Genomic DNA, 56,516 nt, shown 5'->3' with positions numbered 1-56,516 from the left:
GCCCGCGACGACAAGGTCGTCGCCGCCTGGAACGGCCTCGCCATCGCCGCGCTCGCCGAGACCGGCGCACTCCTGGAGCGCCCCGACCTGGTCGAAGCCGCCGAACGCGCCGCCGACCTGCTGCTCGCCGTCCACCTCACCCCCGACGGCCGGCTGCTGCGCACCTCCCGGGACGGCCGGGCCGGCGCCAACACGGGCGTCCTGGAGGACTACGCCGACACCGCCGAGGGCTTCCTCGCGCTGTACGCCGTCACCGGCGCCGCGGAGTGGCTGCAACTGGCCGGCGGCCTGCTCGACACCGTCCTCAAGCACTTCACCGACGAGGCCTCCGGCGCACTCTACGACACCGCCGACGACGCCGAGGAGCTGATCCGCCGCCCGCAGGACCCGACCGACAACGCCACCCCGTCCGGCTGGACGGCCGCCGCCGGCGCGCTGCTCACCTACGCCGCGTACACCGGCTCCGACCGGCACCGGACGGCCGCCGAACGGGCCCTCGGCGTGGTCGGCGCGCTCGCCGGGCGGGCGCCGCGGTTCATCGGCTGGGGCCTCGCCGTCGCCGAGGCGCTGCTCGACGGGCCGCGCGAAGTCGCCGTGGTCGGCCCGGCCGGCGACCCGGCCACGGCGGCGCTGCGGCGGGCCGCGCTGCTCGGGACGGCGCCCGGGGCGGTGGTCGCGGTGGGCGAGCCGGGGGACACCGAGGTCCCCCTGCTGGCGGACCGGCCGCTGGTCGGCGGGGCGCCCGCCGCGTACGTCTGCCGGCACTTCGCCTGCGACGCGCCGACCACCGACGCGGCGGCGCTGGCCCAGCGGCTGGGCGCGGCGGTCGAGTAGCCGGGCGCGGCGGTCGAACAGCCCGGCGTCGACGGTCGAGTAGCCCGGAGCCAGCAGGAGCGCGGGGCCGGCAGGAGCCCGAATAATCGTTGGCGGGAGTGGGCAGGTCGGGGCGAACATGGGCCATGACCTGGACTTTCAGTACCTCCCTCGACGATTTCCGGGCCCAGGCGGGCGCCTTCCTCGCCGCCCGCCCCGCCGAGAACACCGTCCTGCTCACCATCGTGCACCGGCTGGCCGAGGCCGGGCTGGACGTGTTCGGCGAGCCACCGGTCTTCGGCTGGTGGCGGGCCGAGGAGGGCGGCCCGGTCGGCGGCGCCTTCCTGCAGACGCCCCCGTTCGACCCCCGGCTCTCCTGCATGCCGGAGGCCGCGGCCGCCGAGCTGGCGCTCGGACTGGCGGCCGCCGGGCCCGGGTTCACCACCGTGACCGGGGTCGGCGGGGCGGCGGACACGGTCCGCGCCTTCGCCGCGGCCTGGACGGCCGCCACCGGCACCGAGCAGTCCGTGCGCGTCGAGGAACGGCTCTACCGGCTCGGCGAGTTGACCGACCCGCCGCGGCCGCCCGCAGGCCGGCACCGGTTGGCCGCACCGGCCGACCGCGAGCTGGCGATCCGCTGGTACGAGGAGTTCGGGGCCGAGGCCAAGGTCGAACTGCCCAACGTGCCAAGGACGGTGGACGAGCGGATCGCGGCCGGCAGCCTCCACCTGTGGGAGGACGAGGGCGGCCCGGTCGCCCTGGCCGCCAGCAGCCCGGTGCTCGTCGGAATGTCCCGCATCGGCCCGGTCTACACCCCCACCGACCACCGCGGCCGCGGCTACGGCAGCGCCGTCACGGCCGCCGCCTCCGCGTACGTCCTCACCCTGGGAGCAGAGGAGGTTCTGCTCTACACCGACCTGGCCAACCCGACCAGCAACTCGATCTACCAGCAGATCGGGTACCTGCCGGTGGAGGACTGCCTGATCACGGACTTCCGGGCACAGTAAGGGAGTTACGCGTCCTTGGTCGGATGGACGCCGACCACCTTCGTCCGGAACGGGTCGTCGGCGCCCGCCGCGGTGGGCGCCGGCAGGTGGTCGGCGTTCACGTAGGTCTGCGCGCAGGCGATCAGGTTGCCCCCGGCCGTCTTCATGTCGCCGGCAAGACCGTCCAGCAGCGACTTCCAGGCCGTGCTGCACCCCTGCAGCGCCGCCCCGCTCTGCCAGCCCGCCAGGCCCCCGGCCGCCTTGTCGCTGGGCTCCGCCAATTTCGCCGTCTCGTCGGGGACCTTCCCGGCCACCGCCAGCGCGTTGTTCCCGGCGGCGGTCAACTCGCCCGGTTTGACGGTGAATCCTGGATCGCTGGGCATCGCCCCTCCTGACACTGTGTCGGCTGGCGGGGTTATCGTAGCCACGAGTGCCACGGGGGACACTCACAGGTGACGGGGGAACGTCATGGACCTCGTAAGTCTGAGGAACGCGAAACCGGCGGACCTCTATGCGGCGGCCGACGCCTACGACGCGTTGTGCAAGGCCTATGCCCAGCACGCCGCCGACTGGAAGAGCGGTACCACCGACCGGGTCCACGGATCCGGCTGGAGCGGTCCGGCGTCCGCCGCGGCGATCCCCGTCCTGGACGGCATCACCACCAAGCTGAACGCCGCGATGACCGAGCTCAGCTGCATCGGCAAGGAGTTGCGGGACTACACCGACTCCTTCACGCTCGCCCAGGGCAAGCTCAAGCAGGCGCTCGCCGATGCCCAGGCCAAGGGCTTCACGGTCGGCGACGACGGCACCGTGAGCTGGCCCCCGTCGACCAATCCGTACCAGGCCACCGACTGGCAGGCCAAGCAGAAGGCAGCCGCCGAGGAGATCGGCAAGCGGATCGGCACGGCGCTGTCCGAGGCCACCCGCGCCGACGAGGGCCTGGCCTCCGAGCTGAAGCGGTTCGCGGGCCACGCCACGGACAAGTCCGGCCTGGACGAGAAGACGGCGAGTGCCGACGCGTACCTGGAGACCTGGGCCGAGGGAGCCAATCCCCTCTGGCAGCGGAACATACCGGACAAGGACGCCTCCCCCACCGAGGTCAACTCCTGGTGGAAGGGCCTCGGGCCGGAGGGGCAGCAGTGGTTCCTCAGCCACCACCCGGAGGTGCTCGGCAACCTCGACGGCGTTCCGGCGGACGTGCGGGACAAGGTGAACCGTGACCGCTTGGAAGCCCTGATGCACTCCATCAGAGACAAGAAGCCGGGCGAGCTGAACGCCGGAGAGAAGGACCTGCTCGCCCTCTACGGGCCCATCGACGCGCGCCTGCGGCAGCACGAGGGAGAACAACCACCGATCTACCTGCTCGGACTCGGCGGCGAGGGTCAGGGCCGGGCCGTCCTCTCCTACGGGAACCCGGACACCGCCACCGACATCTCCGCCTACGTGCCGGGGATCACCACCACCATGGACAGCCTCGGCCCGGGGGAGAACGACGGGACCAACGAGGCGGAGAACGCGTTGAACCTCTACCGCGCGGCGAGCCGCAAGGCCCCGGCCGGCCACTCCGTCGCCTCGATCGTCTGGCTCGGGTACGACTCGCCGGGGATGGACTTCGGGGCGGCATCGACGAAGGCGGGCAAGGACGGCGCCCCGGCGTACGCGAAGTTCCTCGGCGGAGTGCGGGCCAGTCACGAAGGCACCCAGCCTGCGCACATCACCGCGGTCGGGCACAGCTACGGTTCGTACCTGGTCGGGCAGGCCACCAAGCTCGCCACCCAACCGGGCTCGCACTACGCGCCGCCGGACGACGTGGTCTTCATCGGCAGCCCGGGCGTCGGAGCGGACAAGGCCTCCGACCTCAAGATGCCCTCCGGCCACGTCTGGGTCGGTGCCGCCGCCAACGACATCGTGACGCACGCCCCGTCGAAGTTCAGCATCGACCCGGACGAACGCTGGTACGGGCGGGATCCGTCCAGCAAGCACTTCGGCGCGAACCGCTTCACCGTCGACGACTGGAGCCGCGGCAACCCCATCGACGCGCACACCAAGTACCTGAACGGACGTGGCGGGCCCTCGCTGGACAACATCGCGGCGATCGTCAGCGGCAGCGGGGGCGTCAAGCTGACGGGCCAACGCGGGTGAAGCGGCCGCGACGCGCGCTGGGCTGTTCCGTGGCGACGGTGCTCGTCCTGGCCACCGGCGTGGGGCTGTTCTACAACGGCTACGGTCCGATGGCCCTGAAGGACCGGGAGAACGCCCGGAGCCCGCGCGAGACCAAGGCGCAGCTCGACGACACCCTTCAGGCGGCCATGGGAGCGATCGCTCCACCGGTGAGCTACTTCGGCGGTTTCTACGCCGTGGACCGCAGGCCGGAGCACGCTGACGGTGAGCCGAGCCTGCTGTCCGGCGTCAGGGAAGTCGTCTCCGTCCGGACGAAGGTGGCCCCGGCGAAGACCGAGGTGCTGCTGGAACGGATGAAGCAGCTCTGGGGCGATTGCCGGAGATCCGACGTCACGGTGGAGCACCTGGCGCGGCACTACACCGAACTGCACTGCTCCGGACGCGGTGACGTCCTGTTCACGCTCTCGGTGACCAGCTCCACGGCTGACTCCTACGTCGCGGTGAGCCTGAGCGCGGAGCTCTTCCTGGTGCGCTATCAGCCCGAGAAGGACTACGGCGCCCCTCCGATCGGCGAGCGGCCGAGCCCTGAGCCCGCGCCCGACCTCGACGACCCGTACTGGTCGCACTGACCGCCGTCACTCCCAGTCCCACCGGATCCCCAGGATGCACGGCCGCAGCGCCGTCGCGACGAGGTGGACGCAGTGGTGGCCGTCCAGGGTCAACTCCTCGGACTCGTACGGGGCTTCGCCCGGGGAGTGGAGGGCGAAGCGGTGGCAGCGGACGGGGAGGGCGGCGGGGTGGAAGGTGACCTGGAGGACGTACTGGCCGGCCCCGGAGTTGAAGCCGCGGACGTATTCGCAGCTGGGGTCGGGGGAGGGGGCATCGTCGAAGCCGTAGCCGAGCAGGTGGGTGTCGCCGGCGCGGAGGCGGCGGTCGAGGAGGAGTTCGGCGGCGAGCAGGTGGTGGGCCTGGTCGCGGCGGACGCGGCCGGGGCGGCAGTTCTCCTCGGCGCGGACGCCGACGAGGGTGATGTCGCTGCCGGGGTCGCCCTGGTAGAGGGCGAGGTAGCGGTCGATGCCGTCGCGGTGGGCGCGTAGGGCATGTTGGGAGTCGCGGCGGGTGAGTCGGCGGTCGGGGCCGATCCGGATGCGTTCGATGTGGGTGATGGTGTGCAGGCCGGTGTCGCGCGGGCCGGCGATGGTGGCGAGCAGGTCGTCGACGGCGGTGGCGGGGGTGATGAGGTCGCGGTAGGGGCGTACGGGCGGGCCGGCCGGGGTGGTGTCGGCGGCGCGGCGGGGGCCGAGCAGTCGGGTGAGGGAGTGCTCGGGCAGGTCGAGGACGTCTTCGAGGGCGGCGACGGCGCGCAGGGATTCGGGGCGTTCGGGGCGGCGGCGGCCCTGTTGCCAGTAGCTGAGGCTGGTGAGGCCGACGTTCACGCCGCGTAGTGCGAGGTGGCGGCGGATCCGGTGCAGGGCGAGGCCGCGGACGGTGATGGCGGTGCGCAGGGCGAGGTGGAACGGGCCGGTGCGCAGGGCGGCGGCGAGGTCGGCGTGGTCGCTGCGGTGGATGGCGGCCTCCTCGGAGGGGGGAAGCGGGCTGACCGTGTTTTGACCGTGAATATTCACATCGGGGCGGCGGTTTGTCACCGGTCCGGGCGTGTTACGCGGGGGTTCGCGGGGCGGGGTTCACATCGGCGTCCGCCCGTTCACACCTGAACCAGGCCTTCCGCCAAGCCCGTTGACCCGTCTCCGGGCGGGGCGCGATGCTCGGGGCGCGATCCGGACCGCGCCCCCACACAGCACTCGCACCACTCGTGCAAGGAGGCATTTCCCCCATGCCAGTTCCACGGATACGGCTGCGCCGTACGGTCTCGGTGCTCGCCCTCGGCGTGCTGGGCCCGGTGCTCACCGCCGCAGTGGCGGCGCCCGCGATCGCCGCCCCCACAGCCGCCCCCACTCAGGACCGGGCCCCACACCAGGTCCGCCAGGCCGCCGCGCCCGGCAGCACGGCCGATCCGGCCGGCACGTTCAAGAAGCTCAACATCACCATGCAGCAGCAACAGCAGACCAACTGGTGCTGGGCGGCGAGCGGGAACACCATCGCGACCTGGTTCGGCTACAGCTACAGCCAGAACCAGTTCTGCAACGCGGCGTTCGGCCGCTCGATCAACTCCAGCTGCCCCAACAGCCAGGCCACGCTGGCCGATGTGCAGAACGGGCTGAACTGGGTCGGCATCAACCCGGGCTCCTACGTCACCGGCTACCTGCGCTACACCACCGTGCAGGCCGAGGTGGACGCCGACCGGCCGGTCGAGACCCGCATCCAGTGGAGTTCCGGCGGCGGGCACATGCACGTCCTGTACGGCTACGACACCGGGAACAACTGGGTCTACTGGGGTGACCCGTGGCCGTCCAACTACCGCTACAACTGGGCGGACTACTGGTACTACGTGAACAACGACACGTTCTCGTGGACCCACTCCCTGTACCGGATCGGCGCGTGAGGGGCGACCATGACCGAGCTCAGTAGTCTCCGTCGGGCCGCCGCCGGCGCCCTGCTCACCGCCGGCCTCGCGCTGGCACTCGCCCCGGCCGCGCACGCCGACGCCCCGGCCCCGGCGGCCGACGCCCCGGCGGCCGCCCCGGCCCCGCTGCCCGCCGCCGAGCTGGCCCGGGCCCGCAGCGCGGTCCAGGATCCGGCCGTCCTCGACAAGGTCGGCCACTTCTTCGCCCGCAAGGGCGTCCCGCCGACCCAGCAGCTGACCATCGGCGCCGCCGAGGAAGCGCGGGCGGCGAGCGCGTCGGCGCCGCAGCCGGCCGGTGACACGGTGGCGGTGTACGTCCTGGACGCGGGCTTCGTGGCCGGCACCCCGGGCGCGCCGGTGGCGAAGGCGGAGTTCACCGCCAGCAAGGTGGTCGCGGCGGACGGGCAGACCGCCTCGGTCTGGACGGTCCGGCAGGGCGACGCCTGGCGGGTGGTCAACATCGCCTCGGGCGGCGACGAGAGCGACTACGCGGCGAAGGCGGCGGGCAGCGGCGGCGGCACCGCCTTCCGCGAGCCGCAGGTCAACGCCTGGTACGTGCTGCGCGACGGCCGGGTGCTGCCGCTGGACGACGAGGCCCGCCGCTCGGTGGGCGCGGGCGGGGTGTCGCTGGCCGCGTACCAGCAGCTGGTGCACCAGCGGTACGGGGACAAGCTGCCCGGCTCGGCGTACGACCGGGCGGGCAAGGGCGGCGGCTACCAGGTGGACGCCGGCTCGCAGCCGGTGGCCGCCGCGCAGCCGGTGGCCGCGTCGGAGCCGGCGGCGGGCGGCGGTTCGGTGCTGCCGGCCGTGACGGCGGCCGCGGCCCTGGGCGCCACCGCACTGGCGGGCGCGGGCGCCGGCCTGCGGCGGAGGGCGGGCATCCGCCGCGGGTGAGGGGGGAGCGGGGCCCGGCCGACAGGGCCGGGCCCCGCTGCCTGTCGTCGGGCCCGGTTGTGGACCCTGGGTTCAGACCCCGGCGAAGCCGCTCTCCAGCAGCGCGAAGGTGTGGTCGATCAGGTCCGCGATGGACTCCCGGCCCCCGCCGGCGGCCCACTGCAGGAGGGCTTCGGCGGTGGCCGCGGCGATGGCGGCGGAGGTGACCCGCATGTCGTACGTGGGCTCCTCGACGCCGGCCCGCCGAGTGAGCACGGTGAGGAACAGGGCCTGCGGGTTGTTGCCGCTGCGGTGGATCCCGGCGCGCAGCGCTGGGACCTCGGTGACCAGCCGCATCCGGGTGAACAGCTCCTCGCGTTCGTGCTGGAGCAGTTCGCGGATCAGGCTGGTCATGGCCTCCCGGCAGGAGGTCAGGAAGGGTTCGTCGGTGGGCCGCTCCAGCAGGGCGGCGATCACCGCCGGGTCGTACTCGTCGGAGAGGACCAGGTCCTCCTTGGTCGCGAAGTAGCGGAAGAAGGTGGACGGCGAGACCTCGGCGGCGGCGGCGATCTGCTCCACGGTGGTGTTCTCGTAGCTCTGTTCGGAGAACAGCCGGTACGCCTCGCGGCGGATGGTCTGGCGGGTCTTCAGCTTCTTGCGTTCGCGCAGCGACAGCGGCGCCTCCAGTTTCGCCTGGACCGGGTTGGTCGAGGCGTCCGGGAGGGCCGCGGTCGGCTGCTGGGGAGTCATGCGTCCGATTATCCGCGATCCCCGGTGGCGGCCGGGGTGTCGCCCGGCATCCGTGCCGCGACCAGCACCGCCGAGAGCACCGCGACCAGGCCGGCGACCAGCAGGACCACCCCCATCCCGTGCGTGTACGCGGCGTGCGCGGAGGCGCTGAGGGCGGGCCCGCCCCCGGCCCGGGCGACGGCGTCGGCGGCGACCACCGACTCCCCGGCCCGGTGCGCGGCCCCGGCCGGGAGTCCGCCGGTGTCCAGCGCGCCGCGGTACGCGCCGGACAGCAGGCTGCCGAAGGCGGCGATGCCCAGCGCGCCGCCGACCTGCCGCAGTGTCTGCAGCAGCCCGGAGCCGACCCCGGCCCGGGCCGGCGGCAGGGTGGCCAGTGCGGAGGCCTGCGCGGTGATCAGCGACAGGCCCATGCCGACGCCGAGCACGGCGAGCCAGACCGCGGCCCGCCCGTAGCCGTCTCCGGCGCCGGTACGGCTGCCGAACAGCAGGGCGGCGGCGAGCAGGGCGAGGCCGAGGGCGATCACCGTACGGGCGCCGAGCCGGCCGACCAGCGGGTCGGTGAGCCTGGCGGCGAGGATCAGCCCGAGCATCATCGGCATCAGCCGCAGCCCGCTGCCGAGCGCGTCGGTGCCGAGCACGCTCTGGAAGTAGGGCGGCAGGACGAAGAAGGCGCCGAACAGGACGAAGGAGATCAGCGTCGCCGCGGCGGAGGACCAGCGGAAGGTCGGGTCGGCGAGCAGCGCGAGGTCGAGCATCGGATCGCGCTGCCGCCGGCTGCGCAGCACCAGGACGGTGAGGGCGAGCAGCGAGCCGGCGAGGGTGGCGAGCACCAGCGGGTCGGTCCAGCCGCGTTCGGAGCCCTCGATGATGCCGTAGGTGAGTGCGCTCAGTCCGGTGGCGGCGAGTGCGGTGGCGAGCAGGTCGATCCGGGGCGCGGCGGGGTTGCGGCTCTCCGGCAGCAGCAGGACGCAGGCGACGATGCCGATCGCGGTCAGCGGGATGTTGATCGCGAAGATCGAACCCCACCAGAAGTGCTGGAGCAGGAAGCCGCCGATCAGTGGCCCGAGCGGGGCGCCGGCGGAGAGGGCGGCGGCCAGGATGGCGGTGGCCCGGCGCTGTTCGGCGGGCGGGAAGAGGCCGGGGATCACCGCGAGGGACATCGGCATCACCAGCGCGCCGGCCAGGCCCATTCCGGCGCGGGCGGCGATCAGGGTGGTGGGGGAGCCGGTGAGCATGCCGACGGCGGAGGCGAGGCCGAACAGCGCGAGGCCGACGGTGAGCGTGCGGCGGCGGCCGAACCGGTCGCCCAGCAGTCCGGCGGGGAGCATCGCGGCGGCGAAGACGACGGTGTAGGCGTCGACGATCCACTGCTGCTGGCCGGTGCCGGCCTGTAACTGTGCGGCCAGTGTGGGCAGGGCGACGTTGAGGATCGTCATGTCGAAGCTGATCACCAGCACGCTCAGGGCGACGGCGACCAGGGCGAGCCAGCGGCGCCGGTCGGCGGCCGTGGCGGCTGTGGCGGCCTCGGCGGCGGTGCCGGCGGGAGTGGGCGAAGCGGTGGGCACGGTGACCTCCAGGGGATCTTCTGAGAAAGTCTCTCTCAAATGACAGTAACTCTCAAAAGATGGAAGCCGTCAACATGATGGGCCGGTCCCCGGTCGGTCACGCTCCGTGATGTGTCCTGGAAGTGCTGTTTCCGCACGAGGAATTGACGCAACGTTGATCTGTCGTTCGCCGCCCGGGGGCAGTGGGGAGTGACTGTCGGTAGATACCATGTGGCAATCGGTCAGTGCTGGCCGACGTGTGCCGAGAGCGGAGAAGGGGTGGGGCGGCAGGAGCCGACCACGAGCCCGGCACCGGGAAAGGGGAGCCGAAGTGGCCGACACGGACGACAGGCAGGCGAGTGCCCAGGTGTGGGGCGCGGCGGCGGTGGTGGCCTCCGCGCTGGCCGTGGTCGCGGCCTATCTGATCAACGGAGCCCCGCTGGTCCTGGCGGTCGCCGGGGTCGAGACCGTGCTGCTGATGGTCTACGTCGGCCGCCGCTGGCGCGCGCTGCACGGCCGCCCGCCGCGGGCCCGGCACCGTCCGCGCCGCGGCATCCCGGACGCCGCGCACTGCGAGCGCTGCCGCCGGGCCCGCGAGGCGCTGGACGCTCGGCAGGCGCGCGGCGCCTTCGCCGGTGCGGTGCGGCCGGAGGCGTCGGCGGCCTCCCCGGGGCACCGGGAGCACGATGCGTACGACGCGTACGACGAGCATGACGAGCATGACGAGTACGACGAGTACGACGAGCACCCGGGCTGCCGGGAGCACCCCGACTCCGCCCCGCAGTCGGAGCCCGGCGCGGCGGACCACTCGCCGTACGCGTGCCACCCGCAGGTCCGGGCGCCGTACGAGCGGCCCTGGACGGCGGAACGGGCGGCCGCCCGGTCCGTGGACCGTTCGACCGCCCGTCGTGGTGCGCCGGGTTCAGCCGGCCGTGCTGTACGCCACCAGTGAGACGCCGACGTACTGCACGATGAACGCCCCGAGGGTGAAGGCGTGGAACACCTCGTGGAACCCGAACCAGCGCGGTGAGGGATCGGGCCGCTTGAGCCCGTACACCACGCCGCCGACGCTGTAGAGCACCCCGCCGACGATCATCAGCACCAGGACGGCGACGCCGCCGGTGTGCAGGAAGTCCGGCAGGAAGAACGCGGCGGCCCAGCCCAGCGCTATGTACACCGGTGTGTACAGCCAGCGCGGCGCGCCGACCCAGAACACCCGGAACGCCACTCCGGCGAGCGCGCCGCCCCACACCGCCCAGAGCAGCAGCTGCTGGTCCGCGCCCTTGAGCAGCAGCATGGTGAACGGCGTGTAGGTGCCCGCGATGATCAGGAAGATGTTCGCGTGGTCCAGCCGGCGCAGGACGGCGTCGCCGCGCGGGCCCCAGGTGAAGCGGTGGTACACCGCGCTGACTCCGAACAGCAGCCAGGCGCTGACCGAGTAGATCGCGCAGGCGATCTTGGCGGGCGTGGAGTCGGCCAGGCAGATCAGCACGATCCCGGCGGCCACGGTGGCGGGGAACATCCCGGCGTGCAGCCAGCCGCGCCACTTCGGCTTGCTCTCCCTGGTGCGGGCAGGGTCCTCCGCGAGGCTCTCGGCGAGCGCAGCAGCAGTCATGCGCAGCATGCTACCGGGCTACCTACGGATCCGTAGGTTACTGGCGCGTAAGGAAGTGGCGCTCGTCACTCTTGGACGTTTTGGAGCATTTGAAGTGTGGCGCCGCGCACTCCGGCCGGGATGTCGGCGGCCTGTTACCTGCAAGTAATCATACTTACTGTCGTAAAAGATGCGTCAATTTCGACGCTGTGCAGCGTTCCGGGCTTGAGCCCGGAGCTACGCTGCAAGCACCCTCAGACCCCCGCAACGCCATCTCCTCGCCGAGATGGCGTGAAACGGAGCGATCGTGTCGTACGAGATCTCTGCTCTCAGCGCATCCGCGCCCACCCGCCACAAGCAGCTGCTCGCTTGGGTGAGCGAGATCGCTGAGCTCACCCAGCCGGACCGCATCGAGTGGTGCGACGGTTCCGACGAGGAGTACCAGCGCCTCGCGGACCTGCTGGTGGATCAGGGCACCTTCAAGAAACTCGACGAGGAGAAGCGCCCCAACTCCTACTACGCCGCCTCGGACCCGACGGACGTGGCGCGCGTGGAGGACCGCACCTACATCTGCTCCGAGCAGGAGAAGGACGCCGGCCCGACCAACAACTGGAAGGCCCCCGCCGAGATGCGGGAGGTCTTCCAGGGCGAACAGGGCCTGTTCCGCGGCGCGATGAAGGGCCGCACGATGTACGTCGTGCCCTTCTCGATGGGCCCGGTCGGGTCCCCGCTGGCCGCGTACGGCGTCGAGATCACCGACTCCGCCTACGTCGCGGTGTCGATGCGCGTGATGACCCGCATGGGCCGGGCCGTGCTCGACCAGCTCGGCGAGGACGGCGACTTCGTCAAGGCCGTCCACACCGTCGGTGCCCCGCTCGCCGAGGGCGAGGCGGACGTGCCGTGGCCCTGCAACAGCACCAAGTACATCTCGCACTTCCCGGAGACCAAGGAGATCTGGTCCTTCGGCTCGGGCTACGGCGGCAACGCCCTGCTCGGCAAGAAGTGCTACGCGCTGCGCATCGCCTCGACCATGGCCCGCGACGAGGGCTGGCTGGCCGAGCACATGCTCATCCTGAAGCTCACCCCGCCGTCCGGCGAGGCCAAGTACGTCGCGGCCGCCTTCCCGTCGGCCTGCGGCAAGACCAACCTGGCCATGCTCCAGCCGACCGTCCCGGGCTGGAAGGTCGAGACGATCGGCGACGACATCGCCTGGATGCGCTTCGGCGCCGACGGCCGCCTGTACGCCATCAACCCCGAGGCCGGCTTCTTCGGCGTCGCGCCCGGCACCGGCGTGGACACCAACGCCAACGCCATCGACACCCTCTGGGGCAACACCGTCTTCACCAACGTCGCCCTCACCGACGACGGCGACGTGTGGTGGGAGGGCCTCACCGAGGAGCCCCCGGCGCACCTGACCGACTGGCGCGGCAACGACTGGACCCCCGAGTCCGGCACCCCGGCCGCCCACCCGAACGCCCGCTTCGCCGTCCCGGCCGCGCAGTGCCCGACCATCGCCCCCGAGTGGGAGGACCCGGCGGGCGTGCCGATCTCGGCGATCCTGTTCGGCGGCCGCCGCGCCACCGCCGTCCCGCTGGTGACCGAGTCCTTCGACTGGCAGCACGGCGTCTTCCTCGGCGCCAACATCGCCTCCGAGAAGACCGCCGCCGCCGAGGGAACCGTGGGCGAGCTGCGCCGCGACCCGTTCGCGATGCTGCCGTTCTGCGGCTACAACATGGGCGACTACTTCGCCCACTGGCTGAAGGTCGGCGCCCAGGCGGACGCCGCCAAGCTGCCGAAGATCTACTACGTCAACTGGTTCCGCAAGAACGCCGAGGGCAAGTTCGTCTGGCCCGGCTACGGCGAGAACAGCCGCGTGCTCAAGTGGATCGTCGAGCGCCTGGAGGGCACCGGCGAGGGCGTCGAGACCCCGATCGGCGTGCTGCCGACCGTCGAGGGCTTCGACCTCGGCGACCTGAAGCTGTCCCAGGAGGACCTCGACCTGCTCTTCACCGTGGACGCCGACATCTGGCGCCAGGAGGCCGCCCTCGTGCCGGCCCACCTGGAGACCTTCGGCGACCACACCCCGAAGGAGCTGTGGGACGAGTACCGGAGCCTGGTCGCGCGCCTCGGCTGAGCCTGAGCCTCAACCGAGCGAGAGGCGGTCGCGCGGCACGAACCGAGCGCCCCGCCGAGCGACAGGACGGCCGGAGTTCCGCCGGACGATCTTTCCCCGACCAAGGAGATCGTCCGGGCCGGGACTCCGGCCGTAATGCCTTTCCCCGCGCCTTTCCCCGTGCCCTTCCCCTCCGGTGGAGGAGCCGGGGGTCACCGGGGGTTCACGGCTGGGTGTAGCCGTCGAGGAACTCGCCGATGCGGGTCACGGCGTCGGTGACCTCCTCGGCGCGCGGCAGGGTGACCAGGCGGAAGTGGTCCGGCTCGGGCCAGTTGAAGCCGGTGCCCTGGACCAGCAGGATGCGCTGGGAGCGCAGCAGGTCGAGGACCATCTGCGCGTCGTCCTTGATCTTGTAGACCTTCGGGTCCAGCCGCGGGAACGCGTACAGCGCGCCCTTGGGCTTGACGCAGCTGACCCCGGGGATCTCGTTGAGCAGTCGGTACGCGGCGTCGCGGGAGGCGAGCAGCCGCCCGCCGGGGAGCACCAGGTCGCGGATCGACTGCCGGCCGCCGAGCGCGGCGGCCACCGCGTGCTGGGCGGGCATGTTGGCGCACAGGCGCATCGAGGCGAGCACGGTGAGGCCCTCGATGTAGCTGTGGGCCCGCTGCCGGTCGCCGGACAGCACCATCCAGCCGGAGCGGAAGCCCGCGACGCGGTACGCCTTGGACAGCCCGTTGAAGGTGACGCAGAAGAGGTCCGGGGCCAGGGTGGCCAGCGGGACGTGCTCGGCGTCGTCGTAGAGGATCTTGTCGTAGATCTCGTCGGCGTAGACCACCAGCTTGTGCCGGCGGGCGATCTCGACGATGCCCTCCAGCACCGGGCGCGGGTAGACCGCGCCGGTCGGGTTGTTCGGGTTGATCACCACGATGGCCCTGGTCCGGTCGGTGACCTTGGCTTCGATGTCGGCGAGGTCCGGGTACCACTCGGACTGCTCGTCGCAGCGGTAGTGCACCGCGGTGCCGCCGGCCAGCGAGACCGAGGCGGTCCACAGCGGGTAGTCCGGGGCCGGGACGAGCACCTCGTCGCCGTCGTCCAGCAGCGCGGTCATCGCCAGTTGGATCAGCTCGGAGACGCCGTTGCCGAGGAAGACGTCGTCGACGGAGAGGCCGTGCAGCCCGCGGTCCTCGTAGTGCATGACCACCGCGCGGCGGGCGGAGAGCAGGCCCTTGGAGTCGCCGTAGCCGTGCGCGTTCGCGAGGTTGCGCAGGATGTCCTGGAGGATCTCCGGGGGCGCCTCGAAGCCGAAGGTGGCCGGGTTGCCGGTGTTGAGCTTGAGGATGCGGTGGCCCTGTTCCTCCAGCCGCATCGCCTCGTCGAGTACCGGGCCGCGGATGTCGTAGCAGACATTGGCGAGCTTGCTGGACTGGATGACCTGCATGCCTGCCTACTTTAGGGGTACGACGGGGCCCCGCGTCGGGTGTCCTGGGGCGCGGGTGAAAGCGCCCGCAGCGACCCCCTTGGATCGGCAGGCGGGGGCGTTCGGCCGCCTTTCAAACCGGCGGCCGGATGTCCCGGAATGCTCCCGTACACGAGGAATGCGGGCTCGATCGTGTTCGGAACGAGACGGAGGGCACACCGCCGGGCGGGCCGGGCACGGGAGGATGTGGCCGGTGCGTCGGATCGAGGAGGGGGTGCGCCGGTGGTACCGGTCGTGGCCGCGGCGGTGCTGGTCGGTCTCCTGGTGGCTCCGCCGTTGCGCGGGCTGATCGCCTACTTCGCCGTGCCCGAGGGTGAACCCTGGTGCGGGGCCTGCCCGTTGTGCGGGCGCGCGGTGCGGTTGCTGGCGCCGACGGGGCGCTGCCCGGGCTGCCGGGGGCGCCTCGGCGCCGGCGCCGGGACGGTGGAGGCGGTCGCGGCGGCGGTCGCCCTCGCGGTGGCGTACGCGGCGGACGGGCCGCAGGTCATGGCCCTGGCCTGGGCGGGCCTGCTCGGCGTGGTGCTCGGCTTCGTGGACGGGCGGGTGCGCCGCCTGCCGCACCTGCTGAACCTGGCGCTGCTCGCCGGAGTGGCCGTACTACTGGGGGTGGCGGCCCTGGCCGACGGACGCCCCGGGGTGCTGCTGCGCTGCCTGCTGGTGGCGCTCGCGGTCGGGGCGCTGCTCGAACTGGCCGTCTGGGCGCGCGCGTTGGGCCCCGGGGACTCTCCGCTCGGGTTCGCGCTGGGCGGACTGCTCGGCTGGTACGGCTGGTCGGTGGCGCTCGGCGGGCTGTTCGCCGCCTGCCTGTCTCGTGGGCTCGGAGATGTGTATAAGAGACAGGTACCGGAGCGGTGCGACGGGCCCCGCCGTCGGCGCGCGGGCCCCACCCTCAAGGAGCGGCGCGCCGGAGGGGGTTGAGGCCTCAGGGCATCGTGTGGACGAACGGGCCGACCGCGCCCGAGAACGCGTTGCCGTTGTTGGCGTCCCAGTTGGTGGACCAGGTCATCGCGCCGCGGATGGTGGGCCACTTGGCCGGCGGGACGAAGCTGCCGCAGTTGTTGCCGGTGGCGAGGCAGTCCAGCGCGTTGTTCACCACGGTCGGCGAGACGTAGCCGCCGCCCGCCGCCTTGGCCGAGGCCGGCACGCCGATGCCGACCTGGTCGGGCCGCAGGCCGCCCTGGATGTGGGTGCAGACCTGCGAGGTGATGAAGTCGATGGTGCCCTGGTTGTAGACCTTGCCGTCGCAGCCGTTCATACCGCCCGAGTTGTAGAACTGGGTGTTGACGACGGTCAGGATGTCCTTGGTCCTCAGCGCCAGTTGGAAGTAGGCGCCGGCGGTGCTGTACATCCCGATGGTCTCGGGCGCCATGGTCAGGACGAAGCCGGAGCCGACCTTGGCCTGCAGGGTGTGCAGGGCGTCGCCGAGCGGGCCGGCCTGGACGCCGTTCTCCAGGTCGACGTCGATGCCGTCGAAGCCGTAGTCCTTGATGATCGCGTAGGCGCTGTTGGCGAAGTTGGCGCCGGCCGTGGCGTCCCCGACGGTGATCGCGCCGTTCTGGCCGCCGATGGAGAGGACGACCTTCTTGCCTGCCGCCTGCTTGGCCTTGATGTCGGCGCGGAACTGGGCGTCGGTGTAGCCGCCGAGCGCCTTGGACAGGCCCGGGTCCAGGGTGAAGCCGATCGCGCCGGTCTGGGTCGGCACGGCGTCGGCGAAGGAGACCGCGATGATGTCGTACGCGCTCTGGACGTCGCCGAGGCGCTGCGGGGTCGAGCCGTTGTCGAAGTTCTGCCAGTAACCGGTGACCACGTGCGCGGGCAGGCCGGTGGCCGGCGGGGTGGTGCCGGTCGGGGTGGGGGTCGGCGTCGCGGTCTGGGTGGGCGTCGCGGTCGCCGTGGGGGAGGCGGTGGCCGTCGCGGTCGGCGTGGGGGTGGGGGTCGCGGTGGGCGGCGGGGTGCCCGTGCCGCCGGGGCCGACCAGCGTGACGTCGTCGGCGAGGTAGGCGCTCTGGCCGTACCAGCCGTGCAGGTAGACGGTGACGCTGGTGGCGTTCGCCCCGGTGGTGAAGGTGGTGGACAGCTGGTTCCAGCTGTTCTGGTTCGACCAGGTGGACGGGTCGGTGCCGCCGGTGCCGCGCGCACCGAGGTAGACGTACGGGCCCTGGACCCACGCGCTCAGCGTGTAGCTGGAGTTGGGCAGCACGCTGATGGTCTGGGAGCACTCGGCGGTGTCGCCGGCGCCCGGGGTGGCCTGCAGCGCGCCGGTGCCGGAGTGGACCGGCGAGGAGACGGCGGCCGCGGCGCCGGTACAGCTCCAGCCGCCCAGTCCGCTGTCGAAGCCGCCGTTGGTGAGGAGGTTGCCGACCGCCGCGCCGGCGCCGCCGGCGAAGAGGGCGAGGCCGCCGCCGGCCAGGGCGAGGGCGGTGGCACCGGCCGCGACGGCCGGGAGGGGGCTGCGCCGGCGCTTGTGGGAGGGCTGGTTCAGCGTACGGGCCATGGGGTGACGCTCCTGGGGGAGGAGCGGCCGCCGCGGTGGGGGGCGCGGCGGCCGCGTGTGGGGGAGGGCTCCCGTCGGCTTCGGGTTCAGAGCGACCGGAGGCGAGGAGGGTGTTGCGTCGGTGAAAAGCCGGCGGGGGAGGGCCGGAGGAGGATCGTTCCGTCCCGGATCAAAAGCTGGACTAGACCATTGCTGGCCGTCAAGCATCGGACGGACGGCTTACGGTTCCGTTAAGGATTCGGAGACCGTTCCGTGTCCGCGCCGTCGGCACCCCCGGACGACCGCCGAACCGCCCCCGGGCGGCGCCCCGAGACCCCCGACACGCCCGTCGCGACAGACTTCGTACAGGACCGTGACCAGACCGCTACCTGCGGCTTTACCGTGCGCCTGCGCGCCGGAGTAGGCTGCGCCGGGGCGGTGACGCACCAGCTGAACGAGCACGGAGGGGTCCGGAACATGGGTCTGCGCGATGTCGCCGAACGGACGCCGGGGCTGCGCACCCTGCTGGGCGGGATGTACGGGCTCTACGGCCGCCGGGTCGAGGTCCACCTCGCGCGCACCCCGCACCACATCGGCGTGATCCTGGACGGCAACCGCCGCTGGGCCAAGGCCGCCGGCGGCTCCACCGCGTACGGACACCAGCGCGGCGCCGACAAGATCACCGAGTTCCTCGGCTGGTGCGACGAGACCCACGTCAAGGTCGTCACCCTCTGGATGCTCTCCACCGACAACCTGGACCGCCCGGCCGACGAGCTCGTGCCGCTGCTCGGCATCATCGAGGACGCCGTCACCGGCCTGGCCGCCGCCCGCCGCTGGAAGGTCCACCCCGTCGGCGCGCTGGACCTGCTCCCGCAGCACACCGCCGACGTGCTCAAGCGCGCCGCGGAGGAGACCGCCGACATCGACGGCATCACCGTCAACGTCGCGGTCGGCTACGGCGGTCGGCACGAGATCGCCGACGCCGTCCGCTCCCTGCTCCAGGAGCAGGCCGGGCGCGGCACCTCGATCGAGGAGCTGGCCGAGATCCTCACCGTCGAGCACATCTCCGAGCACCTCTACACCCGCAACCAGCCCGACCCGGACCTGATCATCCGCACCTCGGGCGAGCAGCGGCTGTCCGGCTTCCTGCTCTGGCAGAGCGCGCACAGCGAGTTCTACTTCTGCGAGGCGTACTGGCCGGCCTTCCGCAAGGTCGACTTCCTGCGCGCCCTGCGCGCGTTCGAGCAGCGGAACCGGCGATTGGGCCTGTAGGGCCCCGCCTTCGGACCGGCCGGCCGGTGAAGTGACCGCCGTAGGGCTGGCGTACCCGGAGCGCGCACGAGGCCAAACGTTCACCGGCAATGATCCGTCAGTTCTCCGGGGGCGCGAATGCACCACCCCCCGCCTGGGAATACTCCAGTCAGTCCGGTTCCGAGGCCACCGGGGCAGCGGGGCCGGCTTGCCGCGGATGACGCAGGGTCATCCGCTCTGGAGGCCTAGTGGTCAGTTCCAAGAGCCGCCGGACACCAGACCGGCGCACGTACGTTCTCGACACCAGCGTGCTCCTGGCGGACCCGCTCGCCATGACCCGATTCGAGGAGCACGAGGTCGTCCTCCCGGTGGTGGTCGTCACCGAGCTGGAGGCCAAGCGGCACCACCCGGAGCTGGGCTACTTCGCCCGCCAGGCGCTGCGCCTGCTCGACGACTACCGCATCCGGTACGGCCGGCTCGACGAGCCGATCCCGGTCGGCGAGCTCGGCGGCAGCATCCGGGTCGAGCTCAACCACTCCGACGTGTCGATACTGCCGGTCGGCTACCGGGCCGGCGGTGAGGCGGACACCCGGATCCTGGCGGTCGCCCGCAACCTGCAGGCCGAGGGCTACGACGTCACCGTCGTGTCCAAGGACCTCCCGCTGCGGATCAAGGCCAGCTCGGTGGGCCTGCTCGCCGAGGAGTACCGGGCCGAGCTCGCGATCACCTCCGGGTGGACGGGCATGTCCGAGCTGCACGTCCCCGCCGACCGGGTGGACGCGCTGTTCTCGGCCGGCCACGACGCCGCGGTGGAGGTCGAGGGGGCCGACGAGCTGCCGGTCCACACCGGACTGGTGCTCACCTCGGAGCGCGGCCGGGCGCTCGGCCGGGTCACCGGCGACGGGCGGGTCCGGCTGGTGCGGGGCGAGCGCGAGGCGTTCGGGCTGCGCGGGCGCAGCGCCGAGCAGCGGGTGGCGCTGGACCTGCTGCTCGACCCGGACATCGGCATCGTCTCGATGGGCGGCCGGGCCGGTACGGGAAAGTCGGCGCTGGCGCTGTGCGCGGGTCTGGAAGCGGTGCTGGAGCGGAGGCAGCACCGCAAGGTGATGGTCTTCCGGCCGCTGTACGCGGTCGGCGGCCAGGAGCTCGGCTACCTGCCGGGCTCCGAGGCGGAGAAGATGGGCCCCTGGGCGCAGGCGGTCTTCGACACCCTCTCGGCGGTCACCACGCCGGACGTGATCGAGGAGGTCATCTCCCGGGGGATGCTGGAGGTGCTGCCGCTGACCCACATCCGGGGGCGCTCGCTGCACGACGCCTTCGTGATCGTGGACGAGGCGCAGTCGCTGGAGCGGAACGTCCTGCTGACGGTGCTCTCCAGGATCGGCCAGGGCTCGCGGGTGGTGCTCACCCACGACGTGGCGCAGCGGGACAACCTCCGGGTGGGCCGCTACGACGGTGTGGTGGCGGTGGTGGAGAAGTTGAAGGGGCATCCGCTGTTCGCCCACATCACGCTCACGCGCTCGGAGCGTTCGCCGATCGCGGCGCTGGTCACGGAGATGCTGGAGGACATCCACCCGTGATCCGTCCCTGATCGGGGCATAGTCGGACAATACGGTCAACTCATGACCGGGGGCCCGTTCCTGACGGAGCGGGCCCCATCCGTTTCATCACATCGAGTGCTTTCTGTCCGGGGAACTCCCGTGCGGTGAATGTGACATGCGCCACGCGGATGGGAATTGCGTCGACCGTGCCCGGTGCGGCATGGTGAGGGTTCTGTCAGGCCCCGCGTACGGCGCGGCAGGGCTTCCGGACTCCGGAAGTCAGGCCCGGGAAGGTCCACCAACTCCGGTCGGTGGACGCACAATTGAACACCGATGAGCCGTACGCCGCCCGATTCCAACGCCCGGTCGCCTCACCTCGGCCGGACGTCGGGCCAGCACCTCCCGTGACCAGAGCACCGTGCGGAGGTCCGTGCCAAGGGGCATGTTGCGCCCGCACGGTCACGCGTGGGCGATGCTGGAAGGAATCCATGTGACTCGGATCTCGGTCCGGGGAGTCGCTGTGGCCTCCGCCACCGCCGTCACCGCTGTCGGTGCCGTCGTGGGCATGGCCTCGGGCAGCGAGGGCAAGACGACGCAGACGGTCGACGTCGCCGGCGCGACCCTGCTTGCCGAAGTCCCCTCTGGCGCCCAGGCGCAGACCATCAGTGACAACATCGGCCAGCAGGCGACCGCGCAGCAGGCTTCCGCCGACGCCGCCGCCAAGGCCGCCGCGGAGCAGAAGGCCGCCGAGGAGGCCGCGCGCCAGAAGGCCGCCGCGGACGCCCAGGCGAAGGCCGACGCCCAGGCCAAGGCCGACGCCGACGCCAAGGCCGCCGATGACGCGCGCAAGGCCACCGAGGCCGCCAACCGGTCCAAGGCCCGGTCGGCGATGACCGCGGTCGACAGCAGCACGCCGCCCGTCTCGGTCAGCCCCGGCTCCGTCCAGGACATCGCCCGGCAGATCGTCGGCAACGACGCGCAGTTCCAGTGCTTCAGCCAGATCGTGAAGCGCGAGAGCGGCTGGGACTACACGGCGACCAACAAGAGCTCCGGCGCGTACGGCCTGGTCCAGGCCCTGCCGGGCTCCAAGATGGCCTCCGCGGGCGCCGACTGGCGCACCAACCCCTCCACCCAGATCAAGTGGGGCCTCGACTACATGAACAGCCGCTACGGCAGCCCCTGTGGCGCGTGGTCGTTCTGGCAGGCCCACAACTGGTACTAGGAGCGGGTGCCGCTCCGCGGCGCACTCCGCGTACGGCCCCCGGCCGCTCGCCCCTCTCGGGGCGGGTGACCGGGGGCCTTCGCGCTTCCCGGGCTGCCGGACTCCCGGGCCTTCTGGTCGGGCCTTCTGCTCGGGGTGCCGCTCGGCGAGGGTGGGCCCGCGCCGCCCGGGCTGCGCTGACCAGTGCGCTCTCGGGCGGTGCGGTCCCGGTTGCGGACGCGGGGCGCAGGAAGGGGTCCTGGTGGCTTCCCGCACCGGCCGGTCCGCCGGCGGATGGCTCTGAGGATGGCTCGTCGGGATGTCGGGCCCTGGGGCCGACGGTGCCGTCCCCGGGGTCTCGTCCCGAGTCCTCCCCAGCGAGGTACATCCGAAACCATCGGGATCATTGCTATTTGTCCGAATTACTGGGGTGGGTTGTTCGAGTCGAACCCACCGGCGGCCGGACTCGCCGCGTCGACGCCGGGTAGCGTCATCCCTGACGGCCGCGGCAGGAGCCCGCGGCGTACCGCCGGGCACGGCGGGTCGGGCCGGGGAGCGGTGGTAGCGAGGATGGCGCGGGGCGGAAAGGCCTTCAAGGCCGTGGCCAAGGGCATGGCCGTGGTGGCGAGCGCGGCCGCCGTGATCGAACGGCGCCGGCGCGCCGCGATGGCGGCCGACCCGCACGAACTCGCCGTCCCCCTGCACGCCGACGGGCACGTGCCGGCACTGGCGGAGGCACCCGGCTCGGTCCCGGTCCCGGTCCCGCGGACCGATCCGGCTCCGGCGCAGGTGGTGCCGACCGGCTCCGCGGTCGCCGCGGTCGCCGAGACCCCCGCGTCTGCCGCGCACACCCCGGCCGCACCCGCCGCGCACGCCGGGCTCGGACGGGACTACCACCCCGGTCGGCCCGCCACCCCCGCCGAGGCGGTGCCGTGGGGGCTGCGGGTGGCCGCCGAGTCGACCTGGCGGCTGCTGCTGCTCGGCGCCGCGCTCTACGTCCTCTTCTACGTGGTCGACATGCTGCGGCTGGTCGCCTTCTCGGTGCTGGCCTCGCTGCTGATCACCGCGCTGCTGGAGCCCTCGGTGTCCTGGCTGCGCCGGCACCGGGCGCCGCGCTCGCTGGCGGCGGGCGGGGTGTTCCTGAGCGGCCTGGCCGGGATCGGGCTGGTCGGCTGGTTCGTGGTCTGGCAGGTGACCACCAACCTGACCGACGTCACCAACCAGGTCAAGACCGGTGTGAACCAGCTGAAGGACTGGCTGGTCACCGGGCCGCTGCACCTGACCCAGCAGCAGATCACCGACTTCGCCAACCAGATCACCAAGGCGATCACCACCAACACCGACCAGCTCACCTCGGCCTCGATCACCGGCGCGCAGATCGCCGTCGAGATCCTGACCGCGGTGCTGATGACCTTCTTCACCACCTTCTTCTTCCTCTACGACGGCGAGCGGATCTGGAACTGGGCGCTGCGCGGGCTGCCCCGGCACTCCCGCTTCGCGATGGCCGGCGCCGGCCCGAAGGCCTGGGCCACGCTCACCGCCTACGTGCGCGGCACCGTCTGCGTGGCCTTCATCGACGCGGTCTGCATCGGGATCGGCATCGACCTGCTCGGCGTGCCGCTGGCGATGCCGCTGGCCGTGATCATCTTCCTGGGCGCCTTCGTCCCGCTGGTCGGCGCGCTGGTCACCGGGACCGTCGCGGTGCTGATCGCGCTGGTCACCCAGGGGCCGTGGACGGCGCTGATGGTGCTGGTGGTGCTGGTCGCGGTGATGCAGGTCGAGAGCCACATCCTGCAGCCGCTGATCCTCGGCCGGGCCGTCCGGGTGCACCCGCTGGGCGTGGTCCTCGGCGTCGCGGCCGGCGGCATCATCGGCGGCATCGGCGGCGCGGTCGTCGCCGTCCCGCTGATCGCCGTCACCAACACCGTGATCACCCACCTGCGCCGCCGCAACGAGGCGGGCCAGGCCGTCTTCACCGCCCTCGAAGCCGCCCGCGAGGCCGCCGAACGCACCGCGGCCGGCCGACCGGCGGCGGCGCAGCCCGCCTCGGCTACGTCGGCAGCCTCGGCCGCTCCGGCCGCAGACTAGCGAAGGGCGGACACTACGGCGGCAAGGGCCGCCGCGATCGCCAGCCCCACCAGCGCGCCGGTCGCGATCAGGGCCTCCCGTGCCGCCCAGTGCGAAGGCCGCAGCAATGTCCGCCTCAGCACCCCCCGGGTCAGCCGGGCTCCCAGCGCCGGCCCGCCCCAGGGCAGCACCACCACCCACACCAGCGCGTAGAACCCGTTCCGCGGCCGGTCCTCCGTCGCCAGCACCATCCAGACGACCGCCACGAGGCAGATCACCGCCCACCAGACGGTGACGAGCACCATCCACCACCCGCCGCCCTGCGGCTGCCGCCGATCGCTCATCGGGCGGCCCGCGCGAGCAGCTGGCCCGGGGCGCACATCCACCCGGGCGCGAGACGGGCCGGGCGTTGATCGGGACCGGTGTCAGTCACGGCGCCCGGCCGCCTTCGTAATCCGGCTGCCGTGGCCGCTGACGATCCTTCCGATGTTGTCGACCGAGGTGTGGTCGTCGTCGGGCCCGTCGTCCCAGTAGGACGAGTGCGCGGTGCCATTCGCGGACCCGACGTCCACGGCGAAGCGCTGGGCACCGAACTCGGTGCTCGCCGGGTCCCTGGTGTACCAGCCGGCATGGGAGACGTAGTCCCATCCGGCGGCGCCGACGTAGGTGTGGTCGGCACCCACCGAGAACTCCGAGGCGTGGAACGCGTCGGTACCGGGGCTGCCGACCAGGATGATGTCGTCGGCCGCCAGCCCGGTCGGCTTCCTCGCCGCGAGGCCGACCAGAAGCGAACCGAAGCTGTGCCCCTGCGCGGTCACATGGGCCGGCTGCCCCTGGTGCGAGGCGCGCTGACCTTCGAGGAACCTGCGGTAGGCGTCGACCCCGCCCTGGGCGCGGCTGAGGTCGACGGTTCCTGCGGCGGAGAGCGGCGCGTCGTAGCCCAGCCAGGCGATCGACGCCGTCGACCGCGTCGGGTCGGCGCGTCTGGCCGCGTCGTACACGGCCTTCGCCCGGGTGCCGTCGCCGCCGCCGATGCGCTGCAGTTCCGTCCCGAGGCCGCCGACCAGCGAGGTGACGTCGTCCGCGGTGTCGGGATTGCCGAAGGAGATGATGCCGCGGCCCTGCCCTTCACCCCCGACGCCGAGCAGGAGGACGGGGGGCTCCTTCCCCGCCGAGTCGCGCAGCCGCTGGGCGATGCTCCGGAACCCGTTCAGCTTGAGCGCTTCGTTCGGGTCGGACGCGTGGCCGCCCTTCTCGTACTCGGCGATGAGCCTGGGCAGGATGATCCGATTGGCCTGGTCCCGGGCGACCGCGGGGATGCCGTCGCGGTTGCCGACCAGATCCGGGTGCTCCTTGATCAGCCACTGCTGCTTGTCGGCGGGGAGTCCGTTCCACCAGGCGTTGACCTCGGTCGGCGACGCGTCCTGCTTCGGGACGGAGCCGAGCAGCAGGTTGTCCGGGATGAGGCTCGTGTCGAGCTGGTCGCCGACGGCAGCGGTCGGGTCGAGGCCACTGCCGTCCTGGGCACGTCCGGTGTAGTGCTGGAGCCGGGCCGCGAGGGCCTGGTCGACGGTGTCGGCCTCGGCGAGCGCCGTCGCGATGCGGCCGGCCAGCTGCCTGGCGGTCCGTTCACAGCCCTTCTCGTACTCCGGATCGTGCTGGTCGGCGTAGCTCCCCGGGGGCCAGGAGACGGCGCCACGGTCGTCGACGGACATCCCGGCGGTCTGCACGTCGGCCAGCGCCTTGCGCAGCGTGGACTGGGCGATGGCCAGCGCGTCCGCTCCGGTTCGGATGGATCTGCCCATCTGGCCGACTTCGCTCTGGGCGGCCTTCAGTTCGCCCGTGGTGCGGTGCAGGGCCGGGCGGGCCGCGTCAGCGGTGGACCCGGACCAGCCGGAGGCGGCGATCCGGCCGTCGACACCGGTGCTCCACTTCTCCGCGTGCTGCCCGAAGGAACCGTGAAGCCTGTCGTAGGCGTCGGCCGCGGCGTACAGGTGGGTGAGGTCGGTGTCGCGCAGGGTGGCGAGGTCCACGCGGCTCTCCCTAACCGAAGTGCAGCACGAAGTTCTGCTGCTGTGCCGCGGTGGGTCCGGTGCCGGCCGTGCGGGTGTCCGGGCCGAACGCCGTGCTGATCTGCCGGTCCGTGCTTCCGTAGCCGTTGGCCGCGTCGACGAGGCCCTGGCCCTGACGGCTCATCGTCGTGTGCAGGTCGGTCAACAGGGTGTTCCAGGCGCCGGTGCAGTTGCCGAGGGCGGTGGCGCACCGGAGACCGGGCATCCCGGCCACGGACTGGTGTGAGGCCTCGACCAGGGCCTTGAGTTCGCCGGGAATCCCGGATGCCGTCTCGGCGGCTGCGCCGCCGGTTTGCCGGAGTTCGTCGGGGCTCGCTCGGAAGCCGGATGACGGTTGGTCGGACATCGCGGTTCCCCCCTCGGGCCGAATGTCGTGCACGGATCGCCTCGCAGAGTAGCGAAGTCGGGCGCGCCGGGGGCGGGAAAACGCAGGGGGGCGGGAAAAACGCCGGGGTGGTGCCGGGTGCGTCAGACGGTGACGGCGGCCAGGGCGGCCTCGGAGTCGAGGACGCCGGCCACGGCCTGCAGGACGGCGGCGATCTTCATCGAGGCCTGGATGACCTCGCGCTCGACGCCGGCCTTGCGCAGGACGCCCTCGTGCGAGTCGAGGCACTGGCCGCAGCCGTTGATGGCCGAGACCGCGAAGCACCAGAGCTCGAAGTCGACCTTCTCGACGCCCGGGGTGCCGATGATGTTCATCCGCAGACCGGCCCGCATCGTGCTGTACTCCTTGTCGGAGAGCAGGTGCAGCGTCCGGTAGTAGACGTTGTTCATCCCCATGATCGCGGCCGCGCCCTTGGCGGCGGTGTACGCCTCGGGGGAGAGGTTGGCCTTGGCCTCGGGCTCCAGCTCACGCAGCAGACCGGGGCTGCGGGTGGCCATCGCGCAGGACAGCACGGTGCCCCAGAGCTGCTGGGCGGGGAGGTCGGAGTTGCCGATGACCGAGCCCAGGTTGAGCTTGAGGTCCTTGGCGTAGTCCGGGAGGGCGGCCTTCAGGTCGTCGAGGGCCATGGGTCAGCCCGCCAGCAGGGCCTGGGCGTCGAGGGTGTCCTCGCCCTTGGTCCAGTTGCACGGGCACAGCTCGTCGGTCTGCAGGGCGTCCAGCACCCGCAGGACCTCCTTGGGGTTACGGCCGACGGAGCCGGCGGTGACCATGACGAACTGGATCTCGTTGTTCGGGTCGACGATGAAGACGGCGCGCTGGGCGGTGCCGTCCTCGCCCTCGACGCCGCAGGCGCGCATCAGGTCGTGCTTGACGTCGGCCAGCATCGGGAAGGGCAGGTCGCGCAGGTCCTTGTGGTCCTTGCGCCAGGCGTGGTGCACGAACTCGGAGTCGCCGGAGACGCCGAGGATCTGGGCGTCGCGGTCGGCGAACTCGTCGTTCAGCTTGCCGAATGCGGCGATCTCGGTCGGGCAGACGAAGGTGAAGTCCATCGGCCAGAAGAAGACGATCTTCCACTTGCCCTCGTAGGACTTGTGGTTGATGTCAGCGAAGGCGCTCGCGGCGTCCAGGTCGACACAGGCCTTGAGGTCGAACTCGGGGAACTTGTCACCGATCGTGAGCACGTTCGCTTCTCCTGAAGTGAGATGAGGGGAGCTTTGTCCGGATTCCGGACACGCATCACAATTCCACATCGTGGACTGATCGGGGAAATAGCTAGACTGGATGTATCTGATCGGAGATTGCTATCAGTAATGAATCCCCCACGTCGCGGCCGGGCTCCCGCAGGGGCGCCGCCGCCAGGAACGACCCGACTGTGGCGAGTGCCACACGCAGTCCGCGCACCCCGACGGTCGCCCAGCTGCGCGCCTTCGTCGCGGTGGCCGAGCACCGGCACTTCCGGGAGGCCGCCGCCGCCACCGGGACCAGCCAGCCGGCGCTCTCCGGGGCCGTCGCGGCGCTGGAGGAGTCGCTGGGTGCGCAGCTGGTCGAGCGTACGACGCGCAAGGTGATTGTCACCCCTCTGGGGGAGCGCGTGCACCAGCACGCCCGCCGGGTGCTCGCCTCCCTGCAGGCCCTGACCGAGGAGGTCGAGGCCGCCCGCCGCCCGTTCACCGGGCCGCTGCACCTCGGCGTCATCCCGACCGTCGCGCCCTACCTGCTGCCCACCGTGCTGCGGCTGGTCCGCGACCGCTTCCCCGAGCTGGAGCTGCACGTCCACGAGGAACGCACCCCCTCGCTGCTGGAGGGCCTGGCCGCCGGACGCCTGGACGTCCTGCTGCTGGCGCTCCCGGCCGGCGGGTCCTCGCCGACCCTGGACATCCCGCTGTTCGACGAGGACTTCGTCCTGGTCACGCCGCCCGGCCACCCGCTCGCCGGGCGGATCGACGTCCCGCGCGACGTGCTGCTCGACCTGGACGTGCTGCTGCTGGAGGAGGGCCACTGCCTGCGCGACCAGGCGCTGGACATCTGCCGCGAGGTCGGCGCCGACCCGGCGGGCTCGACCACCCGCGCGGCCGGCCTGTCCACCCTGGTCCAGCTGGTCGCCGGCGGGCTGGGAGTCACCCTGCTGCCCGCCACCGCGCTGGACGTCGAGGCCGGGCGCACCGACCGGCTGGCCGCCGTCCGCTTCGCCGATCCGGCGCCCGGCCGGCGGATCGGACTGGCCGTCCGCCCCGGCTCGGCCCGCGGCGCCGAGTACGAGCGCTTCGCGGCCGCGCTGCGCGAGGTGCTGGTGGAGCTGCCGGTCCGGATCGCGGGGGCCTGACCTCGGTCCCGGCTCGGGCCTGCCGCGGCCCCGGTTGGGGCCCGGTTGGGGCCTGCTTCGGCCCCGGTTCGGTCTTGCCGCGGCCCCGGCTCAGGCCGGGCCCGGCTCCCCGTGCCAGCCGGCCCCGGGGCGGGCGGCCGGGGCGCCCAGGCAGAGCCCGACCGTCGTCGCGACCAGCAGGTCCAGCGCCCGCAGGGTGTCCGCCTCGGGCCGGTCGCCGGCGCCGCGCAGGGCGAGCTGGCGGGCCGTCAGGCCGTCGAAGCCGCTGAGGAAGTGGACGGCGATCTCGCGGGCGGGCATGGCCAGGGCCAGCCCGTGGGCGGCCGCGAGGGCGGTGAGCATCTCGGCGGCGGTGCCCTCGATCTCGCGCTGGAGCCCGAGCATGATCTCCTGCACGTCCGGGTCGCGCATCGCCAGCACCCCGAACTCGCTGAGCAGCACGCAGCGCCCCTCCTCGCCGGTGGTGGCGTCCCAGAGCGCGTGCACCAGGGTGCGGACCTGCTCGCCGAAGGGGCCGTCGCCGGGGGAGGCGGCGCGCACCTGGCCGATGGCCTCGGCGGTCAGCTGCTCCACCACGGCCCGGTAGAGGTCCTTCTTGGTGCCGAAGGTGTAGTGCACCGTCGCCTGGGCCACGCCCAGCTCGGCCGCGATCGCGCGGGTGCTGCCGGCCGCGACTCCCTCTCTGGTCATCAGGTCGAGTGCGGCCTGGACCAGTTGCGGGCGGCGTTCGGAGGCGGGGACATGAGCCATTCAGCCAGGGTATCGCCACGGTCGGGGAACTGTGTCGAGCGATCTGGTCGGTCGATTTGGTTGGTCGATTCGGTCGGCCAACTTTGTCACCCGACAAACTTGAGCGTACGGTGGATCGAGACCTGCCCCTGACCGACCCCGAGGGACCGCCCATGGCCACGTACCTGTACCGACTGGGCCGCTTCTGCTTCCGGCGACGCCGCGCCGTGCTGGCCGTCTGGATCGCCGTGCTGATCGCGATCGGCGGGGCCGCGGGCGCCTTCGCCGGCAAGACCAGCGACGAGTTCAAGGTGCCCGGCACCGAGGCGCAGGCGACCCTGGACCGGATCAAGGACACCTTCCCGGCCCAGGGCCACGGCTCCGCCCAGGTCGTCTTCGCCGCCGGGGGCCCCGGCGGCATCGCCTCACCCGAGGCGGCCAAGGCGGTCGGCGAGTCCGTCGGCCGGATCGCCCACGTCCCCGGCGTGGCCGCGGTCCCCGACCCGTACGCCACCGGCGCGGTCTCGCCGGACCATCGGATCGCGATCGCCCTGGTCTCCTTCGACCACAAGCTCGCCGACATCACCGACCAGCAGCGCGACGCGGTCAGGGCGGCCGCCGAACCTGCCCGCGCGGCCGGGCTGGACGTGGCCTTCGGCGGCGACGCCTACAACAAGCTCGCCCAGATCGAAGGCGGTTCCGAGTCGATCGGCCTGCTGGTGGCCGGGGTGGTGCTGGTGATCACCCTGGGCACGCTGGTCGCGGCCGGGCTGCCGCTGCTCACCGCGCTGGTCGGCGTCGGGGTGTCGATGGCCGGACTGCTGGCGCTCACCGGCTCCTTCCAGATCATCACCACCGCGCCGGTGCTGGCCCTGATGGTCGGCCTCGCGGTCGGCATCGACTACGCGCTGTTCATCCTGTTCCGCCACCGCCGCCACCTCGACGAGGGCCTGGAACCGGAGGAGGCCGCCGCCCGTGCCACCGCGACCGCCGGCAGCGCCGTCGTCTTCGCCGGCCTGACCGTGGTCGTCGCGCTCGCCGGGCTCGCCGTCGCGGGCGTCCCGTTCCTCACGGTGATGGGCCTGGCCGCCTCCGGCGCCGTCGTGGTGGCCGTCCTGGTCGCGATCACGCTGCTGCCCGCGGTGCTGGGCTTCGTCGGCCGCGCCATCGACCGGCTGCCGGTCTGGAAGCGGGCGCTGCGCACCAACGGCAGGACCACCATGGGTGAGCGCTGGGCGCGCTTCGTGGTCCGCCGCCCGCTGCCCGTCCTGCTCATCGGCCTGGCCGGGCTGGGCACCCTGGCGGTGCCCGCGGCGAGCCTGGACCTCGGCCTGCCGGGCGGCGGCTCGCAGGCCGTCGGGACGGACGCGCGCAAGGCGTACGACCTGGTCAGCGACGGTTTCGGGCCGGGCTTCAACGCGCCGCTGGTGGTCGTCGTGGACGCCCACGGCGCGCCGCGGCCCGAGCAGGCGGTACAGGCCGTGGCGGGCGAGCTGCAGACCCTGAAGGGCGTCCGGACACTGCTGCCGCCGCAGCTCGACGAGGACGGCCGGACGGCCCTGGTGCCCGTCATCCCGCAGACCGGCCCGGACCACCCGGACACCAGGACGCTGGTCAACGAGATCCGCGACCGGCGCGCCGAGTTGAAGTCGGCCACCGGCGCCGACATCGCCGTCACCGGCACCACGGCCGCCAACATCGACGTCTCCACCAAGCTCGGCCAGGCCCTGCCGCCGTTCGTCGCGGTGATCGTCGGCATCGCGCTGGTGCTGCTCGCGCTGGCCTTCCGCTCGGTGCTGGTGCCGCTCAAGGCGGTGCTGGGCTTCCTGCTCAGCATCGGGGCCTCGCTCGGCGCGGTGGTCGCGGTCTACCAGTGGGGCTGGCTGGACGGCCTGATCGACGTTCCGAAGGTCGGCCCGGTGGTCAGCTTCGTGCCGATCCTGCTGATCGGGGTGCTGTTCGGGCTGGCGATGGACTACGAGCTGTTCCTGGTCTCCGGGATGAAGGAGCAGTACGTCCACGGCAAGGCGCCGCGCGAGGCGGTCGTCGGCGGGGTCAAGGGCGGCGCCCGGGTGGTGACGGCGGCCGCGCTGATCATGGTCTCGGTGTTCGGCGCCTTCGTCTTCGGCCACGACCCGATCGTCCAGCCGATCGGCTTCGCCCTCGCGGTGGGCGTGCTGGTGGACGCCTTCGTGGTGCGGATGGCACTGGTGCCGGCCGCGATGGCGCTGTTCGGCAAGGCGGCCTGGTGGTTCCCGAAGCCGCTGGAGAAGGTCGTGCCCAAGGTGGACATGGAGGGCGAGCAGCTGATCGCGCGGCTGGCGGAGGAGCCCGCGAAGGAGCCGGTCGGGGTCTGACACCCCGTGCGGGCGTCCGGTGGAACCCTTCCGCCGGGCGCCCGCTCAGTTTCGCAGGCACCCGCACAGCTCCAGCAGGAGCCCGTTCAGCTCCCGCCGGCGCCCGCTCAGCTCCCGGCGGGCAGCCGCTGCTCGAACCAGACCACCTTCCCGGTGCCCAGCCGGGTCGCTCCCCAGCGGTCCGCGCACCGGGCCACTATCTGCAGCCCGCGCCCGCGTTCGTCCTCCGGCCCGGTACGGCGCGGGCGCGGCAGCAGCGGGCTGTCGTCGCCGACCTCGCAGCGCAGCCGGGTCGTGCGCACCAGGCTGAGGGTGACCGGCCGGGTCGCGTGCTGGACGGCGTTGGTCACCAGCTCGCTGACCATCAGCTCGGTGGCCTCGCTGAGCTCGTCCAGCCCCCACCGGCGCAGCGTGTGCGCCGTCAGCCGGCGGGCCCGGCCCGGCGTCTCGTTGCGCGGCTGCAGGTACCAGTGCGCGACGTCCCCTGCCGGGATGCCGTCGAAGCAGGCGCCGAGCAGGGCGATGTCGTCGCCGCGGTCGCCGGGCGGCAGGATCCGCAGCGCCTCCTGGCACAGCTGCTCGGGGGACTGCCAGCGGGCGGCGGCGATCCGGGTGCGCAGCACTTCGAGGCCGTCGCTGATCGGGCGGCTGCGGGTCTCCACCAGGCCGTCGGTGAACAGCAGCAGCGCCGAGCCGGGCGGCGCGGGCAGCTCCACCGAGTTGAAGTCCACCCCGCCGACCCCGATCGGTGCCCCGGAGTCCAGCTCCACCAGCTCGGCCGTCCCGTCCGGGCCGACCAGCACCGGCGGGACGTGCCCGGCGTTGGCCAGTACCACCCGGTTGGCGATCGGGTCGTAGACCGCGTACACGCAGGTGGCCAGGTGCTGTTCGCGGCCGAGCCGCTGGGCCTGCTCGTCCAGGTGGTAGAGCACCTCGTGCGGCGGCAGGTCGAGGGCGGCCAAGGTCTGGGCGCTGGTGCGCAGTTGGCCCATGATGGCGGCCGAGGTGAGCGAGTGGCCCATCACGTCGCCGACGATCAGGGCGACCCGGTTGCCGGGCAGCGGGACGGCGTCGTACCAGTCGCCGCCGACCTGTGCGCCGCGCTCGCCCGGCAGGTAGCGCTGGGCGAGCCGGACGCCGTGCGGCTGGGGGAGGCGCAACGGCAGCATGCTGCGCTGGAGTTCGTTGGCTATCTCCCACTCGCGGGCGTACCGGAGGGCGGTGTCCACGGCCAGCCCGGCCTGGGTGGCGAGGTGCGCGGCGGTCGCGGTGTCCGCGGCGTCGAAGACCGGGCGGCCGGTGCGTTCGGGAGGGCGGCGGATCAGCACCAGCAGCCCGAGGACGGCCTTGCGGCCGCGCAGCGGCAGGGCGAGGACGGAGGTGCCGGGGGCCAGCCGGGCCACCCCGCGGGTGCCGTACAGCTCGCGCAGCAGCACCTCGGTGCGCTCGGCGGCTGGGGTGCCGAGGACGGCCGCCTCGGCGGGGCGGCGGCTCAGCAGGGCGTGCGCGAGCGCCCCGCCGCGGGTGACCGGGGTGGCCGGGCCGCTGTCGGCGGTCGACCGGGCGCCGTAGCGGGAGCGGCGCCGGTCGTCGAAGCCGCCCGGGCGGCCGCGGCGTCCGATCCGGGTGCCGGTGCTGTGGTGGATCCGCAGCTCCTCCGGGAAGCCGGGCTCGCGTTCGACGTTGGGCAGCGGGTCGCGCAGGTGGATCACGGCGGCGTCGGCCAGCGTCGGGACCAGCACCCGTCCGATGTTGCGCAGCGTCGCGGCCAGGTCGAGGGCGCTGTTGATCCGCCGGGTCGCCGAGTCGAGGTAGGCGAGACGGTCCGCCACGTCGGCGCGCTCCGGCCGCGCGGTCGACGGAGCCTGCGCCCGGGCCGGGACCTGGCGGCGCTGGCCCGGGACGGCGGGCGGCTGTTCCGCCTCGGTCTTGAGCTGGTCGCGCACGGCTGCCTGTCCTGGATTCGGTGTGGTCGGTGAGCTGTTCTGTTGCGGGGGCCGTGGTGCCGGCCGGTTCGTCGGTGTCCCTCAGCCGACGCGTCGACAGCACAGGAACAGCTGTTCCTCCGGCGGCAGCGTGGTACTGGCCGGCGCGTACGGATGCCCCGAGCACTCCTCGACGGCGAAACCGGCCTCGACCAGGACCCGCTCCAGATCCTCCCTCAGATACCCACTGATCCGCAGCTCTCTGCCAAGGAACGGAAGCGGAACGTGATCCAGGTCCGCCTCGACCATACCCAGCGCCAGCAGTCCGCCCGGCCGCAGGAGTTCGCGCAGCCTCCCGAGGACGGTCGGGACCTCGTCCTGCGGCAGCAGGATCAGCGAGAAGAACGCGGTGACGGCGGCGAAGGTGCCGCGGCCGTCCGGCCCGAGCCCGGGGGCGTTCCAGACCTGGCCGGCGCGCTCGGTGGCCAGATCGTACAGGTCGATCCGATGGAACACCGGCGGAAAGTCGCCGGGGAAGGCGGCCTGCCGGGCCAGCGTGAGCATCACGTCCGAGAGGTCCACGGCGGTCACCCGCAGCCCGCCCCGGACGAGCTGGCGGACGGTCGGCTCGCCGGTGCCGCAGCCCACGTCCAGCACCCGGGCGCCGGGTTCGAGCCCGGTGAGCAGCCGCCGGCCGCAGGCCAGCTGCCCGTCCTTGGCGGGGAAGGCCTCGCCGTACCCGGCCCCGATGGTGTCGAAGGCGACCGCCTGCAGGGCCCGGGCCGCCCGGCGCCGACGTACCTCGGGCTCGTCGTCCCCGGCGTCCTCGCCGACGGGGAACGCGTCGGATATCCGTCCGGTCGTCACGTTCAGAGGCACCCTTCCACCCGTGGCCTCCGGTCGGCTCCGCGGCGGCCCCGTGGGCCGCGCCCGGTGGCGGCGTGTCACGCTCTCCGTACCACACCGACGGACTGCACCCGACGCGTTTCCGGCAGACACTCGTGTGCGTACTGGCATCTGAGAATATGCGTGATCACTGCGCCATGGGGTCCCTTTTCGGCCAACTCGTCGCGCTTGGGGCATTGTGGCCGGGGTCGCGGAAGCACGACGGTGCGGGCCGGGGTGGTGCGCGGGGCCCCGCACGCCGCACGGCGCGCCGGGTTGGCGCCGGCGACCTGCGGTTTTCCCGGTCCGCAGGCTGACAATCTGACGTTTATCAAACGTCAATCGGTGCGGTGCACAGTGGAGTCCAGCGCCGGGGAAGCGTTGAGGGCGCTCCCGCAGCCGGGGGGCTGCGGGAGCGCCGACGCGCAGATCGGGGGAGGCCCTCCGTGGGGGGAAAAACGGAGGCCTTACGGCGCGGGGGGAGGGAAGGGCTCGGTGTGCTGCTGTCGGGAGATGAGGTCCGCCACGGGGGAGGCCTCTGGCACACCGAGCCGGGTGAAGATCGCGTGCGCCTCCTGGAGGCACGCGAGGCCGCGCGCGGGCTGGGCGAGGACCAGTAGCGCCTCGCCGAGCGCGGCATTGGCCAGGCCCTGGCAGTAGGCCGAGTCCAGCTCCTGCGCGATCGCCAGCGACTCGCCCGCCGCCGACGCGGCGTCGGCGTGCTGCTCGGCGACGATCAGCGCGGAAGCCAGGCGGGCCAGGGTGTAGCCCTCCCAGAGGGGGTTCTGCTGGGACTGGTAGAGCCGGTGCGCCTCCCGCAGGTGCGGGACGGCCTCGATGCCGGAGAGCACCACGCCCAGCTGGTAGAGGGTCTGGGCGAGCAGCGGGCCGTTCTTGGACGCCCGCGCGGCGGCGACACCGTCCTCGGCGGAGCGGATCGCCGTCTCGGTCATGCCCAGGCGGTGCTGCACCCGGGCGATGTTGCTGACGATCCGGGCCTCGCCCATAGCCGTGCCGACCGCCCGGCCGGTGGCGCGGGCCTGCTCCAGGACCGGCAGGGCCTCGGCCGGACGGTTGCCCACGCTCAGGATCACGCCCAGCGTGTTGGCGGTGGCCAGGAGCAGGACGGACGGGTCGTCCGGTGACTGGTGGTCGAGGCTACGACGCAGCGAGTGCTCAGCGCCCTGGAAGTCGCTGGTGACAGCTTGCAGAGCGCCGAGGGCGAAGTGCACCCGGGCGAGCGCGGCGCTGTCGTCGCGGCCTTCCGCCTCGCGGCCGACGGTCTCCAGGATCGGCCGGACCTGGGGGCCGTGAGTGGGGTCCGGGCCGAGGCCGTACAGGAGGATCAGCAAGTCGATCGCCGCGTGCTGTGAGGCGCGGGGCCCGTTCGCTGCCGCCGACATGGCGCTGAGCAACAGGGCGCCCTCGGCCCGGAGCCAGTCCTGAGCGGAGCCGCTGGTCGGCAGATCGATCCCCGGCGCGGAGGGCGTCGTCAGCAGCTCAGGCTCGGCGTCGTCCGGCTCGATGACCTGGGCCGCGTTGCGTACGGTCGGTATGAGCAGTTCGAGCAGTCGCAGTACCGCCCGCTCCTGATCCTCGGTGTCCCCGATCCGCTCGTTCTGCCGCTGGGCGTAGAGGCGGAGCAGGTCGTGGTAGCGGTAGCGGCCGGGAGTGAAGCACTCCAGCATGTTCGCCTCGACCAGTGCCTCGGCGAGGTCCTCGGCGGCGTACTCGTCCACGCCGAGCAGCGCCGCGGCGGCCGTCAGCGGGATGTCGGGGGAGTCGATCAGGGCGAGGAGTCGAAAGGCGCGGGCCTCGGGCTCGGACAGCTGTCCGTAGCCGAGGCCGATGGTGGTCTCCACGGCGAGGTTGCCGAGCTGGAGCTCGTCCAGCCGGCGGCGCTGGTCCGCTAACCGACGGGCCAGGTCGGAGACGCTCCAGCGGGGGCGGCTGGCCAGCCGGGCGGCGGCGATGCGGACGGCCAGCGGAAGGAAGCCGCACGCGGTGACCACCTTCATGGCCGCCTCCGGCTCAGCGGCGACCCGGTGCTCGCCGACGATGGCCGCGAACAGCGCCAGGGCCTCGTCCGGGGTCAGTTCCTCGACGTCGAACAGCTGGGCGCCGGGGATCCCGGCCAGCCGGGAGCGGCTGGTGGCGAGGACCGCGCAGCCGGAGACACCGGGGATGAGGGGCTGGATCTGGTCGGCGTCGCGTGCGTTGTCGAGCAGGATGAGCATCCGCCGGTTGGCGAGCAGCGAGCGGTACAGCGCAGCGCGTTGTTCGAGCGAGTCGGGGTTCTCGGTGACACCGAGTGCGTGCAGAAAGTCGCCCAGCACGACCACCGGGTCGGCGGGCGAGGCGCCGGCTCCGCGCAGGTCGACGTACAACTGCCCGTCGGGGAACTCGGCGCGGACGCGATGGGCGACGTGGACCGCGAGGGTCGTCTTGCCGACCCCGCCGATACCGGCCAGCGAGGTGACCACCACGGCCTGGCCGGTGGCGTTCATCAGGACTGTCGAGAGGTCGCTCACCAGCTCGGTGCGTCCGCTGAAGTCAGAGACATCGGCGGGGAGTTGGGCCGGGGCCGGCGGCGTGGCCGGACCGTCCTCGCGGACGGCGGGAGCGGCTGCGGCCGGAAGTGTGAGCGCCGGGTCGGCCGCGAGGATGCGGGTGTGCATCGAGGACAGACCCGCACCCGGTTCGACCCCGAGCTCCTCGATCAGCAGCTTGCGGGTGTCGGTGTAGACGCCGAGCGCCTCGGCCTGGCGCCCGCAGCGGTACAGCGCCAGCATCAGCAGCTCGCGCAGGCGCTCGCGCAGCGGGTGTTCGGCAGTCAGGCTGTTGAGCTCGCCCACGACCTCGGCGTGCAGGCCGACGTCGAGGGCGGCGGCGCACCGTTCCTCGGCGGCGGCCACCTGGCGCTCGGCGAGCCGCAGCCGCTGGACATCGGCGTATGGGCCGGGGATCCCGGTGAGCGGACGGCCGCTGAACAGGTCGAGCGCCTGGGTGAGCAGGCGGTGCGCCTCGTGCTTGTCGCCTGCGCTCCGAGCGGTCGTGGCCTCGGCGGAGAGCCGCTCGAAGACCGTCAGGTCGAGGGCCTCGCCCGGGATGCGCAGCGCGTAGCCGTCGGCGACCGAGACCAGCAGCTCGGCGGGTCGTCGGACCTCACGCCGGGGCTCGATGACGGAGCGCAGGCGGGAGACGTAGGTGCGCAGGGCGGCTACGGCCTGCGCTGGGGGCCGCTCGCCCCAGAGCGCGTCGACCAGGTCCTGCGTGGTGACCGGACGTCCGGAATGCAGCAGGAGGGTGGTCAGAACGGCCTGTTGCTGGGGGGATCCCAAGGAAAGGGGTCTGCCGTCGAGCCAGGCCTGGACCGGACCGAGGACTTGGAAGCGCAGCGCAGGGGTCGGCGGCGTCTCCCGAAACTCCATGAAGTCCCCCGATGGCCTGTGGTGTCGATTCCGTGAAAGGGCGCTCGGCGGTCCGCCGTGGTGCTTCAGCTTAGGCGGACGCCCGACTCTGCCGGACGGCACCGCAAGCCGCACGATGTTTATCGGACATTTAATCAACCCTACGATACTGTCCGCGCGCCCGCGCCACAGAGGCCGGGCTGAACACAATTGATGACCGAAAGGCGGCCGCCCAATGGCCAACGACCAGAGCGAGACCCCGGTGCAGTCGACGCCCGAGAACGCGGCGCAGACCGATGCCCCGGCCGCCGCTGTGGAGGCGGGCAAGGCTGTCGAGGGCGCAGTGACCGCGTCCTCGAACCCGACCGAGTACACCGCTCCGACCGACGCCGAGAAGACGGCGATCGAGAACGAGGTCTTCGGCGGTGAGACCGGCCCCGTGGTGGAACCCACCACGCCGGCCACTGGTGAGCCGGGCAAGAAGTACAAGCCGGAGAACATCATCATGGGCCACCCGTAAGCCGTTCCGGCCGAGTGCCCCCGCGCCCCCGTCCGGGCGCGGGGGCACTTGAGGTCAGTGCTGGGACGTCACGACTGGCGGCATGTAGTGTCGAACTGACGTTCACTCATGAGAGTGGGCCTTGTGAGTTGGAGGGATTGCATGAGCATGCTCCGTCGGGTTGCCGTGGTCGCCGTGTCGACCGTCGTTGTGACCGCTGGCTACGTGGCAACCGCCACTGGAGCCTTTGCGACTCTCGTCGGCGGCCACCCGTAAGCCGTCCCGGCCGAGTGCCCCCGTGCCCCTGTCCGGGTGCGGGGGCGCTGTTGGCTATGTGCGCGCCAATTCGTGTATGGGTGGATCGCGGTGGCCGAATCCGGTCCGTGATGCACGCATGGTGACGGATGTTATCCGTAACGTGCCCGGCGGCGGGTGTGGGGCGTTCCGGAATTCCGGATTCACCGGCGGGATTGCCGGGCCGGAATGCTGCAGTTTGCGTGCTTTTTGCCGCAATTAGCGGGGAAGATCGTATTCGGCTGATTCGCGGGGTCCGGGAACGGGCGAGACGTGGTGCGGTTCGACGGCCCATTCCCGGCCGCCTCTCTCGGGGCGCAGGTAGAGCTCGCCGCCGATCGTGTCCATGTAGATGCCGGTGCGTCCGGTCCTCCGGTCGAGGACGAGTTCACCCACGCGCGGTCGGTAGGCCGGGGTGTTGCGCTGTCGGATGCTCACCGCTGTGCTCCTCGCTCCGGTAGGCGACTGGCCAGCATCTCTAGAGAAGCTAAAATCTCTAGAGATGTCAACGGTCGTATCTGCTTACCGGCGGCCGGACGCGCGCCTACGATTTGTCCGAGGGAGAGGGAGCGGCGATGACCGGCAGCAGTGGCGACAAACAGCCCAAGTACCAGCGGATCGCCGACGCGCTGAAGGCGGCCATCGACACCGGCCGGTACCGCGCGGGTGACCGGCTGCCCGGCGAGAACGACCTCATGGACGAGTACGGCGTCGCCCGGATGACGGCCCGCCAGGCGCTGGGCGTGCTGCAGAGCGAGGGCATCGCCGAGGCGCGCCGCGGCGCCGGGGTGTTCGTCCGGGACTTCCGGCCGTTGCGCCGTCGCGGCATCCAGCGGCTGGCGCAGGGGCAGTGGGGCTCCGGCCGGTCGATATGGTCGGCGGACATCGACAACCGCACCCTGGTGGTCGACCAGGTCTCCGTCACCGAGCGGGCCGCGCCCGAGCACGTGTGCCGGGTGCTCGGGGTGGACCCGGGCACCCCGATGTGTGTACGGCACCGCCGCTTCGTCCTGGACGGCAAGCCGGTGCTGCTCTCGACCTCGTACCTGCCCGCGGGCCTGGTGGCCGGCACGGCCATCACCCGCGAGGACACCGGCCCCGGTGGCACCTACGCCCGGCTGGCCGAGATCGGCGCCAAGCCCGTGCACTTCCGCGAGGAGGTCCGCTCCCGGATGCCCAGCACGGAGGAGTCCACCCGCCTGGAGCTGTCCGCCGGCACCCCGGTGATCCTGATCTGCCGCACCGCCTTCGCCGACGAGGGCCAGGTCGTCGAACTCAACGAGATGATCCTGGACGCCGCCTCCTACGTCCTGGAGTACGACTTCGACGCGTGAACACGCCACCGCCCCGACCGCGGGGGCGGTCGGGGCGGCAACGGGGCGCGTGGGGCTACTCCTTGGAGCCGGCTGTTCCTGGGAGGCGGCTGCTCCCTGGAGGCGGCTACTCCTTGGAGCGGACGCGGAGGTTGGTGATCAGCGGGCCCTCGGTGGTCTCGCGGAAGAAGTCGTTGCCCTTGTCGTCCACCACGATGAACGCCGGGAAGTCCTTGACCTCGATGCGCCAGACGGCCTCCATGCCGAGTTCGGCGTACTCCAGGACCTCGACCTTCTTGATGCAGTCCTGGGCGAGGCGGGCCGCCGGGCCGCCGATGGAGCCGAGGTAGAAGCCGCCGTGCTGGGCGCAGGCGTCGGTGACCTGCTTGCTGCGGTTGCCCTTGGCGAGCATGACCATCGAGCCGCCGGCCGCCTGGAACTGGTCGACGTAGGAGTCCATCCGGCCGGCCGTGGTGGGGCCGAAGGAGCCGGAGGCGTAGCCCTCGGGGGTCTTGGCCGGGCCCGCGTAGTAGACCGGGTGGTCCTGGAGGTACTTGGGCATGCCCTCGCCGGCGTCCAGGCGCTCCTTGATCTTGGCGTGGGCGATGTCGCGGGCGACGACCAGGGTGCCGGTGAGCGAGAGGCGGGTCTTCACCGGGTACTTGGAGAGTTCGGCGCGGATCGCGGACATCGGCTGGTCGAGGTCGACGCGCACCACGTCGTCGTCCAGGTGCTCGTCGGTGGTGTCCGGCAGGTACTTGGCCGGGTCGGTCTCCAGCTGCTCCAGGAAGACGCCCTCGGCGGTGATCTTGCCGAGCGCCTGGCGGTCGGCGGAGCAGGAGACGGCCATGGCGACCGGTAGTGAGGCGCCGTGCCGCGGCAGGCGCACCACGCGCACGTCGTGGCAGAAGTACTTGCCACCGAACTGGGCGCCGATGCCGATCTTCTGGGTCAGCTCGGTGACCTTGGCCTCCAGCTCCAGGTCGCGGAAGCCGTGGCCGGTCTTGGCGTCGCCCGAGGTCGGCAGGTTGTCCAGGTAGTGCGCCGAGGCGTACTTGGCGGTCTTCAGCGCGAACTCGGCGCTGGTGCCGCCGATCACGATGGCCAGGTGGTACGGCGGGCAGGCCGCGGTGCCGAGCGAGCGGATCTTCTGCTCCAGGAACGAGAGCATGCTCGCCTCGTTCAGGATGGCCTTGGTCTCCTGGTACAGGTACGACTTGTTGGCGGAGCCGCCGCCCTTGGCCATGAAGAGGAACTTGTACGCGTCGCCGTCGGTGGCGTACAGCTCGATCTGGGCCGGCAGGTTGTTGCCGGTGTTCTTCTCGTCCCACATGGTCACCGGGGCCATCTGGGAGTAGCGCAGGTTGAGCTTGGTGTACGCGTCGTACACGCCGCGCGCGATGGCGGACTCGTCGCCGCCCTCGGTGAGCACGTTCTGGCCGCGCTTGCCCATGACGATCGCGGTGCCGGTGTCCTGGCACATCGGGAGGATGCCGCCGGCCGAGATGTTCACGTTCTTCAGCAGGTCGAGCGCGACGAAGCGGTCGTTGGGGCTGGCCTCCGGGTCGTCCAGGATGCGGCGCAGCTGGGCGAGGTGGGCGGGGCGCAGGTAGTGCGAGATGTCGTGCATCGCCTCGGCCGTGAGCAGCCGCAGCGCCTCGGGCTCGACCTGGAGGAAGGTCCGGCCGCCGGCCTCGAAGGTGGAGACACCCTCGGAGGTCAGCTTGCGGTACGGGGTCGGGTCAGCGCCCAGGGGGAGGAGGTCGCTGTACTCGAAGTCTGGCGTGGGAGCCATCGGGGCGGTCCTTAGCTATCCAGTGATCCGGCTGCGTCGGCGAAGCACCATCCAGGGTAGGACCCGGGCGCAGGCGGCATGCGGACAGGTCAGCCTTGCGTGACGGGGCTCACTCGGGCTGGAGTGCGAGCGACTAGGCTGAGCCCGTGGACAACTCGCCGTCGCACGACGATCCGGGGCAGCCGCCGGTGCCGGCGCCCGTACCGATGACCAAACCCGAGGCAAAACCCGAGGCCAAGCCCGAACTCGGGCCTGAACTCAAGCCCGAGGCCACGTCCGAGCCCAAGTCCGAGGCCGGGCCGCAGCCTTCGCACGCCCCGGTGGCGCAGGCGGAGATGCGGGTCTCGGACGCCGACCGCGAGCGGGTCGCGGAACTGCTGCGGGACGCGTACGCCGAGGGCCGGCTGGACGCGGACGAGCACGCCGAGCGGATCGAGGCCGCGTACGCCGCCAAGACCTTCGGCGAGTTGGCGCCGCTGACCCGGGACCTGCCGGCCCGCCCGCTCTCCTTCGAGAAGCAGCCGCTGGGTGCGGCCCCGGCGTCGTCGGCGCCGCAGCCGCCCGCGCGCCAGGAGTCGCCCTCGGTGGTGGCGATCTTCGGCGGCGCGTCCCGCAAGGGCCGCTGGCGGGTGGGTTCGCACCTGAAGGCCTTCGCCGCGTTCGGCGGCGTGGAGATCGACCTGAGCGACGCCGTGTTCGAGTCTCCCGAGGTGGAGATCGTCGTCATGGCGATGTTCGGCGGGGTCGAGGTCCGGGTGCCGGAGAACGTCAGCCTGCACGGCGGCGGGGTCGGCCTGTTCGGCGGTTTCGACGTCCGCGAGCAGACCGCGGCGGACCCGTACGCTCCGGTTGTCCGGGTCAAGGGCCTTGCGATGTTCGGCGGTTGCACCGCCAAGCCGCGCCAGGGCAAGAAGCTCAAGGAGTGGGTGCGCCGCCAACTCGGTACCGATGAGTAGCTGTTGACCTGCCGAGCGCCCGACCGCGAATCAACTCCCGGTCGGGCGCTCGGCGTTGCGGCCGGTGCACTCCGTAGTCGATTGCGTGCAGTGTGCATGAATCGCGGCGGGGCGGGGTAGTTCCTTCCGCACATCGCTTCTTGTGCGGCTGCGCACCGGAGGCGGCCCAGCGGCCGTTCCGGAGGGTTCGACAGCGGGGGCTCGCAGCCGGGCAGGGGAGCGAGGTTCCCCGTGTCCGAGAGCCTCGTCAGGAGTACGGCCGTGCTGCATCCGATCGAGTCCCGCACCACTTCGCCCGTCGCCGCCGCGCAGTTGCTGGAGCGCCGTACCGGCGTCCGTCCGCAACCGCAGCCCCCGGGCGGCCAGGCGGGTGCCGCTGCGGGCGAGGACAATCCCTGGCACACCGGTGCGGCCTGCCGGCGGGACGAGGTGGGGCTGTTCTTCGCGCCGTCCAAGGAGCCGACGGCGGCCAGGCTGTCCCGGGAGGAGCAGGCCAAGCGGGTCTGTGCCCGCTGCCCGGTGCTGCTGGAGTGCCGCGAGCACGCGCTGGCGCAGCCGGAGCCGTACGGGGTCTGGGGCGGGCTGACGGCCGCCGAGCGGCGGGTGGTGCTGGCCCGGCGCCGCCGCCGGGACGGGGAGTTGATCGAGGCGGCCCGGGTGACGGCGGCCGCGCGGGCCCGGATAGCCGGGTGACGGCCGGCCGAAGACGCCGGCGTCGCGGACCGGGTGGCCGAAGGCCCGGGTCCGGACGTGCCGCGGCCCCGGCGGAGGGGGATTCCGCCGGGGCCGCTGCGCGCTGTTCCGTGAGTGCCCTGTTCGCCGAGTGCCGAGTTACCTGAGCGCCCAGTTACGTGAGGGCCCAGTGACCTGAGCGCCCCGTCCGCCGGGCGCGTCGGTCGGCGCGGTCGATCAGTTGGCGCGGTCGAAGTCGATCGCGCTGTAGGCCCGCAGCTTCGAGAGCTTGTGGGTGGAGTTGATCTCGCGGATCGTGCCGCTCTTGGAGCGCATCACCAGCGAGCTGGTGGTGGCGGTCTCCGAGCGGTAGTGCACACCGCGCAGTAGCTCGCCGTCGGTGATGCCGGTGGCGACGAAGAACACGTTCTCGCCGCTGACCAGGTCGTCGGTGGTGAGCACCCGGTCCAGGTCGTGGCCGGCGTCGAGGGCCTTCTGCCGCTCGGCGTCGTCCTTGGGCCACAGCCGGCCCTGGATCACGCCGCCCATGCACTTCATCGCGCAGGCCGCGATGATGCCCTCCGGGGTGCCGCCGATGCCCATCAGCAGGTCGACGCCGGTGCCTTCGCGGGCGGCCATGATGGCTCCGGCCACGTCGCCGTCGGAGATGAACTTGATCCGGGCGCCCGCCTCGCGGATCTCCCGGACCAGGCCGTCGTGGCGCGGGCGGTCGAGCACGACGACGGTGACGTCCTCGACGGCGCTGCCCTTGGCCTTGGCGACCCGGCGGATGTTGACCGCCGCCGGGGCGGTGATGTCGACGAATTCGGCGGCCTCCGGGCCGGCCACCAGCTTGTCCATGTAGAACACGGCGCTGGGGTCGAACATGGTGCCGCGGTCGGCTACGGCCAGCACGGCCACGGCGTTGTTCATGCCCTTGGCGGTGAGGGTGGTGCCGTCCACCGGGTCCACGGCGACGTCGCACTCGGCGCCGGTGCCGTCGCCGACCCGCTCGCCGTTGTAGAGCATCGGGGCTTCGTCCTTCTCGCCCTCGCCGATGACGACCACGCCGTTCATCGACACGGTCGAGACCAGGGTGCGCATCGCCTTCACGGCTGCGCCGTCTGCGCCGTTCTTGTCGCCACGTCCGACCCACCGGCCGGCGGCCATCGCGGCGGCCTCGGTGACCCGGACGAGTTCGAGCGCGAGGTTCCGGTCCGGAGCCTCGGGCGCGACCTCCAGGGCACTGGGAAGGTGGTGCGGGTACTGCGTGGTCATCGTCGTTACCTCTCTGTACGCGACGGCCAGTGAGCGCCCGACTACTGCCAGGTCGAACGCCGTGGTGAGGGTTCTGCGATCGTATCTGCCCAAGAGATGACTGTCTGTGGCGCGGGTCGCCCTGCCGGCTCGAAAAACACCGCTTCGTCCTGGTTCACCCGTACGTGGACACCCCGGGTGACCGGGCCGGAATGTGGATGAGTCACCATGTGGGGGTGGCTGCAGAGAGCAAGGGCATGAGGGGCCGCCAGACCGTACGGGACATGGTCCTGTCGATGCTGGCGGTCGGTTTCGTCGTCTGGGTCGGGTACCTGTTCCTCCCGCACGACGCCAACGGCGACCCGGTGCACGTGGTCGAGTACAGGGCGGCGGCGGCCAGCGCCAAGCGCGCCGCGCCGTACCCGCTGCTCTCCCCGGACGGGCTCCCCGACAAGTGGCGGGCGACTTCGGTCAGCTACCGGTCGGCCGATCAGAGCAATGGCAAGGGCAACGCCTGGCACCTGGGCTTCGTGACGCCCTCCGGCCAGTACGCGGCGGTCGAGCAGAGCGACGCGCCGCGCGACTCGCTGCTGTCCGACAAGGTCGCGGGCGGTCAGCCGGACGGCACCTCCGAGGTGGCCGGCCGCACCTGGGAGCGGGTGCAGGGCGAGAAGGCCCGCGCGCTGACCGTGCAGAGCGGCTCCGGGACCACCCTGCTCACCGGCACCGCCTCCTACGAGGAACTGGCCGAGCTGGCCCAGGCGCTCAAGTAGCGCGCGGCCCGGGGAACGCGTGGGGCCCCGGGAACGCCAGAGGGCCCCGGGAACGCCGGAGGGCCCCGCACCGGACGAACCGGTGCGGGGCCCTCTCGCATGAGTGCGTCAGACCGTGGTGACGACCTGGTCGTACTCCAGGCGCGGCGAACGCGGGAACCAGGCGTCCTCGCCCGGCTTGCCGATGTTGATCACGGCCAGCACCGAGTGGTCGCCGTCGGCGAAGAACTCCTTGTTGATGCCCTCGGCGTCGAAGCCGGTCATCGGGCCGGCGGCCAGGCCGGCGGCGCGGACGCCGATGATGAAGTAGGCGGCCTGCAGGGCGCCGTTCAGCGTGGCGGACTGCTCGCGGACCGGGCGCTCCGAGAAGAACACGTCCTTGGCCTGCGGGAAGTGCGGGAACTGGGTCGGCAGCTCCTCGTGGAACTCGTGGTCCGCGGCCAGGACCGCGACCAGCGGGGCGGCGGCGGTCTTGGCCTTGTTGCCGTCCGCCAGGTGCTGGACGAGACGCTCCCGGCCCTCGGCCGAGCGGACCAGCACGACGCGCAGCGGCTGCTGGTTGAAGGCGGTCGGACCGTACTTGACCAGGTCGTAGATGGCCTGGACCTGCTCCTCGGTGACCGGCTCGTCGGTGAAGGTGTTCGCGGTGCGGGCCTCGCGGAACAGCAGGTCCTGGGCGGCGGCGTCGAGTGCCAGGGCGTCGGTCGTCATGCTTCTGCACCTCATGCGGGAGGGGGCTTCGTCGGTGTGACCGGCCGGGCCGATCACGTCATCCAACATAGGTGAATATTCAACTATTCCTCAAGCGGATGTGACCCGCCTCACGCTCCCCGCCGGTCCCGCTCTCCCCGCGGGCCGCGCTCCTCCGGCCGGCCGCCGTGGAGCCTCACTCCCCGCCGGGGGCTCCGCCCTCCTCGGCGGCCAGCGCGGCGTCCAACCGGGCCCGGGCGCCGTCCAGCCAGCGCTGGCACACCTTCGCCAGCTGCTCGCCGCGCTCCCACAGGGCCAGCGACTCCTCCAGCGACGTCCCGCCGTTCTCCAGCTGCCGGACGACGTCCAGCAGCGCGTCCCGGGCGTGCTCGTAGCCCAGCGCGTCGTCCGGGCCCGGTGCCGCCGCGTCCTGCTGCTCCTGCTGCTCTGCCATGCGTGCCAGCGTAGGGGGTGGGGCCGACAGACAGGCACAGGCGGCGGACCGGCACAGGCGGCAGACCGATCGACCGGACAAGTCCTAGTCGACGGTGACGTCGAAGCCGCCGCCCGCCACCCGGGCGTGCAGCCCCTCGCCGGGCGCGGTCTGCGCCGGGTCGGTCACCACCGTGCCGTCCGCCCGCTGGAGCACCGCGTAGCCGCGTTCCAGGGTGGCCGCCGGGGAGAGCGCGACCACCCGGGCCAGGGTGTGCCCGAGGTCGCTCTGCGCGTGGTCCAGCCGGTGCCGCAGGGTGCGCCGGGCCCGCTCCAGCAGGCCCTCGACCTCCTGCCCGCGGCCGTCCAGCATCCGGTGCGGGGCGGCCAGCGACGGGCGGCTGCGCAGCCCGTCCAGCCCGTGCTGCTCGCGTTCGACCCTGGCCAGCACGTGCCGGCGGGCGCGGTCGCGCAGCTGGTGGACCTTGGTCAGCTCCTCGCCGACGTCCGGAACCACTCGTTTGGCGGCATCGGTCGGGGTGGAGGCGCGCAGGTCGGCGACGAAGTCCAGCAGCGGCTGGTCCGGCTCGTGCCCGATCGCACTGACCACCGGCGTACGGGCGGCCGCGACCAGTCGCACCAGCCCCTCGTCCGAGAACGGCAGCAGGTCCTCCACGCTGCCGCCGCCGCGGGCCACGATGATCACGTCCACCTCGGGGTGCTCGTCCAGCTCCCGTACGGCCGCGCTCACCCGCTCCACCGCGCTGACCCCCTGCACCGGGACGTTGCGCACCTCGAAGCGGACGGCCGGCCAGCGCCGCCGGGCGTTCTCCAGCACGTCCCGCTCGGCCGCCGAGCCGCGCCCGGTGACCAGCCCGACGCACTGCGGCAGGAACGGCAGCGGCTTCTTGCGCTCGGCCGCGAACAGGCCCTCCCCGGCGAGCCGCCGCTTCAGCTGCTCCAGCCGGGCCAGCAGCTCGCCCAGCCCCACCGGCCGGATCTCGGAGGCGCGCATCGACAGCTGCCCGCGCGCCGCGTACCACTCCGGCTTGGCGTGCACGACGACCCGCGCGCCCTCCTGCACGACGTCCGCGACCTGGTCGAACACCGAGCGGAAACAGGTCACCGTGAGCGACACGTCCGCCTGAGGGTCACGCAGGGTCAGGAAGACCACGCCCGCCCCGGGCCGACGGCTGAGCTGGGTGATCTGCCCCTCCACCCACACCGCGCCGAGCCGGTCGATCCAGCCGCCGATCAGCGCGGAGACCTTGCCGACCGGGAGCGGCGCTTCGGGGGAGCTGGTGTTGGCCATGCGTACGAGGCTAGCGGCGCCCGCCGACACCGCCGACGCCCGAACCGGTCGAACTGCCCTGGACGCCGAGCACCACCAGGCCGGCCGCCAGCCAGGCCAGCCCGACCAGCTGCGCGGTGGTCGAGGCCTCGTAGACCACCGCGCCGATCACCGCGATCCCCAGCATCGGAACGACCACGTGCCGCAGCCGGTCCGGCGAGCCGTGCCGCACGGTGTACCAGCCGATCACCGAGGCGTGCAGCAGCGCGAAGGCGGTCAGCGCGCCCACGTTGACCACCGAGGTCAGCTGGTCCAGCCCGTCGTCCCGGTTCGCCGCCCAGACCGCCGCCGCCATGGTGATCACCGCGGCCGCCAGCAGCGCCCGGCGCGGCACCGCGCTGGCCGGGTCGACCGCGCCGAGGACGCGTGGCAGCCGCCCGTCCCGGCTCATCGCGAAGACCAGCCGCCCGGCCGCCGCCTGCCCGGCCAGGGCCGCGAAGGCCGCGCCGATCGCCTTGCTGGCCGCGACCAGCACGTGCAGCCAGTGCCCGATGCCGCTCTCCACGGTGTCGTAGAAGGCCGAGCCCTGCGCCGCCGGGTCGGCGGCCAGCTGCTGCGGGCTCATCGGTTCCAGCACCGCCGCCAGGTAGGTCTGGGCGACGAACAGCACCCCGGCCAGGGCCAGGCACCAGAGCACCGCCCGGGCCACCGCCGCCGAGGCGCCGACCGCCTCCTCCACGAAGGTCGCGATCGCGTCGAAGCCCAGGTAGGAGAGCACCGCGACGGACACCGCGGAGATCACGGCGGTCAGCGAGAAGGCGCCGACGGCGGTGAACGGGGTGTCCCAGCCGCGCCGGGCGCCGTCCTGGGCGAGTGCCACCACGGCCGCCGCCATGAATGCCAGCAGCACCGCGATCTCCATGGCGAGCACCGCGAAGCCGACCACCGCCGCCGTCCGCACCCCGATCAGGTTGAGCGCGGTGGTCGCCACGACCGCGATCGCCGTCCACAGCCAGCGCGAGACGTCCGGCACCAGCGAGTGCAGGGCGATCCCGGAGAACAGGTAGGCCACCGCCGGGATCAGCAGGTAGTCCAGCATCGCCATCCAGCCGGCGATGAACCCCGGCCCCTCGCCCAGCCCGGCCCGTGCGTAGGCGAACACCGAGCCGGTCTGCGGCACCGCGCGCACCATCTGGGCGTACGAGAAGGCGGTGAAGCCCATCGCCACGGTGGCCGCCAGGTAGACGGTGGCGACGGCGCCGTGGCTCTTGGCGTCCAGCACGCCGAACACGCCGACCGGGGCCATCGGGGCGATGAACAGGAGTCCGTAGACCATCAGATCGCGGACGCCCAGGGTGCGGCGCAGGCCGCTCGGCGTCGCCTGCTCGCTCACAGAGCTCATAGGCACCACATTTGAGCACTCGTGACCGGGTCTGCACGGAACATGCCCGCCGTCGGCGCGGCTCCGCTCCGGGGCGGCGCGGCTCGCCGCCGCCCGTACGATGGAGCCATGTCCAACACCGCGCAGCGCCGTGTCCTGCTCGCCGCCCCCCGGGGCTACTGCGCGGGAGTCGACCGCGCCGTGATCGCCGTGGAGAAGGCCCTGGAGCAGTACGGGGCCCCCATCTACGTCCGCAAGCAGATCGTCCACAACAAGTACGTGGTCCAGACCCTGGAGAAGAAGGGCGCGATCTTCGTCGACGAGACGGAGGAGGTGCCCGAGGGCTCGATCGTGGTCTTCTCCGCGCACGGTGTCGCCCCGTCCGTCCACGACGAGGCGCGGGCCGGCAAGCTCGCCACCATCGACGCCACCTGCCCGCTGGTCACCAAGGTGCACAAGGAGGCCGTGCGCTTCGCCGACGAGGGCTTCGACATCCTGCTGGTGGGCCACGAGGGCCACGAGGAGGTCATCGGCACCATGGGCGAGGCCCCGGACCGGATCCACCTGGTGGACGGTGCCGAGGACGTCGCCAACGTGAAGGTCCGGGACGAGTCCCGGGTCGTCTGGCTGTCCCAGACCACCCTGTCGGTGGACGAGACCATGGCCACCGTCGGCGAGCTGAAGAACCGCTTCCCGGCGCTGGTCAGCCCGCCCAGCGACGACATCTGCTACGCGACCCAGAACCGCCAGGTCGCCGTCAAGCAGCTGGCCCCCGAGACCGACCTGCTGATCGTGGTCGGCTCCAAGAACTCCTCCAACTCGGTCCGTCTGGTCGAGGTCGGCCTGGAGTACGGGGCCAAGGCCGCCCACCTGGTGGACTTCGCCGAGGAGATCCGGGAGGAGTGGCTGGAGGGCGTCGGCACCGTCGGCCTGACCAGCGGCGCCTCGGTGCCGGAGATCCTGGTCGACGGCGTGCTCGAATTCCTGGCCGCGCGCGGCTACGACACGGTCGAGACCGTCAAGACCGCCGAGGAGCACCTGACCTTCTCGCTGCCCAAGGAGCTGCGCCGCGACCTGCGCGCCGAGGCGGCCGGCAAGCTCTGACGCCTCCGGAGAGCCCGGTGCCCCGCGCGGGGTGCCGGGCTCTCTGCTGTGCGGCCTTCCGTCGCCTGGTTCTCGCTGCGTCGTTCTCCGCTGCGTGGTTTTCCGCTGTGCGGGCCGGTGCGCCCTCTCGTAGTTTTGTGCACAGGCTGTGGACAAGCGGGTCCGCGGCCACCCGGCGGAGGGCGGACGTGATGACGGCGGTATTCGGCGTGGACATCGGCGGCTCGGGGATCAAGGGCGCACCGGTCGACCTCGCCCGGGGCGCGCTCGCCGAGGAACGCCACAAGGTGCTCACCCCGCAGCCGTCCGCCCCCGAGGCCGTGGTCGCCGCCGTCCGCGAGGTGGTCCGCCACTTCGACCACCGCGGCCCGGTCGGGCTGACCTTCCCCGGTGTGGTGGTCGGCGGCCGGACCAGGACCGCGGCCAACGTGGACAAGGGCTGGATCGGCCTGGACGCCGAGGGGCTCTTCCGCGAGGTACTGGACCTGCCCGCGACCGTCCTCAACGACGCGGACGCGGCCGGCCTCGCCGAGATGGCGCACGGCGCCGGGCGGGGCCGGCGGGGCGTCGTCCTGGTGCTCACCTTCGGCACCGGCATCGGCAGCGCGCTCTTCACCGACGGCGTGCTGGTGCCCAACACCGAGCTGGGCCACCTGGAGCTGCGCGGCAAGGACGCCGAGCGCCGGGCCGCCTCGGCCGCCAAGGAACGGCACGGGCTGACCTGGGAGCAGTGGGCCGGGCGGGTCGACGAGTACCTGGACCTGGTGGAGATGCTCTTCTCGCCGCAGCTGATCGTGATCGGCGGCGGGGTGAGCCGCAAGCACGAGAAGTTCCTGCCGCTGCTGAAGGACCGCGAGGCGCAGGTGGTGCCGGCGGAGCTGCGCAACGACGCCGGCATCGTCGGGGCCGCCATGGCGGCGGCCCGGGCGGCGGACTGAGGCCCGCTCCCGCGGCCCGGCCGTCGGCGCCCCGGGCGCTCAGCGGGAGCGCTGGATCCGGCGCTGGGCGATGAAGCGGGCGAGCACGATCAGCGCGGCGAGCCCGGTGCCGGTGAACAGCCAGCCGGCCCGCAGCGCCAGCCCGGTCGCCAGCGAGACCACCTGGGCGGTGACGCCCGAGGAGCTGACCGGTGCGAGCAGCACCAGCGCCAGGGCGAAGGCGATCGGCCCGCTGATCGGCGCGGCCAGCAGGTCGACGTAGCGGACCCGGACGGCCAGCTGGAAGCAGACCACCAAGTAGCCCAGGCCGAACAGCCAGCCCAGGCCGTCGAAGAGCAGCCGGTCCACGCCCGCCACCGCGAGCGTGGCCAGGACGGCGACCACACCGGTGCCGACGGCCGTCAGCCGGGTCGGCCGGCCGGTCCGCCGCCGTCCGTACAGCTGCGCGTCGCCGCGCCCGCGCAGCGGCAGGCGCAGCCGGGGGGCGGCCGGGCGGGCGGAGGGCGGCCCGGCCACCGGGCGCAGCCGGGAGGCGGGGGTTCCGTCGGTCCCGGGAGCCCGGCCTGGACCGGGGACGGCGGCTGCGGCCGCGCCGTTCGGCGGACGGCGTCTGGGCCCTGGCGGCTGGGTACGGATGCTCTGCTCCACCCGCCCAACGTACGGTCCGATCATCGCCACACTGTGTAATGGACCGTTCAGGCCTTGGCCCGTGTCTCCGGACGGCGTACTCGTGTGATCGTCGCTCAGATGGGCTGACCTGCTCGGCCGAGACCATGCGCCATGATCATCGGATCCTCGCGCGGGGCCGCCGCATGACCGATTTCACGTTCGAACGGGTCGACCGCGCCCGCCGACCGAGGCGTGAGGGACCGCGGACGCTGCCCGTAGACTTGGCGGTCGGCCCGCACGGTGCCGACCCAACTCCTCCAAGCCCCCGGGACTGCGCTTCATGTCGCTCACGATCGGAATCGTCGGCCTGCCGAACGTCGGCAAGTCGACCCTGTTCAACGCCCTGACCAAGAACGACGTGCTGGCGGCCAACTACCCGTTCGCCACCATCGAGCCGAACGTCGGCGTGGTCGGCGTCCCGGACGCGCGGCTGGCCAAACTGGCCGAGATCTTCGGCTCCCAGCGCATCCTCCCGGCCACCGTCGACTTCGTCGACATCGCCGGCATCGTGCGCGGCGCCAGCGAGGGCGAGGGCCTGGGCAACAAGTTCCTCGCCAACATCCGCGAGTCGGACGCGATCTGCCAGGTCGTGCGCGCCTTCACCGACCCGGACGTGGTGCACGTGGACGGCAAGGTGTCGCCCAAGGACGACATCGAGACCATCCACACCGAGCTGATCCTCGCCGACCTCCAGACCGTCGAGAAGGTCCTGCCGCGGCTCCAGAAGGAGGCGCGCCTCAAGAAGGACACCGCCCCCGTCCTGGCCGCCGCCGAGGCCGCCCAGGCGATCCTGGAGACCGGCAAGACCCTCTTCGAGGCCGGCTTCGACACCGCCCCGATCCGCGACCTCCACCTGCTGACCGCCAAGCCCTTCCTCTACGTCTTCAACGTGGACGAGGCCGAGCTGGCCGACGAGGACTTCAAGAACGCCCAGCGCGAGCTGGTCGCCCCGGCCGAGGCGATCTTCCTCAACGCCAAGATCGAGTCCGAGCTGATCGAGCTGGACGACGCCGAGGCCCTCGAACTCCTCCAGTCCATGGGCCAGGAGGAGCCCGGCCTCGCCACCCTCGCCCGCGTCGGCTTCGACACCCTCGGCCTGCAGACCTACCTGACGGCCGGCCCCAAGGAGGCCCGCGCCTGGACCATCAAGAAGGGCGCCACCGCCCCCGAGGCCGCCGGAGTCATCCACACCGACTTCCAGAAGGGCTTCATCAAGGCCGAGGTGATCTCCTTCGACGACCTGGTCGAGACCGGCTCCATCGCCGAAGCCCGCGCCAAGGGCAAGGCCCGCATCGAGGGCAAGGACTACGTCATGCACGACGGCGACGTGGTGGAGTTCCGCTTCAACGTGTGATCGTCTGATGGCCTTGAGCTGGCTTGATCTGTCAAATGTGCAGGTCGAACGGGGCTCGCCTCTCCTGAGGCGAGCCCCGTTTCTCATTTCCGTGCTGACCTGGTGCTGACTTCTCAGCCTGCTGGACCCTCCCTCAGTGGTACGGTATGTGGTACCAGTCTTGGAGGGAGTTCAGTCGATGTCGATCACTGCCAGCGAGGCGCGCAAGGCTCTCTTTCCGTTGATCAAGAAGGTCAACGACGACCACGAGGCCATCGAGATCGTCTCCAAGCACGGGAACGCCGTACTCGTCTCGGCCGAGGACTACGCCGCCCTGCGTGAAGGCTCCTACCTGTTGCGCTCGCCTGCGAACGCCCGCCGCTTGCTCAGGGCGTACGAGAACGCCCTTGGCGGCACAGGGCTCTCCGAGCGGGAGCTCATCGACCCTGATGCGGCGGGTGTCGAGAAGGGCGCCGCGTGAGGCTCGTCTTCGAAGAGGCCGGCTGGGAGGACTACACCTCCTGGCTCACGAGCGACCGCAAGATGCTCGCCCGGATCAACAAGCTCATCGAGGACGTCCTGCGTGACCCGTTCACCGGGATCGGCAAGCCCGAGCCGCTGAAGTACCACCTGCCCGGCGCCTGGTCGCGGCGGATCGACGACGAGCATCGTCTCGTCTACCTGGTCACGGAGCGGGAGATCATCATCCTGGCCGCCCGCTACCACTACTGATCGGCAGTTGCGGGCTGGCGTCACCGTGCTGGTTCTGTGCTGACTCCGGCCGTCGGCAAGGATGTTTTCGCAGGTCGCGTCAGCCGATGGTGATGGTGAGGAGGCCGTCCGGGGTCGGCGTGACGGTGACGGTGGTGAGGGTGTCGGCGTGGGCGTCCGGGTGGTGGGCGGCGGCGCGGGGGCCGATGCCGACGACGCGCAGGCCGGCGGCCTTGGCGGCGGCGATGCCGGCGCCGGAGTCCTCGAAGGCGAGGCAGTCGGCGGGGGCGAAGCCGAGGGCGGCGGCGCCCTTGAGGAAGCCCTCCGGGTCCGGCTTGCTGGCTCCGACGGACTCGGCGGTCACCAGGACGGGCGGCAGCGGCAGGCCGGCGGCGTCCATCCGGACCCGGGCGAGCGCCTCGTCGGCGGAGGTGACCAGGGCGTGCGGGAGGCCGGCCAGTGCGGCGAGGAAGGCGGGGGCGCCGGGGACCGGGACGACGCCCTCGGTGTCGGCGCGCTCCTCGGCGAGCATCCGCGCGTTGTCGGCGAGGTTGACCTCGACCGGGCGCTCGGGCAGCAGGGCGGCCATGGTCGCGTGGCCCTGGCGGCCGTGGGCGACGGCGAGCACCTCGGCCGGGTCCAGGCCGTGCCGCTCGGCCCAGCGTCCCCAGCAGCGTTCGACCACGGCGTCGGAGTCGACCAGGGTGCCGTCCATGTCCAGGAGGAGGGCGCGGGCGGTCAGCCGGAGGGGGGCGGCGGGCATGGGGGCTCCTCGGGAAACGGAACGTGAGCTGTTTGTTTCCTAATGATACAAAAGATCAACCGGGCAGGTGGGCGTTGACCGCTCGGGCCTCCTCGGCCAGCTCCGCCAGCTCCACCACCTCGACCCCGGCCGCCTCCAGCAGGGCCGTGCCCTGGCAGTCGGTGACGAACAGGTCCGGCTCGCGCCAGGCGACCACCACCCGCGGCACGCCCGCCGCGATGATCAGGCGGGCGCACGGCGTCGGCCGCGAGGCGCGCTGCCCGCAGGGCTCCAGCGAGCTGTAGACGGTCGCCCCGCGCAGCCGGGGGTCGCCGGCCGGGAGCTTGGCGAGGGCCGCCTCCTCGGCGTGGTCGTGCGGGTCCGACTCCCGGCTGTACCCCTCCGCCAGCACCTCGCCGTCGGCGCCGACGATCACCGCGCCGACCGAGAAGGCCGTCTCGGACGGCGGGCAGCGGCGGGAGAGCTCGACGGCCCGGCGCAGGTGGTCGAGGTCGGTGGCGGCGGGGCGGTTCACGGCGCGGGCTCCTTCGGGGCGTACCTGAGCAGGACGACGTCGCCCACGGTACGTGCCTCCAGCAGCCGCATCCGCCGGGCCGGACCGCCCGGGAACGCGGCGGGGCGGACGAACCGGGGCGCCTCGGCCTGCCCGACCAGCAGTGGGGCGACGGCCAGCTGCAGCTCGTCCGCCAGGCCCCCGGCCAGGAACTGGGTGTGCACGCCCCCGCCGCCCTCGACCATCAGCCGGCGCACGCCGCGCGCGCCCAGGTCGTCCAGCACCGCGCCGAGGTCCACCGCGGCGCCGAGCGCGACCACCTCGGCCAGCCCGTCCAGCCGGGGGCGCAGCACCGCCGCCCCGGCGTCCGTGGTGTAGGCGAGTTTGGTGCCGCCGGTGTGCCAGAACCGCAGCTCGGCGTCGAGGGCGCCGCTCGCGCTGAGCGTCACCTTCAGCGGGTACTCGGGCCGGCCGGCCGCCAGTCGGGCGGCCCGGCGCGCGGGGTCGTTGACCAGCAGGCGCGGGTTGTCGGCGCGCAGGGTGTTGCCGCCGACCAGGACCGCGTCGGCGGCCGCGCGTTCCTCGTCCACCCGGTCGAAGTCGGCGGCGTTGGAGAGCAGCAGCCGGTCGGCGGAGGCGTCGTCGAGGTGGCCGTCGAGCGACACGGCGGCGCTCAGCAGGACGAAGGGGCGCTGGCCGGGCATGGGCGGGGACCGTTCTGTCGGGGGCGCCTCCACGGTACGGCGGCCGGGTGGGGGCGGGGCGCCAGTCGATCACCATATGAGACAGAACTTCTCGGGATGCGGGACGGGGAGTAGCGTCGAAGGCGCCGAGGAGAACGGAAAGCCGACCACGCACCAGGGGGATCCCATGTCCGCACCGCAGCCCGCCGCCGTCTACACCCACGGCCACCAGGAGGCCGTCCTGCGCTCGCACCGCTCCCGGACCGCCGCCGACTCGGCCGCCTACCTGCTGCCCGAACTGCGGCCCGGGCAGGCCGTGTTGGACATCGGCTGCGGGCCCGGCACGATCACCGCCGACCTGGCCGAGCTGGTCGGCCCCGAGGGGCGGGTGGTGGCCGTGGACACCTCCGCCGAGGTGCTGGAGCGGGCCGCGGAGTACGTCGCCGGGCGCGGGCCGGCCGCCGAGGTCGTGTTCGAGCAGGCGGACGTCCACCGACTGCCGTACCGGGACGGCGAGTTCGACGTGGTGCACGCCCACCAGGTGCTGCAGCACGTGGCCGATCCGGTGGCCGCGCTGCGCGAGATGCGGCGGGTGACGGCCCCCGGCGGCGTGGTCGCGGCGCGCGACGTCGACTACGCCTCGATGACCTGGTTCCCGGAGGTGCCCGCGCTGGACCGCTGGCTGGAGCTGTACCGGCGGACCGCCCGTGCCAACGGCGGCGAGCCGGACGCCGGCCGTCGGCTGCTGTCCTGGGCCCGCGCGGCCGGCTTCGCCGAGGTCACCGCGAGCGCCACCACCTGGACGTACGCGACGCCCGAGCAGCGCGCCTGGTGGGGCGGGATGTGGGCGGACCGGGTCACCGGCACCACGCTGGGCCGGACGGTGGTCGAGCGGGGCTACGCGGAGCCGGACGAGCCGGAGCGGATCGCGGCCGGCTGGCGGGAGTGGAGCGCCGCGGGGGACGGCTGGTTCTCGATGCTGCACGGCGAGATCCTGGCCCTGTCTCTTATACACATCTCCGAGCCCACGAGACAGGCAGAAATCTCGTATGACG

Annotated in this window: 51 protein-coding genes and 1 pseudogene (1 of these 52 running past the window's edge); 26 read left to right on the top strand and 26 right to left on the bottom strand. The window is 72.4% G+C overall.

All coding sequences use genetic code 11. The features are described from left to right. Positions 1–834, top strand: partial view of a thioredoxin domain-containing protein gene (locus OP86_RS23115; protein WP_033333000.1) — the final stretch only. The gene continues 1,233 nt to the left of window position 1, outside the view; only the last 834 of its 2,067 coding nucleotides appear in the window; its start codon lies off the left edge, out of view; its stop codon occupies positions 832–834. A gap of 125 nt (positions 835–959) precedes the next feature. After that, complete coding sequence (locus tag OP86_RS23110; RefSeq protein ID WP_030258515.1) at positions 960–1,820, top strand: GNAT family N-acetyltransferase; 861 nt, start codon at positions 960–962, stop codon at positions 1,818–1,820. A 5-nt stretch (positions 1,821–1,825) separates the two neighbouring features. Here OP86_RS23110 and OP86_RS33805 read toward each other — a convergent pair whose 3' ends face one another. Then, positions 1,826–2,182, bottom strand: a complete 357-nt coding sequence (locus OP86_RS33805) for a hypothetical protein (RefSeq protein ID WP_157849820.1) — start codon at positions 2,180–2,182, stop codon at positions 1,826–1,828. Positions 2,183–2,267: 85 nt separating this feature from the next. Here OP86_RS33805 and OP86_RS23100 point away from each other — a divergent pair, with 85 nt between their 5' ends. Both OP86_RS23100 and OP86_RS23095 read left to right on the top strand, forming a co-directional pair. Continuing rightward, complete coding sequence (locus OP86_RS23100; protein ID WP_030055377.1) at positions 2,268–3,941, top strand: alpha/beta hydrolase; 1,674 nt, start codon at positions 2,268–2,270, stop codon at positions 3,939–3,941. A 29-nt stretch (positions 3,942–3,970) separates the two neighbouring features. Continuing rightward, positions 3,971–4,549 (top strand): hypothetical protein, encoded by a 579-nt coding sequence (locus OP86_RS23095; RefSeq protein ID WP_030055376.1) that lies wholly within the window; start codon positions 3,971–3,973, stop codon positions 4,547–4,549. Positions 4,550–4,555: 6 nt separating this feature from the next. On the opposite strand, the gene OP86_RS23090 is transcribed toward OP86_RS23095, so the two are convergent. Continuing rightward, the gene (locus OP86_RS23090; protein WP_030055375.1) at positions 4,556–5,488 is read right to left on the bottom strand and encodes a hypothetical protein; all 933 of its coding nucleotides are present in this window, start codon (positions 5,486–5,488) and stop codon (positions 4,556–4,558) included. Between the two features lie 266 nt (positions 5,489–5,754). Between OP86_RS23090 and OP86_RS23085 the strand changes: the two genes are divergently transcribed. Both OP86_RS23085 and OP86_RS23080 read left to right on the top strand, forming a co-directional pair. Then, complete coding sequence (locus tag OP86_RS23085) at positions 5,755–6,423, top strand: papain-like cysteine protease family protein (RefSeq protein WP_078589004.1); 669 nt, start codon at positions 5,755–5,757, stop codon at positions 6,421–6,423. Between the two features lie 9 nt (positions 6,424–6,432). After that, the gene (locus OP86_RS23080; RefSeq protein WP_030258519.1) at positions 6,433–7,338 is read left to right on the top strand and encodes a hypothetical protein; all 906 of its coding nucleotides are present in this window, start codon (positions 6,433–6,435) and stop codon (positions 7,336–7,338) included. A 72-nt stretch (positions 7,339–7,410) separates the two neighbouring features. On the opposite strand, the gene OP86_RS23075 is transcribed toward OP86_RS23080, so the two are convergent. Together OP86_RS23075 and OP86_RS23070 are read right to left on the bottom strand one after the other, a co-directional pair. Next, positions 7,411–8,067, bottom strand: a complete 657-nt coding sequence (locus OP86_RS23075; protein ID WP_030055372.1) for a TetR family transcriptional regulator — start codon at positions 8,065–8,067, stop codon at positions 7,411–7,413. A gap of 8 nt (positions 8,068–8,075) precedes the next feature. Next, positions 8,076–9,632, bottom strand: a complete 1,557-nt coding sequence (locus OP86_RS23070; protein ID WP_234434998.1) for an MFS transporter — start codon at positions 9,630–9,632, stop codon at positions 8,076–8,078. A gap of 310 nt (positions 9,633–9,942) precedes the next feature. Between OP86_RS23070 and OP86_RS23065 the strand changes: the two genes are divergently transcribed. Beyond that, positions 9,943–10,563 carry a hypothetical protein gene (locus tag OP86_RS23065; protein ID WP_030055371.1) on the top strand — a complete coding sequence of 207 codons (621 nt, stop codon included), beginning with the start codon at positions 9,943–9,945 and terminating at the stop codon, positions 10,561–10,563. On the opposite strand, the gene trhA is transcribed toward OP86_RS23065, so the two are convergent. Further along, on the bottom strand, positions 10,534–11,226 hold the full coding sequence (trhA, locus tag OP86_RS23060; RefSeq protein WP_030055370.1) for a PAQR family membrane homeostasis protein TrhA: 693 nt from the start codon (positions 11,224–11,226) through the stop codon (positions 10,534–10,536). The two genes, OP86_RS23065 and trhA, sit on opposite strands and share 30 nt — an antisense overlap. Positions 11,227–11,512: 286 nt before the next feature. Here trhA and OP86_RS23055 point away from each other — a divergent pair, with 286 nt between their 5' ends. Next, positions 11,513–13,339: a phosphoenolpyruvate carboxykinase (GTP) gene (locus tag OP86_RS23055; protein WP_030258528.1), complete on the top strand. Its 1,827-nt coding sequence runs from the start codon at positions 11,513–11,515 to the stop codon at positions 13,337–13,339. Positions 13,340–13,541: 202 nt separating this feature from the next. Here OP86_RS23055 and OP86_RS23050 read toward each other — a convergent pair whose 3' ends face one another. After that, positions 13,542–14,756, bottom strand: coding sequence for a pyridoxal phosphate-dependent aminotransferase (locus OP86_RS23050; RefSeq protein ID WP_030055369.1), 1,215 nt, complete (start codon positions 14,754–14,756; stop codon positions 13,542–13,544). Positions 14,757–15,017: 261 nt separating this feature from the next. Here OP86_RS23050 and OP86_RS23045 point away from each other — a divergent pair, with 261 nt between their 5' ends. After that, entirely contained in the window at positions 15,018–15,713 is a 696-nt protein-coding gene (locus OP86_RS23045) for a hypothetical protein (protein ID WP_051830447.1), read from the top strand. A gap of 4 nt (positions 15,714–15,717) precedes the next feature. Here the strand turns inward: OP86_RS23045 and OP86_RS23040 are convergent, their stop codons facing one another. Further along, on the bottom strand, positions 15,718–17,289 hold the full coding sequence (locus tag OP86_RS23040; RefSeq protein ID WP_030055367.1) for a chitinase: 1,572 nt from the start codon (positions 17,287–17,289) through the stop codon (positions 15,718–15,720). Positions 17,290–17,745: 456 nt separating this feature from the next. Between OP86_RS23040 and OP86_RS23035 the strand changes: the two genes are divergently transcribed. The 4 genes from OP86_RS23035 to OP86_RS23020 all read left to right on the top strand — a co-directional run bounded on the left by OP86_RS23035 (position 17,746) and on the right by OP86_RS23020 (position 23,349). Then, the gene (locus OP86_RS23035) at positions 17,746–18,540 is read left to right on the top strand and encodes an isoprenyl transferase (protein ID WP_199815205.1); all 795 of its coding nucleotides are present in this window, start codon (positions 17,746–17,748) and stop codon (positions 18,538–18,540) included. Positions 18,541–18,767: 227 nt separating this feature from the next. Beyond that, positions 18,768–20,099 (top strand): RNA 5'-3' helicase PhoH2, encoded by a 1,332-nt coding sequence (gene phoH2 / locus OP86_RS23030; RefSeq protein WP_030258534.1) that lies wholly within the window; start codon positions 18,768–18,770, stop codon positions 20,097–20,099. A 451-nt stretch (positions 20,100–20,550) separates the two neighbouring features. Then, a complete protein-coding gene (locus OP86_RS23025; RefSeq protein ID WP_030258536.1) occupies positions 20,551–21,282 on the top strand; it encodes a lytic transglycosylase domain-containing protein in 732 nt (243 codons plus the stop codon). A 549-nt stretch (positions 21,283–21,831) separates the two neighbouring features. Further along, complete coding sequence (locus tag OP86_RS23020) at positions 21,832–23,349, top strand: AI-2E family transporter (RefSeq protein ID WP_063832434.1); 1,518 nt, start codon at positions 21,832–21,834, stop codon at positions 23,347–23,349. Here OP86_RS23020 and OP86_RS23015 read toward each other — a convergent pair. The 5 genes from OP86_RS23015 to OP86_RS22995 all read right to left on the bottom strand — a co-directional run bounded on the left by OP86_RS23015 (position 23,346) and on the right by OP86_RS22995 (position 26,966). Continuing rightward, positions 23,346–23,672 carry a hypothetical protein gene (locus tag OP86_RS23015; protein WP_030258540.1) on the bottom strand — a complete coding sequence of 109 codons (327 nt, stop codon included), beginning with the start codon at positions 23,670–23,672 and terminating at the stop codon, positions 23,346–23,348. The two genes, OP86_RS23020 and OP86_RS23015, sit on opposite strands and share 4 nt — an antisense overlap. 81 nt (positions 23,673–23,753) lie before the next feature. Beyond that, entirely contained in the window at positions 23,754–25,361 is a 1,608-nt protein-coding gene (locus OP86_RS36845) for an alpha/beta hydrolase (RefSeq protein ID WP_030055359.1), read from the bottom strand. A gap of 10 nt (positions 25,362–25,371) precedes the next feature. Continuing rightward, entirely contained in the window at positions 25,372–25,746 is a 375-nt protein-coding gene (locus tag OP86_RS23005; protein WP_030055358.1) for a hypothetical protein, read from the bottom strand. A 122-nt stretch (positions 25,747–25,868) separates the two neighbouring features. Further along, complete coding sequence (locus OP86_RS23000) at positions 25,869–26,411, bottom strand: alkyl hydroperoxide reductase (RefSeq protein ID WP_030055357.1); 543 nt, start codon at positions 26,409–26,411, stop codon at positions 25,869–25,871. Positions 26,412–26,414: 3 nt separating this feature from the next. Beyond that, entirely contained in the window at positions 26,415–26,966 is a 552-nt protein-coding gene (locus OP86_RS22995; RefSeq protein WP_030055356.1) for a peroxiredoxin, read from the bottom strand. A gap of 191 nt (positions 26,967–27,157) precedes the next feature. Here OP86_RS22995 and OP86_RS22990 point away from each other — a divergent pair, with 191 nt between their 5' ends. Continuing rightward, positions 27,158–28,108 carry a LysR substrate-binding domain-containing protein gene (locus OP86_RS22990; protein WP_030258543.1) on the top strand — a complete coding sequence of 317 codons (951 nt, stop codon included), beginning with the start codon at positions 27,158–27,160 and terminating at the stop codon, positions 28,106–28,108. Between the two features lie 90 nt (positions 28,109–28,198). Here OP86_RS22990 and OP86_RS22985 read toward each other — a convergent pair whose 3' ends face one another. Continuing rightward, positions 28,199–28,858 carry a TetR/AcrR family transcriptional regulator gene (locus tag OP86_RS22985; RefSeq protein ID WP_051830446.1) on the bottom strand — a complete coding sequence of 220 codons (660 nt, stop codon included), beginning with the start codon at positions 28,856–28,858 and terminating at the stop codon, positions 28,199–28,201. 152 nt (positions 28,859–29,010) lie between these two features. On the opposite strand from OP86_RS22985, the gene OP86_RS22980 reads away from it, so the two are divergent. Continuing rightward, the gene (locus tag OP86_RS22980; protein WP_030258546.1) at positions 29,011–31,194 is read left to right on the top strand and encodes an MMPL family transporter; all 2,184 of its coding nucleotides are present in this window, start codon (positions 29,011–29,013) and stop codon (positions 31,192–31,194) included. Positions 31,195–31,301: 107 nt separating this feature from the next. Here OP86_RS22980 and OP86_RS33030 read toward each other — a convergent pair whose 3' ends face one another. The 3 genes from OP86_RS33030 to OP86_RS22965 form a co-directional block, all read right to left on the bottom strand. After that, a complete protein-coding gene (locus OP86_RS33030) occupies positions 31,302–33,140 on the bottom strand; it encodes an ATP-binding SpoIIE family protein phosphatase (RefSeq protein ID WP_106973490.1) in 1,839 nt (612 codons plus the stop codon). Between the two features lie 81 nt (positions 33,141–33,221). Continuing rightward, the gene (locus OP86_RS22970; RefSeq protein WP_234434999.1) at positions 33,222–33,986 is read right to left on the bottom strand and encodes a class I SAM-dependent methyltransferase; all 765 of its coding nucleotides are present in this window, start codon (positions 33,984–33,986) and stop codon (positions 33,222–33,224) included. A gap of 485 nt (positions 33,987–34,471) precedes the next feature. Further along, entirely contained in the window at positions 34,472–37,345 is a 2,874-nt protein-coding gene (locus OP86_RS22965; protein WP_051830445.1) for an AfsR/SARP family transcriptional regulator, read from the bottom strand. A 304-nt stretch (positions 37,346–37,649) separates the two neighbouring features. Here OP86_RS22965 and OP86_RS37235 point away from each other — a divergent pair, with 304 nt between their 5' ends. Next, on the top strand, positions 37,650–37,934 hold the full coding sequence (locus tag OP86_RS37235) for a hypothetical protein (RefSeq protein WP_030055350.1): 285 nt from the start codon (positions 37,650–37,652) through the stop codon (positions 37,932–37,934). A gap of 492 nt (positions 37,935–38,426) precedes the next feature. On the opposite strand, the gene OP86_RS22955 is transcribed toward OP86_RS37235, so the two are convergent. Beyond that, on the bottom strand, positions 38,427–38,645 hold the full coding sequence (locus OP86_RS22955) for a hypothetical protein (protein WP_051830444.1): 219 nt from the start codon (positions 38,643–38,645) through the stop codon (positions 38,427–38,429). 137 nt (positions 38,646–38,782) lie between these two features. Between OP86_RS22955 and OP86_RS22950 the strand changes: the two genes are divergently transcribed. Beyond that, positions 38,783–39,541, top strand: a complete 759-nt coding sequence (locus OP86_RS22950) for a GntR family transcriptional regulator (protein WP_030055348.1) — start codon at positions 38,783–38,785, stop codon at positions 39,539–39,541. 106 nt (positions 39,542–39,647) lie between these two features. On the opposite strand, the gene OP86_RS22945 is transcribed toward OP86_RS22950, so the two are convergent. Next, a complete protein-coding gene (locus OP86_RS22945) occupies positions 39,648–41,315 on the bottom strand; it encodes a fumarate hydratase (RefSeq protein WP_030055347.1) in 1,668 nt (555 codons plus the stop codon). Positions 41,316–41,461: 146 nt separating this feature from the next. Here OP86_RS22945 and OP86_RS22940 point away from each other — a divergent pair, with 146 nt between their 5' ends. After that, positions 41,462–42,271 carry a DUF1707 domain-containing protein gene (locus OP86_RS22940; protein ID WP_234435000.1) on the top strand — a complete coding sequence of 270 codons (810 nt, stop codon included), beginning with the start codon at positions 41,462–41,464 and terminating at the stop codon, positions 42,269–42,271. A 315-nt stretch (positions 42,272–42,586) separates the two neighbouring features. Then, a complete protein-coding gene (locus OP86_RS22935; RefSeq protein WP_063832435.1) occupies positions 42,587–42,964 on the top strand; it encodes a WhiB family transcriptional regulator in 378 nt (125 codons plus the stop codon). A 216-nt stretch (positions 42,965–43,180) separates the two neighbouring features. Here OP86_RS22935 and glpX read toward each other — a convergent pair whose 3' ends face one another. Continuing rightward, a complete protein-coding gene (glpX, locus tag OP86_RS22930) occupies positions 43,181–44,221 on the bottom strand; it encodes a class II fructose-bisphosphatase (RefSeq protein ID WP_030055344.1) in 1,041 nt (346 codons plus the stop codon). A gap of 215 nt (positions 44,222–44,436) precedes the next feature. Here glpX and OP86_RS22925 point away from each other — a divergent pair, with 215 nt between their 5' ends. Next, positions 44,437–44,973, top strand: coding sequence for a DUF4245 domain-containing protein (locus OP86_RS22925; protein ID WP_234435001.1), 537 nt, complete (start codon positions 44,437–44,439; stop codon positions 44,971–44,973). Between the two features lie 108 nt (positions 44,974–45,081). Here the strand turns inward: OP86_RS22925 and OP86_RS22920 are convergent, their stop codons facing one another. The 4 genes from OP86_RS22920 to OP86_RS22905 all read right to left on the bottom strand — a co-directional run bounded on the left by OP86_RS22920 (position 45,082) and on the right by OP86_RS22905 (position 48,788). Continuing rightward, complete coding sequence (locus OP86_RS22920) at positions 45,082–45,684, bottom strand: malonic semialdehyde reductase (RefSeq protein WP_030055342.1); 603 nt, start codon at positions 45,682–45,684, stop codon at positions 45,082–45,084. A 175-nt stretch (positions 45,685–45,859) separates the two neighbouring features. Next, on the bottom strand, positions 45,860–46,117 hold the full coding sequence (locus tag OP86_RS22915) for an exodeoxyribonuclease VII small subunit (RefSeq protein ID WP_030055341.1): 258 nt from the start codon (positions 46,115–46,117) through the stop codon (positions 45,860–45,862). Between the two features lie 84 nt (positions 46,118–46,201). Next, a complete protein-coding gene (gene xseA, locus OP86_RS22910; protein ID WP_030055340.1) occupies positions 46,202–47,407 on the bottom strand; it encodes an exodeoxyribonuclease VII large subunit in 1,206 nt (401 codons plus the stop codon). A gap of 10 nt (positions 47,408–47,417) precedes the next feature. Beyond that, positions 47,418–48,788 (bottom strand): APC family permease, encoded by a 1,371-nt coding sequence (locus OP86_RS22905; protein ID WP_030055339.1) that lies wholly within the window; start codon positions 48,786–48,788, stop codon positions 47,418–47,420. Positions 48,789–48,896: 108 nt separating this feature from the next. Between OP86_RS22905 and OP86_RS22900 the strand changes: the two genes are divergently transcribed. Continuing rightward, positions 48,897–49,871 carry a 4-hydroxy-3-methylbut-2-enyl diphosphate reductase gene (locus OP86_RS22900; protein ID WP_030055338.1) on the top strand — a complete coding sequence of 325 codons (975 nt, stop codon included), beginning with the start codon at positions 48,897–48,899 and terminating at the stop codon, positions 49,869–49,871. A gap of 191 nt (positions 49,872–50,062) precedes the next feature. Then, positions 50,063–50,809 (top strand): polyphosphate--glucose phosphotransferase, encoded by a 747-nt coding sequence (gene ppgK, locus OP86_RS22895; RefSeq protein WP_030055337.1) that lies wholly within the window; start codon positions 50,063–50,065, stop codon positions 50,807–50,809. Between the two features lie 39 nt (positions 50,810–50,848). Here the strand turns inward: ppgK and OP86_RS22890 are convergent, their stop codons facing one another. Next, positions 50,849–51,457, bottom strand: a complete 609-nt coding sequence (locus OP86_RS22890) for a DUF6542 domain-containing protein (RefSeq protein WP_157849819.1) — start codon at positions 51,455–51,457, stop codon at positions 50,849–50,851. A gap of 301 nt (positions 51,458–51,758) precedes the next feature. Between OP86_RS22890 and ychF the strand changes: the two genes are divergently transcribed. The 3 genes from ychF (at position 51,759) to OP86_RS22875 (ending at position 53,543) form a co-directional block, all read left to right on the top strand. After that, entirely contained in the window at positions 51,759–52,832 is a 1,074-nt protein-coding gene (gene ychF, locus OP86_RS22885; RefSeq protein ID WP_030055335.1) for a redox-regulated ATPase YchF, read from the top strand. 178 nt (positions 52,833–53,010) lie between these two features. Next, a complete protein-coding gene (locus OP86_RS22880) occupies positions 53,011–53,292 on the top strand; it encodes a type II toxin-antitoxin system Phd/YefM family antitoxin (protein ID WP_030055334.1) in 282 nt (93 codons plus the stop codon). After that, on the top strand, positions 53,289–53,543 hold the full coding sequence (locus OP86_RS22875; RefSeq protein WP_030055333.1) for a Txe/YoeB family addiction module toxin: 255 nt from the start codon (positions 53,289–53,291) through the stop codon (positions 53,541–53,543). Before OP86_RS22880 ends, OP86_RS22875 begins: the two co-directional genes overlap by 4 nt. A gap of 79 nt (positions 53,544–53,622) precedes the next feature. On the opposite strand, the gene OP86_RS22870 is transcribed toward OP86_RS22875, so the two are convergent. Continuing rightward, a complete protein-coding gene (locus OP86_RS22870) occupies positions 53,623–54,285 on the bottom strand; it encodes an HAD-IA family hydrolase (RefSeq protein ID WP_030055332.1) in 663 nt (220 codons plus the stop codon). A gap of 55 nt (positions 54,286–54,340) precedes the next feature. Next, a pseudogene (locus tag OP86_RS38280) lies at positions 54,341–55,482 on the bottom strand (dihydrofolate reductase family protein). A gap of 166 nt (positions 55,483–55,648) precedes the next feature. Between OP86_RS38280 and OP86_RS22855 the strand changes: the two are divergent. Beyond that, positions 55,649–56,516 (top strand): methyltransferase domain-containing protein (locus tag OP86_RS22855; RefSeq protein WP_063832432.1); only part of this gene is annotated, 868 nt, incomplete at its 3' end.

This window comes from Streptomyces novaecaesareae, assembly GCF_000716875.1.
GTDB classification, from domain to species: Bacteria; Actinomycetota; Actinomycetes; order Streptomycetales; family Streptomycetaceae; genus Kitasatospora; species Kitasatospora novaecaesareae.
The sequence above is the reverse complement of the archived record's forward strand: the minus strand, read 5'-3'. Positions and strand labels throughout refer to the sequence as shown.

What these genes read in the sequence shown, in the direction of transcription:
- OP86_RS22915 (WP_030055341.1), bottom strand. Translation starts at nt 46,117, where the DNA reads ATGGCAGAGCAGCAGGAGCAGCAGGACGCGGCGGCACCGGGCCCGGAC.
- glpX (WP_030055344.1), bottom strand. Translation starts at nt 44,221, where the DNA reads ATGACCACGCAGTACCCGCACCACCTTCCCAGTGCCCTGGAGGTCGCG.
- OP86_RS33805 (WP_157849820.1), bottom strand. Translation starts at nt 2,182, where the DNA reads ATGCCCAGCGATCCAGGATTCACCGTCAAACCGGGCGAGTTGACCGCC.
- ppgK (WP_030055337.1), top strand. Translation starts at nt 50,063, where the DNA reads ATGACGGCGGTATTCGGCGTGGACATCGGCGGCTCGGGGATCAAGGGC.
- OP86_RS23005 (WP_030055358.1), bottom strand. Translation starts at nt 25,746, where the DNA reads ATGTCCGACCAACCGTCATCCGGCTTCCGAGCGAGCCCCGACGAACTC.
- OP86_RS23110 (WP_030258515.1), top strand. Translation starts at nt 960, where the DNA reads ATGACCTGGACTTTCAGTACCTCCCTCGACGATTTCCGGGCCCAGGCG.
- OP86_RS23015 (WP_030258540.1), bottom strand. Translation starts at nt 23,672, where the DNA reads ATGAGCGATCGGCGGCAGCCGCAGGGCGGCGGGTGGTGGATGGTGCTC.
- xseA (WP_030055340.1), bottom strand. Translation starts at nt 47,407, where the DNA reads ATGGCCAACACCAGCTCCCCCGAAGCGCCGCTCCCGGTCGGCAAGGTC.
- OP86_RS22950 (WP_030055348.1), top strand. Translation starts at nt 38,783, where the DNA reads ATGACCGGCAGCAGTGGCGACAAACAGCCCAAGTACCAGCGGATCGCC.
- OP86_RS22980 (WP_030258546.1), top strand. Translation starts at nt 29,011, where the DNA reads ATGGCCACGTACCTGTACCGACTGGGCCGCTTCTGCTTCCGGCGACGC.
- OP86_RS22920 (WP_030055342.1), bottom strand. Translation starts at nt 45,684, where the DNA reads ATGACGACCGACGCCCTGGCACTCGACGCCGCCGCCCAGGACCTGCTG.
- OP86_RS23000 (WP_030055357.1), bottom strand. Translation starts at nt 26,411, where the DNA reads ATGGCCCTCGACGACCTGAAGGCCGCCCTCCCGGACTACGCCAAGGAC.
- OP86_RS22900 (WP_030055338.1), top strand. Translation starts at nt 48,897, where the DNA reads ATGTCCAACACCGCGCAGCGCCGTGTCCTGCTCGCCGCCCCCCGGGGC.
- OP86_RS23085 (WP_078589004.1), top strand. Translation starts at nt 5,755, where the DNA reads ATGCCAGTTCCACGGATACGGCTGCGCCGTACGGTCTCGGTGCTCGCC.
- OP86_RS22905 (WP_030055339.1), bottom strand. Translation starts at nt 48,788, where the DNA reads ATGAGCTCTGTGAGCGAGCAGGCGACGCCGAGCGGCCTGCGCCGCACC.
- OP86_RS22945 (WP_030055347.1), bottom strand. Translation starts at nt 41,315, where the DNA reads ATGGCTCCCACGCCAGACTTCGAGTACAGCGACCTCCTCCCCCTGGGC.
- OP86_RS22985 (WP_051830446.1), bottom strand. Translation starts at nt 28,858, where the DNA reads ATGGCTCATGTCCCCGCCTCCGAACGCCGCCCGCAACTGGTCCAGGCC.
- OP86_RS37235 (WP_030055350.1), top strand. Translation starts at nt 37,650, where the DNA reads ATGGCCAACGACCAGAGCGAGACCCCGGTGCAGTCGACGCCCGAGAAC.
- OP86_RS23050 (WP_030055369.1), bottom strand. Translation starts at nt 14,756, where the DNA reads ATGCAGGTCATCCAGTCCAGCAAGCTCGCCAATGTCTGCTACGACATC.
- OP86_RS22880 (WP_030055334.1), top strand. Translation starts at nt 53,011, where the DNA reads ATGTCGATCACTGCCAGCGAGGCGCGCAAGGCTCTCTTTCCGTTGATC.
- OP86_RS23040 (WP_030055367.1), bottom strand. Translation starts at nt 17,289, where the DNA reads ATGGCCCGTACGCTGAACCAGCCCTCCCACAAGCGCCGGCGCAGCCCC.
- OP86_RS23020 (WP_063832434.1), top strand. Translation starts at nt 21,832, where the DNA reads ATGGCGCGGGGCGGAAAGGCCTTCAAGGCCGTGGCCAAGGGCATGGCC.
- OP86_RS22870 (WP_030055332.1), bottom strand. Translation starts at nt 54,285, where the DNA reads ATGCCCGCCGCCCCCCTCCGGCTGACCGCCCGCGCCCTCCTCCTGGAC.
- OP86_RS23035 (WP_199815205.1), top strand. Translation starts at nt 17,746, where the DNA reads ATGGGTCTGCGCGATGTCGCCGAACGGACGCCGGGGCTGCGCACCCTG.
- OP86_RS23080 (WP_030258519.1), top strand. Translation starts at nt 6,433, where the DNA reads ATGACCGAGCTCAGTAGTCTCCGTCGGGCCGCCGCCGGCGCCCTGCTC.
- OP86_RS23075 (WP_030055372.1), bottom strand. Translation starts at nt 8,067, where the DNA reads ATGACTCCCCAGCAGCCGACCGCGGCCCTCCCGGACGCCTCGACCAAC.
- trhA (WP_030055370.1), bottom strand. Translation starts at nt 11,226, where the DNA reads ATGACTGCTGCTGCGCTCGCCGAGAGCCTCGCGGAGGACCCTGCCCGC.
- OP86_RS23100 (WP_030055377.1), top strand. Translation starts at nt 2,268, where the DNA reads ATGGACCTCGTAAGTCTGAGGAACGCGAAACCGGCGGACCTCTATGCG.
- ychF (WP_030055335.1), top strand. Translation starts at nt 51,759, where the DNA reads ATGTCGCTCACGATCGGAATCGTCGGCCTGCCGAACGTCGGCAAGTCG.